At 69.1% G+C, this 54973-nt stretch carries 55 protein-coding genes (2 of these 55 only partly in view); 10 read left to right on the top strand and 45 right to left on the bottom strand.

From position 1 onward, the window contains the following. The 13 genes from AC07O4_RS14030 to AC07O4_RS13970 all read right to left on the bottom strand — a co-directional run. On the bottom strand, positions 1-309 hold the 5' end (the start) of the coding sequence (locus AC07O4_RS14030; RefSeq protein WP_495304846.1) for an ABC transporter permease. It extends 657 nt beyond the left edge of the window; 309 of the gene's 966 nt are visible here — the first part of the coding sequence; it begins with the start codon at positions 307-309; its stop codon lies beyond the left edge, outside the window. A gap of 7 nt (positions 310-316) precedes the next feature. Further along, positions 317-1906 (bottom strand): ABC transporter substrate-binding protein, encoded by a 1590-nt coding sequence (locus AC07O4_RS14025; RefSeq protein ID WP_495304845.1) that lies wholly within the window; start codon positions 1904-1906, stop codon positions 317-319. A gap of 164 nt (positions 1907-2070) precedes the next feature. Then, positions 2071-3282 (bottom strand): YeeE/YedE thiosulfate transporter family protein, encoded by a 1212-nt coding sequence (locus tag AC07O4_RS14020; RefSeq protein WP_495304844.1) that lies wholly within the window; start codon positions 3280-3282, stop codon positions 2071-2073. A 131-nt stretch (positions 3283-3413) separates the two neighbouring features. Then, positions 3414-4364: a sulfurtransferase gene (locus AC07O4_RS14015; protein ID WP_495304843.1), complete on the bottom strand. Its 951-nt coding sequence runs from the start codon at positions 4362-4364 to the stop codon at positions 3414-3416. Between the two features lie 119 nt (positions 4365-4483). Next, positions 4484-5527, bottom strand: coding sequence for an LLM class flavin-dependent oxidoreductase (locus AC07O4_RS14010; RefSeq protein WP_144004393.1), 1044 nt, complete (start codon positions 5525-5527; stop codon positions 4484-4486). A gap of 19 nt (positions 5528-5546) precedes the next feature. Continuing rightward, complete coding sequence (locus AC07O4_RS14005; RefSeq protein WP_495304842.1) at positions 5547-6473, bottom strand: ABC transporter substrate-binding protein; 927 nt, start codon at positions 6471-6473, stop codon at positions 5547-5549. 12 nt (positions 6474-6485) lie between these two features. Further along, positions 6486-7409 (bottom strand): ABC transporter substrate-binding protein, encoded by a 924-nt coding sequence (locus tag AC07O4_RS14000; protein WP_492735405.1) that lies wholly within the window; start codon positions 7407-7409, stop codon positions 6486-6488. 36 nt (positions 7410-7445) lie between these two features. Beyond that, positions 7446-9263 carry an amino acid ABC transporter permease/ATP-binding protein gene (locus tag AC07O4_RS13995; protein WP_495304841.1) on the bottom strand — a complete coding sequence of 606 codons (1818 nt, stop codon included), beginning with the start codon at positions 9261-9263 and terminating at the stop codon, positions 7446-7448. Further along, positions 9260-9796 (bottom strand): GNAT family N-acetyltransferase, encoded by a 537-nt coding sequence (locus AC07O4_RS13990; protein ID WP_495304840.1) that lies wholly within the window; start codon positions 9794-9796, stop codon positions 9260-9262. The genes AC07O4_RS13995 and AC07O4_RS13990 overlap by 4 nt, the downstream gene beginning before the upstream one ends. Next, the gene (locus AC07O4_RS13985) at positions 9793-11013 is read right to left on the bottom strand and encodes a M20 aminoacylase family protein (RefSeq protein ID WP_495304839.1); all 1221 of its coding nucleotides are present in this window, start codon (positions 11011-11013) and stop codon (positions 9793-9795) included. The genes AC07O4_RS13990 and AC07O4_RS13985 overlap by 4 nt, the downstream gene beginning before the upstream one ends. Further along, positions 11013-12353, bottom strand: a complete 1341-nt coding sequence (locus AC07O4_RS13980) for an LLM class flavin-dependent oxidoreductase (protein ID WP_370877919.1) — start codon at positions 12351-12353, stop codon at positions 11013-11015. Before AC07O4_RS13980 ends, AC07O4_RS13985 begins: the two co-directional genes overlap by 1 nt. A gap of 40 nt (positions 12354-12393) precedes the next feature. Continuing rightward, positions 12394-13401 carry an LLM class flavin-dependent oxidoreductase gene (locus tag AC07O4_RS13975; RefSeq protein ID WP_495304838.1) on the bottom strand — a complete coding sequence of 336 codons (1008 nt, stop codon included), beginning with the start codon at positions 13399-13401 and terminating at the stop codon, positions 12394-12396. A 115-nt stretch (positions 13402-13516) separates the two neighbouring features. Then, a complete protein-coding gene (locus tag AC07O4_RS13970) occupies positions 13517-13717 on the bottom strand; it encodes a hypothetical protein (protein ID WP_062482175.1) in 201 nt (66 codons plus the stop codon). Positions 13718-13893: 176 nt separating this feature from the next. Between AC07O4_RS13970 and AC07O4_RS13965 the strand changes: the two genes are divergently transcribed. Continuing rightward, on the top strand, positions 13894-14100 hold the full coding sequence (locus AC07O4_RS13965) for a dodecin (protein ID WP_062482179.1): 207 nt from the start codon (positions 13894-13896) through the stop codon (positions 14098-14100). Positions 14101-14121: 21 nt separating this feature from the next. On the opposite strand, the gene AC07O4_RS13960 is transcribed toward AC07O4_RS13965, so the two are convergent. Next, complete coding sequence (locus AC07O4_RS13960; RefSeq protein WP_495304837.1) at positions 14122-15351, bottom strand: class I SAM-dependent methyltransferase; 1230 nt, start codon at positions 15349-15351, stop codon at positions 14122-14124. Positions 15352-15512: 161 nt separating this feature from the next. Then, positions 15513-16496 (bottom strand): AraC family transcriptional regulator, encoded by a 984-nt coding sequence (locus tag AC07O4_RS13955; protein WP_062482185.1) that lies wholly within the window; start codon positions 16494-16496, stop codon positions 15513-15515. Positions 16497-16732: 236 nt separating this feature from the next. Between AC07O4_RS13955 and AC07O4_RS13950 the strand changes: the two genes are divergently transcribed. Beyond that, positions 16733-17785, top strand: coding sequence for an aldo/keto reductase (locus tag AC07O4_RS13950; protein ID WP_495304836.1), 1053 nt, complete (start codon positions 16733-16735; stop codon positions 17783-17785). Here AC07O4_RS13950 and bioD read toward each other — a convergent pair. The 7 genes from bioD to AC07O4_RS13915 all read right to left on the bottom strand — a co-directional run bounded on the left by bioD (position 17768) and on the right by AC07O4_RS13915 (position 25406). Beyond that, positions 17768-18523, bottom strand: a complete 756-nt coding sequence (gene bioD / locus AC07O4_RS13945; protein ID WP_495261573.1) for a dethiobiotin synthase — start codon at positions 18521-18523, stop codon at positions 17768-17770. The genes AC07O4_RS13950 and bioD overlap by 18 nt on opposite strands. Further along, positions 18520-19752, bottom strand: coding sequence for an 8-amino-7-oxononanoate synthase (gene bioF / locus AC07O4_RS13940; RefSeq protein ID WP_495304835.1), 1233 nt, complete (start codon positions 19750-19752; stop codon positions 18520-18522). Before bioF ends, bioD begins: the two co-directional genes overlap by 4 nt. Continuing rightward, positions 19736-21160: an adenosylmethionine--8-amino-7-oxononanoate transaminase gene (gene bioA, locus AC07O4_RS13935; protein WP_495304834.1), complete on the bottom strand. Its 1425-nt coding sequence runs from the start codon at positions 21158-21160 to the stop codon at positions 19736-19738. Before bioA ends, bioF begins: the two co-directional genes overlap by 17 nt. Before the next feature lie 298 nt (positions 21161-21458). Beyond that, positions 21459-21770 (bottom strand): plasmid stabilization protein, encoded by a 312-nt coding sequence (locus AC07O4_RS13930; RefSeq protein WP_495304833.1) that lies wholly within the window; start codon positions 21768-21770, stop codon positions 21459-21461. A 114-nt stretch (positions 21771-21884) separates the two neighbouring features. Further along, positions 21885-22475: a DUF4304 domain-containing protein gene (locus AC07O4_RS13925; RefSeq protein WP_495304832.1), complete on the bottom strand. Its 591-nt coding sequence runs from the start codon at positions 22473-22475 to the stop codon at positions 21885-21887. Beyond that, a complete protein-coding gene (locus AC07O4_RS13920; protein WP_495304831.1) occupies positions 22472-23089 on the bottom strand; it encodes an alpha-ketoglutarate-dependent dioxygenase AlkB in 618 nt (205 codons plus the stop codon). The genes AC07O4_RS13925 and AC07O4_RS13920 overlap by 4 nt, the downstream gene beginning before the upstream one ends. Beyond that, complete coding sequence (locus AC07O4_RS13915; RefSeq protein ID WP_495304830.1) at positions 23067-25406, bottom strand: ATP-dependent DNA helicase; 2340 nt, start codon at positions 25404-25406, stop codon at positions 23067-23069. The genes AC07O4_RS13920 and AC07O4_RS13915 overlap by 23 nt, the downstream gene beginning before the upstream one ends. Positions 25407-25547: 141 nt before the next feature. Here AC07O4_RS13915 and AC07O4_RS13910 point away from each other — a divergent pair, with 141 nt between their 5' ends. The 5 genes from AC07O4_RS13910 (at position 25548) to AC07O4_RS13890 (ending at position 32183) form a co-directional block, all read left to right on the top strand. After that, positions 25548-29042 carry a response regulator gene (locus AC07O4_RS13910; protein WP_495304829.1) on the top strand — a complete coding sequence of 1165 codons (3495 nt, stop codon included), beginning with the start codon at positions 25548-25550 and terminating at the stop codon, positions 29040-29042. 47 nt (positions 29043-29089) lie between these two features. After that, on the top strand, positions 29090-29920 hold the full coding sequence (locus AC07O4_RS13905; protein ID WP_062480071.1) for a CheR family methyltransferase: 831 nt from the start codon (positions 29090-29092) through the stop codon (positions 29918-29920). Further along, positions 29917-30531, top strand: a complete 615-nt coding sequence (locus tag AC07O4_RS13900) for a chemotaxis protein CheB (RefSeq protein ID WP_307693691.1) — start codon at positions 29917-29919, stop codon at positions 30529-30531. Before AC07O4_RS13905 ends, AC07O4_RS13900 begins: the two co-directional genes overlap by 4 nt. Then, complete coding sequence (locus tag AC07O4_RS13895) at positions 30521-31738, top strand: hybrid sensor histidine kinase/response regulator (protein ID WP_495304828.1); 1218 nt, start codon at positions 30521-30523, stop codon at positions 31736-31738. The genes AC07O4_RS13900 and AC07O4_RS13895 overlap by 11 nt, the downstream gene beginning before the upstream one ends. A gap of 85 nt (positions 31739-31823) precedes the next feature. After that, the gene (locus AC07O4_RS13890; RefSeq protein WP_095745227.1) at positions 31824-32183 is read left to right on the top strand and encodes a response regulator; all 360 of its coding nucleotides are present in this window, start codon (positions 31824-31826) and stop codon (positions 32181-32183) included. A gap of 19 nt (positions 32184-32202) precedes the next feature. Here AC07O4_RS13890 and AC07O4_RS13885 read toward each other — a convergent pair whose 3' ends face one another. From AC07O4_RS13885 to AC07O4_RS13875, 3 genes are all read right to left on the bottom strand, one after another. Further along, a complete protein-coding gene (locus tag AC07O4_RS13885) occupies positions 32203-32433 on the bottom strand; it encodes a hypothetical protein (RefSeq protein WP_070060568.1) in 231 nt (76 codons plus the stop codon). A 185-nt stretch (positions 32434-32618) separates the two neighbouring features. Next, positions 32619-32966, bottom strand: coding sequence for a hypothetical protein (locus AC07O4_RS13880; RefSeq protein ID WP_495304827.1), 348 nt, complete (start codon positions 32964-32966; stop codon positions 32619-32621). 122 nt (positions 32967-33088) lie between these two features. Further along, positions 33089-34036: an adenylate/guanylate cyclase domain-containing protein gene (locus AC07O4_RS13875; RefSeq protein WP_062480056.1), complete on the bottom strand. Its 948-nt coding sequence runs from the start codon at positions 34034-34036 to the stop codon at positions 33089-33091. A gap of 331 nt (positions 34037-34367) precedes the next feature. Between AC07O4_RS13875 and AC07O4_RS13870 the strand changes: the two genes are divergently transcribed. Further along, positions 34368-34703 (top strand): hypothetical protein, encoded by a 336-nt coding sequence (locus tag AC07O4_RS13870; protein WP_062480058.1) that lies wholly within the window; start codon positions 34368-34370, stop codon positions 34701-34703. A 52-nt stretch (positions 34704-34755) separates the two neighbouring features. On the opposite strand, the gene AC07O4_RS13865 is transcribed toward AC07O4_RS13870, so the two are convergent. The 8 genes from AC07O4_RS13865 to AC07O4_RS13830 all read right to left on the bottom strand — a co-directional run bounded on the left by AC07O4_RS13865 (position 34756) and on the right by AC07O4_RS13830 (position 41205). Continuing rightward, positions 34756-35733: an LD-carboxypeptidase gene (locus tag AC07O4_RS13865; protein ID WP_495304826.1), complete on the bottom strand. Its 978-nt coding sequence runs from the start codon at positions 35731-35733 to the stop codon at positions 34756-34758. Further along, entirely contained in the window at positions 35730-36845 is a 1116-nt protein-coding gene (tadA, locus tag AC07O4_RS13860; protein WP_495304825.1) for a tRNA adenosine(34) deaminase TadA, read from the bottom strand. The genes AC07O4_RS13865 and tadA overlap by 4 nt, the downstream gene beginning before the upstream one ends. Further along, positions 36835-37053, bottom strand: a complete 219-nt coding sequence (locus AC07O4_RS13855) for a hypothetical protein (RefSeq protein ID WP_495304824.1) — start codon at positions 37051-37053, stop codon at positions 36835-36837. Before AC07O4_RS13855 ends, tadA begins: the two co-directional genes overlap by 11 nt. A 7-nt stretch (positions 37054-37060) precedes the next feature. Beyond that, positions 37061-37696: an FMN-binding negative transcriptional regulator gene (locus AC07O4_RS13850; RefSeq protein WP_495304823.1), complete on the bottom strand. Its 636-nt coding sequence runs from the start codon at positions 37694-37696 to the stop codon at positions 37061-37063. Positions 37697-37761: 65 nt separating this feature from the next. Next, the gene (locus tag AC07O4_RS13845; RefSeq protein ID WP_070060562.1) at positions 37762-38460 is read right to left on the bottom strand and encodes an ankyrin repeat domain-containing protein; all 699 of its coding nucleotides are present in this window, start codon (positions 38458-38460) and stop codon (positions 37762-37764) included. Continuing rightward, entirely contained in the window at positions 38460-38960 is a 501-nt protein-coding gene (locus AC07O4_RS13840; RefSeq protein WP_056581174.1) for a GlcG/HbpS family heme-binding protein, read from the bottom strand. Before AC07O4_RS13840 ends, AC07O4_RS13845 begins: the two co-directional genes overlap by 1 nt. Positions 38961-39076: 116 nt before the next feature. Further along, a complete protein-coding gene (locus AC07O4_RS13835; protein WP_062480069.1) occupies positions 39077-39730 on the bottom strand; it encodes a response regulator transcription factor in 654 nt (217 codons plus the stop codon). Next, a complete protein-coding gene (locus AC07O4_RS13830) occupies positions 39727-41205 on the bottom strand; it encodes a sensor histidine kinase (protein WP_495304822.1) in 1479 nt (492 codons plus the stop codon). The genes AC07O4_RS13835 and AC07O4_RS13830 overlap by 4 nt, the downstream gene beginning before the upstream one ends. A gap of 61 nt (positions 41206-41266) precedes the next feature. Between AC07O4_RS13830 and AC07O4_RS13825 the strand changes: the two genes are divergently transcribed. Together AC07O4_RS13825 and AC07O4_RS13820 are read left to right on the top strand one after the other, a co-directional pair. Next, positions 41267-42331: a DUF72 domain-containing protein gene (locus AC07O4_RS13825; RefSeq protein ID WP_495304821.1), complete on the top strand. Its 1065-nt coding sequence runs from the start codon at positions 41267-41269 to the stop codon at positions 42329-42331. A 10-nt stretch (positions 42332-42341) separates the two neighbouring features. Then, the gene (locus AC07O4_RS13820) at positions 42342-42851 is read left to right on the top strand and encodes a GNAT family N-acetyltransferase (protein ID WP_495304820.1); all 510 of its coding nucleotides are present in this window, start codon (positions 42342-42344) and stop codon (positions 42849-42851) included. Here the strand turns inward: AC07O4_RS13820 and AC07O4_RS13815 are convergent. The 12 genes from AC07O4_RS13815 to icd form a co-directional block, all read right to left on the bottom strand. Beyond that, on the bottom strand, positions 42848-43399 hold the full coding sequence (locus AC07O4_RS13815) for a GNAT family N-acetyltransferase (RefSeq protein ID WP_495304819.1): 552 nt from the start codon (positions 43397-43399) through the stop codon (positions 42848-42850). The genes AC07O4_RS13820 and AC07O4_RS13815 overlap by 4 nt on opposite strands. Beyond that, entirely contained in the window at positions 43386-43820 is a 435-nt protein-coding gene (locus AC07O4_RS13810; RefSeq protein WP_495304818.1) for a DUF3574 domain-containing protein, read from the bottom strand. Before AC07O4_RS13810 ends, AC07O4_RS13815 begins: the two co-directional genes overlap by 14 nt. 19 nt (positions 43821-43839) lie before the next feature. Beyond that, a complete protein-coding gene (gene sbcB, locus AC07O4_RS13805; protein WP_495304817.1) occupies positions 43840-45279 on the bottom strand; it encodes an exodeoxyribonuclease I in 1440 nt (479 codons plus the stop codon). Then, entirely contained in the window at positions 45280-46728 is a 1449-nt protein-coding gene (gene cls, locus AC07O4_RS13800; protein ID WP_495304816.1) for a cardiolipin synthase, read from the bottom strand. It lies immediately after the preceding gene. 100 nt (positions 46729-46828) lie between these two features. Continuing rightward, a complete protein-coding gene (gene clpA, locus AC07O4_RS13795) occupies positions 46829-49150 on the bottom strand; it encodes an ATP-dependent Clp protease ATP-binding subunit ClpA (RefSeq protein ID WP_062471453.1) in 2322 nt (773 codons plus the stop codon). 67 nt (positions 49151-49217) lie between these two features. Further along, complete coding sequence (gene clpS / locus AC07O4_RS13790) at positions 49218-49577, bottom strand: ATP-dependent Clp protease adapter ClpS (protein WP_062471456.1); 360 nt, start codon at positions 49575-49577, stop codon at positions 49218-49220. A 140-nt stretch (positions 49578-49717) separates the two neighbouring features. Continuing rightward, a complete protein-coding gene (locus tag AC07O4_RS13785; RefSeq protein WP_495304815.1) occupies positions 49718-50302 on the bottom strand; it encodes a hypothetical protein in 585 nt (194 codons plus the stop codon). Further along, complete coding sequence (locus tag AC07O4_RS13780; RefSeq protein ID WP_495304814.1) at positions 50299-51342, bottom strand: type VI secretion system protein TssA; 1044 nt, start codon at positions 51340-51342, stop codon at positions 50299-50301. The genes AC07O4_RS13785 and AC07O4_RS13780 overlap by 4 nt, the downstream gene beginning before the upstream one ends. Positions 51343-51368: 26 nt before the next feature. After that, complete coding sequence (tssG, locus tag AC07O4_RS13775) at positions 51369-52526, bottom strand: type VI secretion system baseplate subunit TssG (protein ID WP_495304813.1); 1158 nt, start codon at positions 52524-52526, stop codon at positions 51369-51371. Further along, complete coding sequence (locus tag AC07O4_RS13770; RefSeq protein WP_495304812.1) at positions 52523-53293, bottom strand: TagK domain-containing protein; 771 nt, start codon at positions 53291-53293, stop codon at positions 52523-52525. The genes tssG and AC07O4_RS13770 overlap by 4 nt, the downstream gene beginning before the upstream one ends. After that, positions 53254-54078, bottom strand: a complete 825-nt coding sequence (locus tag AC07O4_RS13765; RefSeq protein ID WP_495304811.1) for a Clp protease N-terminal domain-containing protein — start codon at positions 54076-54078, stop codon at positions 53254-53256. The genes AC07O4_RS13770 and AC07O4_RS13765 overlap by 40 nt, the downstream gene beginning before the upstream one ends. A gap of 360 nt (positions 54079-54438) precedes the next feature. Continuing rightward, a protein-coding gene (gene icd / locus AC07O4_RS13760) for an NADP-dependent isocitrate dehydrogenase (protein WP_062471491.1) crosses the window boundary here: on the bottom strand, positions 54439-54973 show its 3' end. It continues 725 nt past the right edge of the window; 535 of the gene's 1260 nt are visible here — the last part of the coding sequence; its start codon lies beyond the right edge, outside the window; its stop codon occupies positions 54439-54441.

Raw genomic sequence — 54973 nt, 5'->3', positions numbered from 1 at the left:
CACCAGCGCCAGCTCCAGCGTGGCTGGCAGCCGCTCGGCGATGAGTTCGACCACCGGCCGCTTCAACCGGTACGACACACCCAGGTCGCCCTGCAGGGCATGGCCCACGTAGCGCAGGTACTGCACCGGCACCGGGCGGTCGAAGCCCAGCTCGGCCGTCAGCGCGGCGCGCTCTTCGATCGTGGCGTCTTCGCCGAGCAGGCTGATGGTCGGATCGCCGATGTGGCGGAACACCAGGAAGGACACGAACGACACCGCCAGCAGCACCAGCACGGACTGGCCGAGCCGGTGCAAGAGATGAGCCCACATGGTGTGCTCAGGGCTTCGCCACCTTCACGTTCTTGAAGAACACACTGCCGTCGGGGCTCACGGGAATGTCCAGCTTCGGGGTCGAGGCAAAGTTGAGCACCTGGTCGTGCAGCGCGATGTAGATGCGCTCCTTCTGCACCGTCTGCCAGATGGCTTTGATGGTGGCGTCGCGTTTCGCCTTGTCGCTCTCGGCGGCCAGCGACGCGATCTGCGCGTCGACCTCGGCGTTGCTGTAGCCGGTGGCGTTGGTCGGACCGCGGCCGTCCTTGCCGCGCGTGTGCACCAGGTAGTCGAAGATGTAGGCCGAGTCGTAGGTCGGCACGCCCCAGCCGAAGAGGTAGAAGTCGGTGTCGGCCGAGTTGATGGCGGTGCTGTGCAGCGCGATCGGGCGCGCCGCCACCGTGGTCTTGATGCCGATGCGCCCGAGGAAGCCCGACACCGCCGTGCTGATGGCCTCGTCGTTCACGTAGCGGTCGTTCGGCGTGTGCAGCGTGATCGCAAAGCCGTTCGGGTAGCCGGCCTCGGCCAGCAGTTTCTTGGCCTGCACCGCATTGGCCTTCGGGTAGGCCGCGAAGCCCTTCTCGTAGCCGTGCACGAACGGCGGCGCGATGATGCCCGAGGGGTTCGACAGCCCGCGCATCACCGCCGCCTTGATCGCGTCGCGGTCGATCGCCAGGCCGATGGCCTCGCGCACCTTCGGGTCGGCCAGCGGGTTCTTGCCCTTCACGTCGGCGTACTTGAGTTCCTTCGCGCCCACGTTCAGGCCCAGGAAGATCGAACGGTTCTCGGGCCCTTCGGTCACGCGCAGGCGTTTGTCGGCCTTGAGCCGGCCCACGTCCTGCGCCGGCAGGTCCTGCACGAAATCGACCTCGCCCGACAGCAGCGCGGCCACGCGCGTGGCGGGCGACTTGATCGGCACGTAGACCAGCTCGGTCACGTCCAGCGGAAACTGGCCGCGGCCCCAGTACTGCGGGAACTGCTTGAGCACCGTGCGCGCATCGACCTCGCGCGAGGCCAGCACGTAGGGGCCGGTGCCGTTCTCGTTGCGGGTGGCGAAGTTCTCGGTCTTGCTGGCCACGTCCTGCGACTGCTCGGCCTTGTTCGCCCTGGCCCAGGCTTCGTTCAGGATGAAGAGGTTCGTGAGGTTGTTCGGGAAGATCAGGTTCGGGCCCTTGGTGCGCACATGCACCGTGAGTGGGTCGACCTTCTTCACCTCCGCCACCGACGACAGCAGCGACTTGAGCGCCGAGCTCGGCGCCTGCGCGCGCTGCAGCGAGAACACCACGTCGTCGGCCGTGAGCAGCGCGCCGTCATGGAACTTGACGCCGGGGCGCAGCTTGAACTCCCACACCGTCGGGTCGGCCGTGAGCTTCCACGAGGTGGCGAGCGCGGGCTGCAACTTGCTGTCGGCGCCGCGCAGGATCAACGGCTCGTAGATCTGGTGCAGCAACCCGAAGTTGGTGCCGGTGTTGACCGCGTGCGGGTCGAGCGTGGCGGGGTCGGCGCTGCGCGCCCAGCGCACGGTTTCGGCGGCGGCAACAGGCGCCTGCAGCAGGCCGGCGGCCAGCAGGGCCGCGGTCAGGAGTGGTCGGAGCATGGAATCCCTCGGGTGTTCTTTGGAAGAGAAGACAGGCGGACGGCCGCGCGGGGCGGCGTCGTCCTGTGCCTGTGCGTGAGGCACTGTGCCCTGCCCCGCGCCGTCTCGAAAGAAGGACTCCGCATATGGAAATGCGGAGCCTGCCGCGCTGCGATGAACGGCGATCACGCCCTTACGGCAAGACGCTTCAATCGCAGCCCGCCCCACACCGCCAGCAACACACTCGCGCCGAACACCCAGCCCGACAGCGCCCCAGCCATCGTGCCCGACAGCAGGTTGCCCACCGTGCAGCCCAGCCCGGTCATCGCGCCCCACCCCAGCAGCACGCCGCCGCCAAGGCCACGCACCACCTGCCCCACGGTCGGCCATGCGGGCCTGAACTGCCCGCTCGCAAGTGCCGCTGCCAGCGCACCCGCGACGAGGCCGCCGACCAGCAGCGCGTTGGGCGTCTGCCAGAGGCTTTCGACCACCGCCGTGACGCAGCCGCCGAAACCGTCGAGCCCGTCCAGGCGCTGCGGCAGCAAGCCGTGTGCGTTGCCGAAGTCGCGCGCGGCGCTGCCCAAAGCTGCGGTTACGCCGAGGGGACGCAGCCGCAGCACCACGATCACGGCGATCGCGCCTACCGCGAGCCCGCCCCACGCGTACGGCCAACGCCCGTGCAGCAGCCGGCGCGCGGCGTCGATGAAGCGGCGCGGCGTGGGCAAGGCAGCCTCACCCGCCGGCAGCTTTCGCCAGAGCCAGGCCGCGAGCGCGGCGAGCACCGCCAGCTGCAGCGCGGCCGAGCCCGCATAGCCCAGGTGATGCGGCAGCCACACCACGGGCGCGGTGGCGATGGTGGCGCTGTAGAGCCAGTTCCAGCTCGTGAATCCCAACAAGAACCCTGCGCCGGCACCGAGCAGTGCGAACGGCGCGGTCGGCGAGCCTTCGCCCAACCGGTACCAGTGCGCGCTGATGCACGAGCCCGATACCACCATGCCCGCGCCGAAGGCCAGCCCCGCGAGCACCAGGGCGCCGCTGACCGGCCCGATGTGCGCGTCGGGCGGCAATCGCCCCGGCTGCGGCACGGGCAGCCAGCCCGTCATGACGACGTGCATGCCCACGGTGCCGACCGCCAGCGCGGCCACGATGGCCAGCAGGCCGCGTGCGTCGCCGCCCTCGAAGTAGTCGCGCGCATGGCAGTAGAAGCAGAAGCGCGAGCGCTGCAACACCACGCCGAGCACCGCACCCAGCCCGAGCGCGAAGGCCAGCGCGCGGCCGCCGCTGCGCTCGCCGAGCAGGTGCACGCTGGCGGCGACCAGCAACAACACGACGACCGCAGCGGCCAGGCCCGTGCGAGAAAGCGGCATAGGCGCCGCATGGATTGACGAAGCGGACATGCCCCGGTTCCTCTTTCTTGGGTCCAAAAAAAAGCGAGCCCGAGGGCTCGCCCAATGTCGCTCATCAGAGAGGCCGCGAGGTCCCTCCAACGCCGACTCACCTCGAACTCATCTCACCTCAACTCATTCGTTCACTTGGACGCCCACACCGTGCCGGCCGGGTTGTTGACCGGCACGCCGACGGCGTTGCCGTACTCGGTCCACGAGCCGTCGTAGTTGCGCACGTTCTTGTAGCCCAGGATCTTGTGCAGCGCGAACCAGGTGTGGCTCGAGCGTTCGCCGATGCGGCAGTAGGTGATGGCCGGCTTGCTGCCGTCGATGCCGACGGCCGCGTAGATCGCCTTCAGCTCGGCGGCCGACTTGAAGGTGCCGTCTTCGTTCACCGCGCGACCCCAGGGCACGTTGGCCGCGCCGGGCACGTGGCCCGCGCGCACCGCCAGTTCGGCGGCGCCGGCCGGCGCGAAGATCTTGCCGCTGTACTCGTCGGCCGAGCGGATGTCGACCAGCTTCGCGTCGGAGCGGCCCTCGGCCACGGCCAGCACGTCGGCCAGCCGCGCGCGCAGTTGTGGGTTGGGCTGCGTCACCTTGAAACGCGTGGCGACGTGTTCGGGCGCGCGGTTGTCGAGCACGCGGTTCTCGGCCTCCCACTTCTTGCGCCCGCCGTCGAGCAGCTTCACGTTCTGCACGCCGTACTGGTCGAACACCCAGGCGCCCCAGGCAGCGAACCAGTTGTTGGTGTCGCCGTAGAGGATCACGGTGGTGTCCTTGTCGACACCGGCCGCCGACAGCAGCTTCTCGAATTCCGTCTGGCTCACGATGTCGCGGCGCACGCGGTCGTTGAGGTCGTTGTGCCACGAGAAATTCACCGCGCCTGGGATGTGGCCGCGCTCGTACAGGCCCGGGTTCACGCTGACCTCGATCACGCGCAGCTTCGGGTTGCGCAGGTTCTTCTCGAGCCAGTCGGTGGAGACCAGCGGGCCGCTGCCGTCGGCCGAGGCCTGCGCGAAGGCCGACGGTGCGGTGGCCAGGAAGGTCAGCGTGGCGAGGGACGCGGCGCGCCACCATCTGCTGAAGATCGACATGCGGGACTCCTTGTGTTGAATGGAAGACATCAGAAACAGATCAGAGCGAACTCTAGGCAGGCAGCACGCCATCACCAACGAAGCGTTTGCGATAAGCGCATGCGCAAAGCGTCTGAGGCTCAGGCGAGCGCGAGCGCTTCATGTGGCAGCTCGGCGCGCACGCGCCAGCCCAATTCGGGCGCGATGCGCACCGCCAGGTCGTCCAGGATCTGCTCGTAGGCCTCGCTGTCGAAGTTGTAGGGCAGCTCCACGCGCAGCTCGCTCACCAGCGGCAGCACCGGGTCGCGGTGCAGGCGCTCCAGGATCTCGTCGGCGCTGCCCACGAGGTCGCCCGCGAACAACGTGCGGCGCTCGCCCTGCGGCGACAGCGTGCGCTCGACACGGCCCGCGGCGAACGCACGGTAGCGGCGCCGCGTGGCGGCATCGGCACCGTCCAGCGGCACGATCACGCGGCCCAGCGCGATCCGTCCGCGCCGTGCGCCCGGCACTTCGCTGGCGCGGTAGCGTTCGACCAGCCCGGTCTGCGCCTCGAGGAAGTCGTCGGTGGTCTCGCCCGTGAGCACATTGCCCAGCAGCAGGTGAAAGCCGTTGCGCCCCGCCCATTCGGCCGAGCGCAGCGACCCGCCGCCGTACCAGAGCCGCCCGACCAGGCCGGGCGCATAGGGCTGCACGCGCGGACGCACGCGCCCGCCGGCCGATTCGACCACCGTGTCTTCGTCGCCCAGCAGCACGTCCTCGAGGTTGGCGCGCAGCCGCGCCACGCGCTTGTGCGTGAAGTCGACCGTGGCCGGCGGTGCGTCCTGGAAGCGCCCGCCCAGCAAGGCGCCGTGCGGCGGCGCGCCCGCGCTCAGGCCCACCTGCAGGCGGCCGCGCGAGAGCACGTCGACGGTGGCCAGGTCTTCGGCGAGCCGGAACGGGTTCTCGTAGCCCATCTGGATCACGGCCGCGCCGAGTTCGATGCGGCGCGTACGCTGCGTGGCGGCGGCCAGGAAGGTCGGCGCCGACGACACGGCGCGCTCCAGGTGGCGCTGGCGCACCCAGGCGCTGTCGAAACCGCGCCGCTCGCCGAATTCAAAGAGCCGCAGCGCAGCCTCGAGGCCCGCGTGCGGGTCGGCCTCGTCGTAGTTGCCGGGCGTGAGAAAACCGATGTGGTGGATGGTCATGGTCGTGGGAATCGCAGGGTCAGAACTTCGGCAACCCCGGCGGGTTGACCTCCGATTTCGGCAGCGCCTCTTCCGCGAGGCGCCAGCGCGCGAGCGCCTTGCCGTAGGTACCGTTGCGGATCAGGCCATTGGCCGCGGTGGTGAGCGCCACCGCCAGGCCGCTGCCCTTGCGCGTGGCCACGGCCACGTCCGACTTCAGCGGCCAGCCCGCGTTCACCGTGCCGGCCAGCCGCAGCTGCCCGTTCTTTGCGGCCTCGTAGGCCTGCGGCGCGTTGGGGTTGAAGTTGGCGTCGACGCGCTTCGTCGTCACCGCCAGCCAGCGCGTCACATCGTCGTCGTAGTACTGGATCGACACCGGCTTCAGGCCCGCGGCCACGTTCTGCCGGTCCCACTCGAGCAGGATGCGCTCCTGGTTGGTGCCCGCGCCGGTCGTGAGCTTCAGGCCCGCCACGTCCTTGGGCTCCTTGATCGACTGGATGGCGCTGTCGGTGCGCACGTAGAAGCCGTGCAGGCCGAGCCGGTAGGTCGAGAAGTCGAACTTCTCCTTGCGCTGCTCGGTCACGCCCACGTTGGAGATCACGGCGTCGTACTTGCCCGAGCTCAGGCCCAGCGGCCAGTCGGCCCAGGCGACGGGCCGCAGCTCCAGCTTCAAGCCCAGCGCCTCGGCGATGAGGTGGGCAAAGTCGGGGTCGAAGCCCACCACCGTCTTCGCGTCGGTGGCATAGGTGGAGATCGGCGGCGCGAACGGCGCGATGGCGATGGTCAGCACGCCCTCCTTCACGAACTTGAAGTTGGGCGGAATGGCGTTGACGGCCTCGGCGTCCTTGCCGGTGTGCAGGCGGCCCTTCTGCTCGGGGCTGAAGTCGAAGGCGTCGGCGGCGTGCGCCGGCGCGAACGCCATCAGCCCGAGGGCGGCCAGCGCCCCCAGCGTCTTCTTGAGCGACATGGTCCCCTCCCCTCAGTTCTTCGGCAGGCCGGGCGGGTTGGTGCGCGCCACCTCGATGGCCTCGGAGGCCAGGTTCCAGCGCGACAGCGCCTTGCCGTAGTTGCCGTTCCTGATCTGCGTGTTGAGCGCCAGCGTCACGGCCTCGGCAATGCCCGAGCCCTTGCGCGAGGTGACGGCGATCTCGGCATTGAGCGGCCAGCCGCCCGACACCAGGCCCGCGAGCCGGGTCTTGCCGTCGCGCGCCTCGTAGGCGGCGATGGCGTTGGGGCCCACGTAGGCGTCGGCACGGCCCGACTGGATGGCCAGGCGCTGCACCACATCGTCGTCGTAGTACTGGATCTCGATGGGCTTGAGGCCGGCGGCCAGGTTCTGCTTGTTCCAGCGCAGCAGGATCTGCTCCTGGTTGGTACTGGCGGTCACGATGAGCTTCAGGCCCGCGATGTCCTTCGGCTCCTTGATGGCGCCGAGCTTGCTGTCCGACTTCACGTAGATGCCCAGCTGGTCGTTGCGGTAGGTCGAGAAGTCGAACTTCTCCTTGCGCTCTTCGGTCACGGTCACGTTGGACACCACCACGTCGAACTTGCCCGACTGCAGGCCCAGCGGCCAGTCGGCCCAGGCGGTGGACACCAGCTCCAGCTTGCGCCCCAGGCTGTCGGCCACGAGCTGCGCGATGTCGGGCGCGTTGCCCACGGGCGTCTTGGTGTCGGTCGCGTAGGCCGCGAACGGCAGCCGGCCGGTGGTGGTGCCGACGACAAGCACGCCTTCCTTGAGGAACTTGAAGTCCTTCGCGAGCCGTACGGCCTCGTCGATCTTCTGCGCGCGCGGGCGGCCGGGCTGCTCGGGGCTCAGGTCGGGCGCCGGGGCGGTCTGGGCCGTGGCGGCGATCGGCAGCAAGGCCGCCAGGAGAACGGACAGGAGAAGGCGTCGATGGGTCATGAAAAGCGGTCGGTTGGAAAAGAGAAAGAGAAAATCTCAGAGCACCTTGGCCAGGAATTCGGCCGTGCGCGGATGCCTCGGCGCGTTGAACACCTGCTCGGGCGTGCCGGTTTCGAGGATGCGGCCCTGCTCCATGAAGACCACGGTGTCGGCCACCTCGCGGGCAAAGCCGATCTCGTGCGTCACGATGACCAGCGTGGTGCCGGAGCTCGCCAGCTCCTCGATCACCGCGAGCACCTCGCCCACCAGCTCGGGGTCGAGCGCCGAGGTGGGCTCGTCGAACAGCAGCACCTTGGGCTTGAGCGCCAGCGCCCGCGCGATCGCCACGCGTTGCTGCTGGCCGCCCGAGAGCTGGCGCGGGTAGGCGTCCTTGCGGTCGGCCAGGCCGACGCGGGCCAGCAGGTCGGTGGCCAGCGCCTCGGCTTCGGCGCGCGGCAGGCCGCGCACCGACTGCGGCGCCTCGACGATGTTCTCCAGCACCGTGAGGTGCGGGAACAGGTTGAAGTTCTGGAACACCATGCCCACGTCGACGCGGCGCGTGAGGATGTCCTTCTCGTGCAGCTCGTACAGCGTGTCGGCGTCGCGCCGGTAGCCGATGAGTTCGCCGTCGATGGCAATGAAGCCGTCGTCCACGCGCTCCAGGTGGTTGATGGTGCGCAGCAGCGTCGACTTGCCCGAGCCCGAGGGGCCGAGGATCACGGTGACGCTGCCGCGCGGCGCGGTGAAGGTCACGTCGTCGAGCACCTGCAGCGCACCGAAGCGCTTGGACACGCCGTGGATCGTCACCTCGCCGCCCGGGGCGCGCGAGCCGTTCCAGCGCGGCACCTGCGCGGGCGCCGGCGCCGGTGGCGACACGGGCACCACGGCCGGCGCCCTGCCCCGCGCCCACAGCCCGTGCACCACGCCGCCCAGCCACGAGCGCGGCGCATGGCGCAGCGCCCCGCGCGAGAAATGCCGCTCGATGTAGTGCTGCGCCACCGACAGCACCGTGAGGATCACGAGGTACCACACGGTCGCCACCATGAGCAGCGGAATCACTTCCAGGTTGCGCCGGTAGATGATCTGGATCGTGTAGAACAGCTCGGGCAGCGCCAGGATGTAGAGGTTCGAGGTGCCCTTGGCCAGCCCGATGATGTCGTTGAAGGCCGTCGGCAGGATGCTGCGCATGGCCTGCGGCAGCACGATGCGCGAAGCCTGGCGACGACGCGAAAGGCCCAGCGCAGCCGCTGCCTCGAGCTGGCCCTGGTCCACCGAAAGGATGCCTCCGCGCACGATCTCCGAGGCAAACGCCGCCTGGTTCAGCGTGAGGCCCAGCAGCGCCGCCACGAAGGGGCTGATGAGCTGCGTGGTCGGGTACGAGAAGAATGTCAGGTCGGTGAACGGCACGCCCAGCGACACGGTCTCGTACAGGTAGCCCAGGTTGTTGATGATCAAGAGCAGCACGATCACCGGCACCGAGCGAAAGAGCCAGGTGAACACCCAGGCCAGCCGCGCCAAGAGCGGCGAGCGCGACACCCGCGCCAGCGCCAGCCCCGTGCCGAAGAAGAAGCCCAGCACCGCGCCCAGCGCCGTGAGCAGCAGCGTGCGGCCCAGCCCGGCCAGCACCGGCTCCGAGAAGAACCACTGCGCGAACACCGGCCAGCCCCAGCGCGGGTTGGTGAGCACCGAATGCAGCACGAGGCCGATCACCGCCACCGCGAAGATGGTGCCGACGGTGCGCGCCGGGTAGGTCGCGGGCACGATGCGAAAGTGCGAGTAGTCGCCCTTGGCGGGCGGTGCCGCATCGCTGCGGCGCAGGGGTGCCGTGGGGGTACGAGGCTCCGGGCCGGCGTCGAGCACGGTGGTCGTGTTCATCGCGACACCGCTCCGCTCAGTGCCGCACCCACGCGGCCTTGCGTGGCCCATTGCGCCAGGTGCTTCTCGAACGGCAGCTTGCGCGGCGTCTCGGGGTCGGCGTCGTCGGTGAACAGCGCTGTGTAGCCATGGCTGCGGTACAGGCCCACGGCCTCGGGCTGGCGAAAGCCCGTCGTGAGGTAGATGCGCTCGTAGCCCTGGCGCAGCACCTGCGCCTCCAGCTCGGCCAGCACGCGGCTTGCGAGGCCCTGGCGGCGCAGCGCGCCGTGCGTCCACACGCGCTTGAGTTCGGCGGTGCGCTCGTCGTGGCGCATGAAGGCACCGCCGCCGATCGCCACGCCGTCGCGCAGCAGCAGCACGAAGTTGCCGTGCGGCGGCGCGAACACCTCGGGCAGGTAGCGGTCGATCTCGCGCGGGGCGCCGGGCTCGCGCAGCACGTCGCCGTAGCGGCTGTCGTACTCGAAGGTGAGCCCTTCGATCAACGGCCGGGCCAACGGGTCCAGCGGCGTGGTGTAGACAAACTGTTCGCTCATGGGGTGGTTTCCTGGGTGTCGCCGTCGGCGGAAAGAAAGCGCTCGGCCAGCCGGGCCCAGTACACGGCCGCGGGCGCGAGGATCGCGTCGTTGAAGTCGTAGCGCGGGCTGTGCAGCGAGGCGCTCTCGCCGTTGCCGAAGAACACGTAGCTGCCGGGGCGCGCCTGCAGCATGTAGGCGAAGTCTTCGCTGGCCGTGCGCGGGCGGAAGGCCGGGTCGACCCGCTGCGCGCCGAAGGTGTCCAGCGCCACGGCGCGTGCGAAGGCGGTTTCTTCGGCGTGGTTGACCACCGGCGGAAAGCCCGGCCGGTAGTCGACCTCGGCTTGCGCGCCGAAGCTCTCGGCCTGCGCCCGCGCCAGCGCGGGAATGCGCTGCGCCAACAGTGCGCGCACATCGGGCTTGAACGAACGCGCCGTGAGCTTGAGCTCGACCGTGTTCGGAATCACGTTGGAGGCTTCGCCGCCGTGGATGGAACCGACCGTGACCACGCCCATGTCCAGCGGATCGACATTGCGCGCCACCACGGTCTGCAATGCTGCGATCAGGTGCGCGCTCGCGACCACGGGGTCGACCGTCTCGTGCGGCTGCGCGCCGTGGCCGCCTTTGCCGCGCACCGTGATGTGCGCCTGGTCGATGGCCGCCATCGCGGGCCCGGTGACGCAGCCCACGTGCCCTGCCCCCACGCCGGGCCAGTTGTGCAGGCCGAAGACGGCGTCGCACGGGAAGCGCGTGAACAGGCCCTCGTCGATCATCTTCTTCGCACCCGCGCCCAGTTCTTCGGCGGGCTGGAAGATCAGGTGCAGCGTGCCGCGAAAGCTGCCCGTCTCGGCCAGGAAGCGCGCCGCCGCGAGCAGGATCGCCGTGTGGCCGTCGTGGCCGCAGGCATGCATCACGCCCGCGTTCTCGCTCGCATACGGCAGGCCCGTGGCCTCGTGGATCGGCAGCGCGTCCATGTCGGCGCGGATGCCGAGGCTGCGCCCCGGCCCGCGCCGCAGCGTGCCCACCACGCCGGTGCCGGCCAGGCCGGTCGTGACCTCGTAGCCCCAGGCCGCGAGCCGCTCGGCCACGAGGGCCGAGGTGCGGTGCTCCTTGAACGACAGCTCGGGGTGCTGGTGGATGTCGCGCCGCAGCGCGATGAATTCGTCGCCGTAGCCGGCAATGGTCGATTCGACGCGGTGGATATCCTTGAGGGCCGGTCGTGGCAGCGCGGCGCCCATCAGGCGGCCTTGCGCTCGGCGGTGGCGCCGCCCTGCGGTGCGGCATGGCGGCTCGCCTTGCGTGGCAGGCCCAGGTGGTCGCGCAGGGTCTGGCCGGGCAGCGTGCGCTGGTAGCGGCCGCGCGCCTCCAGCGCCGGAATCACGAATTCGATGAAGTCGTCCAGGCCCTGCCCCAGGACCGGGAAACCGAGGATGAAGCCGTCGGCCGCGCCCTCATCCACCCAGCGGATGATCTCGTCGGCGATGCGCTCGCCCGTGCCCACGAACTGCGTGCGCGGCGTGGCGACTTCGAGCGCCACCTCGCGCAGCGTCTGGCCCTTGGCCTTGGCGTTGGCCTTGATGCGGTCGGTGGTCGAGCGGAAGCTGTTGCGGCCGATCTCGCCCAGCTCGGGAAACGGCGCATCGAGCGGGTACTGGCTGAAGTCGTGGTGGTCGAAGAAGCGGCCCAGGTAGGCCAGCGCCTCCTCGACCGTCAGCAGCGCGCGGATGGCGAGGTACTTGGCCTCGGCCTCCGCCTCGGTGGCGGCGACCACGGGGCCGATGCCCGGGAAGATCTTCACGTCGCCGGCCTGCCGCCCCTGCGCCACGGCGCTGGCCTTCACCTGCTTGAGGAAGGCGCGCGTGTCTTCGAGCGAGGGCGAATGCGTGAACACCGCGTCGGCGTACTTGCCCGCGAGACCGATGCCCGCGTCCGACGAACCGGCCTGGAAGATCACGGGCTGGCCCTGCGGCGAGCGCTGGATGTTCAGCGGCCCGGCCACCTGGAAGAAGCGGCCCTTGTGGTCCAGCGTGTGCAGCTTGTCGCGGTCGAAGAAACGGCCGCTCTCGCGGTCGCGCACGAAGGCGTCGTCGTCCCAGCTGTCCCACAGGCCCTGCGTCACGGCCAGGTACTCGTCGGCGATCTCGTAGCGCAGCGCGTGCTCGGGGTGGGCGCGGCTGTAGTTCTTGGCACTGCCTTCCAGCGGCGTGGTCACCACGTTCCAGCCCGCGCGCCCACCGCTGATGAGGTCCAGCGAGGCGAACTGCCGCGCCACCGTGAACGGGTCGCTGTACGAGCTGGAGATGGTGCCCGCCAGGCCGATCTTCGTGGTGACGGCGGCCAGCGCCGACAGGATCGAGATCGGCTCGAAGCGGTTGAGGAAGTGCGGGATCGACTTCTCGTTGATGTAGAGCCCGTCGGCCACGAACGCGAAGGCGATGCCCGCGGCCTCGGCCTTCTGCGCGCTGCGGATGAAGAAGTCGAGGTTGACGCTGGCATCGGCCGGGCCGCCCGGGTGCTTCCAGGCATTCATGTGGCTGCCGGCCCCTTGCAGCATGACGCCGAACTGGATGTTGCTCATGACGATCGTTCTTGTGATGGGAAAGGAAGGAAGAAGGAACTCAGGCCAGTGCGGGCTCGCGGGCCTGCGCCAGCAGTTCGACCGCCGTGGCGCGCGCGCCGAAGTCCGCCACCGGGATGTCGATCACGAACTCCTCGATGCCGTGGCGCGCGCTGAGGGCTTCGAGCGCGTCGCGCACCTCGTCGCCGGTGCCGGCGATGACATGCGGGCGCCGCTCCTCGGTGCGGTAGTCGCTCGCGCCGGCCTGCCGCGCGAACTCGGCGGCGGCCTCGAGGCTCGGCAGGTTCACGCTCTGGCCCGTGGGCAAGGTCACGCGGAAGCTGCGCAGCGCGCCCACGCGCTCGGCGGCCTCGTCGTGCGTCTCGGCGGCGAAGGCGAACAGCGCGAGCAGCGGCGCGCGGCCGGTCGCGCCGCGGTAGGCGTCGATCGATTGCTCGATGTTCACGGGGTCGCCGTTGAAGTGGCCCGCATAGACGAACTGCCAGCCCAGCCGCGCCGCGAGCAGCGCGCTCTCGGGGCTGCCGCCCAGCAGCACGCGCTGCGGCGCCACCGGCGGGAACGGCGTGGCCACGGCGCCGGCCAGCGCGTGGTCGGCGGGCACGCCGTCGTGCAGGAAGGCATCGAGTTCCTGCAGGCGCGCTTCGAAATCGAGGGCCTTTGCCTTCGCCGGATCGTGCAGCGATTGCAGCGCCTTGCTGGTCAGCGGCAGGCCGCCCGGCGCCTTGCCGATGCCCAGGTCGACGCGGCCCGGCGCCAGCGAGGCCAGCACCTTGAAGGTCTCCGCCACCTTGAAGGGGCTGTAGTGCTGCAGCATGACGCCGCCGGTGCCGATGCGGATGCGCGAGGTCTTGGCAAGCAGGTGCGAGGCCAGCACCTCGGGCGCCGAACCCGCGTAGGTGCGGTTGCCGTGGTGCTCGGCCAGCCAGTAGCGGCGGTAGCCCAGCCGTTCGGCGCGCCGGGCCAGCGCGATGGTGTGCTGGAACGCCTGCGCGGCGTCGGCACCTTCGGGGATCAGGCTCTTGTCGAGCAGGGAGAGCGAGTAGGACACGGTGTTCGGCGAGGACGCAGTGGAAGCGGGTGTGCTTCAAATTCTGCGAGCCATCGCACGGGCCGTTTGCGCTGAATTCCTCTATCGATATCTGGAATCTGCGGGGTCGCGCGGCTCACCATGCATAAGGCAGGAGTGCCGCCACGGCCGTGGCGTGCAGCCGCCTGCGCACGCGCAGCGGCACGTGGCCATGCGGTGCGCGGCGTGCCACTTCATGCGGCGACGCCGGCGCGATGCACCAGGCGATGGCGGTCAGCGCGAGGACGTGGCGGGCCTGTGCGGCCGGGGATGAAGAGGCGACGGTGTGCAGTGGCATGGCGGGCGGTTTCCCTGGTTCGATGCCGCCGATTCTGCGAAGCGCACCCGCCGTTGCCAACGACGGATTGCGAATGTCCTGATGCGGTTTGCATCGCATCCACGCGCCCAAAGGTGTTGCCTCGCGCCCCCTGCGCTGGCTACGATGGGCACGCAACCACCCAAGGAGCAGCCGCCATGTCGAACCATGTCTACAAGTCGCTCGAGCTGACGGGCTCGTCCAAGACCAGCATCGAGGACGCGGTGCAGACCGCCATCGCGAAGGCGCACGAGACAGTGCGCAACATCCAGTGGTTCACCGTCACCGAGACGCGCGGCCACGTGGTCGACGGCAAGGTCGCGCACTGGCAGGTGACGGTGAAGATCGGCTTCACGCTCGAGTAGCCGCAACGCGGCCTTGACGGGTCAGGCGCGCAGCGCCGAGGTGCCGTCGTAGATGTAGCGGCGCGACCACGGGAGCGTGCTGGCCGCCCTGCCTGCCTTGCGCCCGACGATCTGGTAGATCGCCACGTCGTCGTTCTCGAAGGCGTAGGCGCAGCCCGCGAGGTAGATGCGCCAGATGCGGAACTTCTCTTCGTCGACGAGCGAACGCGCCTCGTCGGCATGGGCCTCGTAGGCGTCGCTCCAATGGCGCAGCGTCTGCGCGTAGTGGCGGCGCAGGTTCTCCACGTCGAAGGCCTCGAGCCCGCCCTTCTGCATGGCCTGCAGCGCCAGGCTGATGTGCGGCAGCTCGCCGTTGGGGAACACGTAGCGGTCGATGAAGTCGCCGCCGCCATACGACACGCCGCCGCCCTCGGGGTCGGACGAGGTGATGCCGTGGTTCATGACGATGCCGTCGTCGGCCAGCAGCTTCTGCACGCGCCCGAAGTACTCGGGCAGGTTCTTGCGGCCCACGTGCTCGAACATGCCGACGCTGGTGATGCGGTCGAACTGGCCGGTCACGTCGCGGTAGTCCTGCAGCCGGATCTCGATGCGGTCTTGCAGGCCCGCGGCCTTCACGCGCTCGGTCGCCAGATCGAACTGGTTCTGCGACAGCGTGACGCCGACGCAGCGCGCGCCGAACTTCTGCGCCGCACGAATGACCAGTGCGCCCCAACCGCAGCCGATGTCGAGCAGCGTCTGCCCGGGCTGGAGTTCGATCTTGGTGAGGATGTGGTCGATTTTCTTCAGCTGCGCGGTGGCCAGGTCTTCGTCGCCGTTCTCGAAGTAGGCGCACGAATAGACCATGTTCGCGTCGAGCCAGAGTTGGTAGAACGCGTTCGACACGTCGTAGTGGTACTCGATGGATTTCTTGTCCGACGACTTGGTGTGCGCGAAGTAGCGGGCCATGCTTTGCAGCGCGCCGCCTGGCTTGTCGAGCGAGTTCTTCGCCAGGCCGTAGGCGATGTCGATCACGTCGCTGAGCTTGCCTTCGATGTCGATCTTGCTCTTGACGTAGGCCTCGCCCAGGTTGTCGAGCGTGGGCTGCAGCATCAGCGACAGCGCCGCGGGCGATTTCACGTGCAGTGTGACCGCCGGTCCGCTGAAGTCACCGAAGTCGTAGGACTGGCCGTCCCACAAGGTGAGCCGCGCGGGCAGGTTGGCCCGTGCGCGGACCGCGGCGCTCCACTGCGCCAGCTTCTTTTCCCAAAGCATGCATCTCTCCGAGTTGTTGAGTAGTCCCGCCTCCACGGGCGGACGGGTGCTGCAGCGAACAAAACGATAGCGAGATTTGGCGAAACCTGCATTTCCACGACGACGCAAGAAATCGCGGCAGGTGCTATGTTGAAAAACCCCTCGCGCGGGGCCCGGGCGGCCTACGCGGCTTCCATCGAGGTCGCGTCGTTGCCGGCCTCGCCGAGCCAGCGGCGCTTGTCGCGCAGCGGCGGCGCGCCGAACATGCGGCCGTACTCGCGCGCGAACTGCGAGGGGCTTTCGTAGCCCACGTTGTGCGCGGCGCTGGCCACGTCGGTGCCGGCGATCAGCATCTGGCGGCGCGCCTCCTGCAGGCGCAGCTGCTTCTGGTACTGCAGCGGGCTCATCGCCGTCACGGCCTTGAAGTGATGGTGGAACGACGACACGCTCATGTGCACCGCGCGCGCCATGTCTTCCACGCGCAGCGACTGCGCGTAGTTGGTGCGCAGCGCGCTGATGGCTTTCGCGATGCGTTGCGTGTGGCTGTCGTGCAGCGCAATCTGGCGCAGCCGCGCGCCCTCGCCGTTCACCAGCAGCCGGTACATGATCTCGCGCTTGATGAGCGGCGCCATGATCGGAATGTCTTCGGGCGTGTCGAGCAGCCGCAGCAGGCGCAGCACGGGCTCCAGCACCGGCATGGCGATGCGGTTGACGTACATGCCGCGCGAGGCCGGCGCGTTGGCCTTGGCCGGCAGCTTCTCGTCGCCGATGAGGTCGCCGATTTCATCGAGCGCCAGCTCCAGCCGCACGCCCAGGTAGGGCTCGTTCTCGCTGGTCACGCACACCTGGCCGCACACCGGCAGGTCGACCGAGGTGACGAGGTAGTTCATGGGGTCGTACACGTAGATGTCGTCGCCCACGATGATCCGCTTGGAGCCCTGCGCGATGAGGCCCAGCGCCGGCGTCGCGAAGCCGTGCTTGGGGCCGTCGGGCTTGCTGATGCAGTGCACCTGCAGGCCGGGCACGGCGCATTCGACCGTGCCGTCCTGCCCGCGCGTGATGTGGCGGATGAGCTGCACCAGCTCTTCGCGGGCGGCATCGAGTTCGGGTTCCAGCGGCATCGGCATGGCGAGGACGGTGGCGGTGTCGGGGGTTTCATCAGACATGGGTAGGCCTCTGACAAAGGGGAGCGGCCGCGGTGGCGGCCATGGAGGATTGGGCTGCCCGCAGCTTAGCGTCGCATCCTCTCCTTCGCACGGCCTGCGCACGAGGTCTGGAGAAATAGGCAAAGACTTTGCAGAAACGCGCTCGCCCGCCGGGGCGCGCCGGCGGGATACTTTTTCGCAACCGCCGGCCATTCGTCACGCCGGACGGCCCCTCCCCACCCAAAGGACAACTTTCGATGCAATACCGCCAATTCGGCCGCACCGGCCTCCTGGTTTCCGAACTCTGCCTCGGCACGATGACCTTCGGCGGCGCGCCGGGCATCTGGGACCACATCGGCCAGCTGCAGCAAGGCGAGGCCGAAGGCCTCATCGGCCGCTCGCTCGACGTCGGCATCAACTTCATCGACACGGCCGACGTGTACTCCGAGGGCCTGTCCGAGACCATCACCGGCCAGGCGCTGAAGAACCTGAAGGTGCCGCGCGACCGCGTGGTGGTCGCGACCAAGGTGCTGGGCGAAACCGGCAGCAAGGGCGTGAACTCGGCCGGCGCCTCGCGCTACCACATCATGGACGGCGTGAAGGCCAGCCTGAAGCGGCTGCAGCTGGACCACATCGACCTGTACCAGATCCACGGCATCGACCCGATCACGCCCGTCGAGGAAACGGTGCGCGCGCTCGACGACCTCGTGCGCCAGGGCCACGTGCGCTACGTGGGCGTGTCGAACTGGGCCGCGTGGAAGATCGCCAAGGCGCTGGGCATCGCCGAGCGCGACCGGCTGGCACGCTTCGAGTCGCTGCAGGCCTACTACACCGTGGCCGGGCGCGACCTGGAGCGCGAGCTGGTGCCGATGCTGCGCAGCGAACAGCTCGGCCTGATGGTCTGGAGCCCGCTGGCCGGCGGCCTGCTCAGCGGCAAGGTCGACCGCCACACCGCCACCGCGCAAGGCAGCCGCCGCGCGAGCTTCGACTTTCCGCCGGTGAACGTGGAGCGCGCCTACGACTGCATCGACCTCATGCGCCAGTTCGCCGAGCCGCGCGGCGTGTCGGTGGCGCAGATCGCGCTGGCCTGGCTGCTGCACCAGCCGGTGGTGACCAGCGTGATCGTCGGCGCCAAGCGCATCGACCAGCTGGACGACAACATCGCCGCCACCGAGGTGAAGCTCACGGCCGACGAACTCGCGGCGATCGACAAGGCCAGCGCGCTGGCGCCCGAGTACCCGGGCTGGATGCTCGCGCGCCAGGGCGGCGTGCGCGCCCAGCGGCTGGCCGATTCAGGCCGTCGCGGCTGACACGAGCGGGGCCTCGGTGCGACGCGCGGCATGGGCCGCGCTCGCCCGCAGCGCGCGCAGGTCGAGGTGTTCGGCGGCGCGCGCCGCCGAGGGCTCTGCCAGGTGCGGCACCACGCCCAGCAGCGGCGCACCGAGCCGGGCGCGCAGCGTCTGCAGGTTGCCTTCGGGCGAGAGCATCTGCGGCTCGACCACGCTCGCGACCCAGCCGGCCAGCACCAGCCCGCGCGCGCGGATCGCCTCGGCGGTGAGCAGCGCGTGGTTGAGGCAGCCCAGCCGCAGCCCGACCACGAGGATCACGGGCAGGCCCAGCGCCACCGCGAGGTCGGCGGTGTCGAGGTCGTCGCCCAGCGGCACGCAGAAGCCGCCCACGCCTTCCACCACCACCGCATCGGCCTGCGCCGACAGCCGTTCGAAGGCATCGAGCAGCACGGGCAGCGCGACCTGCACGCCCTCTTCCCGCGCCGCCAGGTGCGGCGACATCGGCGCCTTCAGCACGTAGGGGCAGCGCCAGGCGAGCGGCGCGTCGACGTTGCCGGCCGCCTGCAGGCGTTCGACGTCTTCGTTGCGCCATTCGCCGTCGATGGCATCGAGGCCCGCCGCCACCGGCTTCATGCCGACCGCGCGCAGGCCCGAGGCGGCCAGCAGCGCGAGCATGGCGCTGCTCACCAGCGTCTTGCCCACGCCGGTGTCGGTGCCGGTGACGAACCAGCGGCGCTGCGCAGCGGCTGCCGTCGTCATGCCGCCTCCGGCCATGGTTCGGCCAGGGCCTCGCCCAGCGCATCGATGAGCCGCGCCACGTCGGCCTCGGTGTGGCTGGCCGACAGCGCGATGCGCAGCCGCGCGGTGCCGGCAGGCACCGTCGGTGGACGGATCGCGCCCACGCGCAGGCCGTGCGCGTCGAGCCGTTCCATGGTCTGCATGGCGCGCGCGTTGTCGCCCACGATGAGCGGCTGGATCGCGGTCGGCGAATCGGCCAGCCAGGCGCTGCCGTCGGCCGGCAGCACCTGCTTCAGGCCGCTGCGCAGCTGGGTGATGCGGGCGCGCAGCTGGGCGCGGCGGCGCATGCCCTCCTCGCCCTCGATGAGCGCCAGGCTGGTGAGCAGCGCATGCGCCACCGCCGGCGGCGCGGCCGTGGTGAAGATGTAGGGCCGCGCGCGCTGCACCAGGAAGTCGATCACCGTGCGGTGCGCCGCCACGAAGGCGCCCGACACGCCGGCCGCCTTGCCCAGCGTGCCGATCAGCACCAGCCGCTCGGAGCGCAGCGCCAGCGCCTGCAGCGCGCCGCGCCCGGTGGCGCCGAGCACGCCGAAGCCGTGCGCGTCGTCGATCACCAGCCAGGCGTCGTGCTGCTCGGCCAGCGCCAGCAGGCCCGCCACCGGGGCGATGTGGCCGTCCATGCTGAAGACGGCGTCGCTCACGATGAGCTTGACCGACGCGTCGCAGGCGGCGAGCTGCGCGTCGAGCGCCTGCAGGTCGCAGTGCGGGTAGCGTTCCACGCGGGCACGGGCCAGCCGCGCGCCGTCGATCAGCGAGGCGTGGTTCAGCGTCTCCGAGAAGATCACCGCCTCGCCGTCGCCCAGCGCCGACAGCACCGCCAGGTTGGCCATGTAGCCGGTGCAGAAGAACAGGCTGCGCGCATCGGGAATGTGCGGCGCCATCCATTCGCCCAGCCGCTCCTCCAGCTGCGCATGGGCGCGCGAGTGGCCCAGGATGAGGTGCGAGCCGCCGCTGCCCGTGCCGTAGCGCGCCGCGCCTTCGGCCAGCGCCTCGGCCAGCGCGGGGTGCGCGGCCAGGCCCAGGTAGTCGTTGCTGCTGAAGCCAAGCATGGTGCGCGGCGCGGTGGCGCCGGCCAGCGTGAGGATCTGCTCGGGCGCGCAGGCGGTCTCGGCGATCTGCCGGCGGCGGCGCAGCGAGCGCGCGTCGAGCGCGGTGATTTCGTCCTGCAGGCGTTCAAGCAAGCGCAGCATCGCGGGCTCCTTCGTCGGCGGTGGCGCCGGGGGCGTGGGTGACGGCCTGGAGCGTGGCGAGCGTGCCGTCCACGAGCTGGTCGATCTCATCGTCCGCAATGGCGTACGGCGGCATCAGGTACACGGTGGCGCCGATGGGCCGCATCAGCAGGCCATGGTCGCGCGCCGCGAGGTGGAAGCGCTCGGCGAAGCGCGCACCGGGCTCGCGCACGTCGAAGGCCGTGATCATTCCGCGCTGGCGCAGGTGGTCGATCGGCTGGCCGGCGAGCCCCTCGCGCAGCCGTGCCAGCAGGCGTGCGGCGCGGTCCTGGTTGCGGTTCAGCGCGTCTTCCTGCTCGAACAGATCGAGCGTGGCGAGCGCCGCGCGGCAGGCCAGCGCGTTGCCGGTGTAGGAATGCGAATGCAAAAAGCTGCGCGCGGCATCGTCGTCGACGAACCCCTGGTAGATGGCCTCGCGCGTCATCACCAGCGCCAGCGGCAGGTAGCCGCCGCTGATGCCCTTCGACAGGCACAGGAAGTCGGGCCAGATGCCGGCCTGCTCGCACGCGAAGAAGGTGCCCGTGCGCCCGCAGCCGACCGCGATCTCGTCGGCGATCAGGTGCACGCCGAAGCAGTCGCACAGCGCACGCACGCGGCGCAGGTAGGCCGGATCGTGCATCGCCATGCCGGTGGCGCACTGCACCAGCGGCTCGACGATCACGGCGGCGATGCTGTCGTGCTGCGCGGCCAGCAATGCCTCGATCTCGTCGGCCGCGCGGTTCGCCACCGCGGCGGCGTCTTCCCCGGGCCGGGCGGCGCGCGCATCGGGCGAGGCCACGAGGTGCGCGCTGGCGAGCAGCGGCGCGTAGGCGTCGCGGAACACGGGCACGTCGGTGACGTGCAGCGCGCCCAGCGTCTCGCCGTGGTAGCCGCCGCGCAGCGCGACGAAGCGGCGCTTGCCGGCGCGGCCCGCGTTGCGCCAGGCGTGGAAGCTCATCTTGAGCGCGATCTCCACGGCCGAGGCGCCGTCGGAGGCATAGAAGCAATGACCCAGCGCATGGCCCGTGAGCGCCGCCAGCCGCTCGGCCAGCTCGACCGCCGGCGCGTGCGTGCAGCCGGCGAGCATCACGTGCGGCAGCGTGTCCAGCTGCGCCTTCAGCGCGGCATTGATCGCCGGGTGCGCATGGCCGAACAGGTTGACCCACCACGAGCTGGTCGCATCGAGGTAGCGCCGGCCTTCGTGGTCGGTCAGCCAGACGCCCTCGCCGCGCGCGATGGGCAGCGGCGGCGCCACGTCGAGGCGGATGCTCTGGGTGCAGGGGTGCCAGACGTGGCGGCGGCTGCGCTGTTGCCAGTCGGCGTTGGCACCGGCATGGGCATCTGCGGCGGCTGGCGCGGTCGTGGGGGAGAAAACGTTCGAGGGAGGCACCCGCGCGTTCCTTTCTGGAGGGCAAGGCGGCGGATCGTATCGACGCGAACGCGCCCCGGCAAACGCCCGGAACGCGTGCGAAAAGAAGGCGGAATGACCGAGGTTGGGCGGTGTAGCGCGTGCGTTCAGGCCAACGTCGCGTAAGCTGGCGACTTCGTGCGGGGCCGCGCCGGCGCGGGGCCGACGCAAGTTGTCCGGCTGCCGTCACAGATGGCGAAGGAATGTCCGCTTTTCAGGGGGCGCGGTGGGTGGACTCCGTTTATCGGACAGCCGATATGGCTGGTATTCGCAACCGGCTTCAGCCGCGCTTCTCGGCGTTGCGCTTGCGTGTGGCGGCGCCCTTCCTGGCGGATGCCGAGCGTTCGGCGGCGGTGCGGTTCGCCGCGGCGGCGCCACCGAGGCGCCCACCCTTGCGCGAGGGCCCGTGGTTCTCGGCCTTGCCGCGGCCCGCACCGCTCTTCTTGCCGCCGCCGGTCTCGGCATTCACCGTGGCCCAGGCGCGGCGCTCGGCCTCGCCCTTGGCCAGGCCGCGGTGCTCGTAGCCTGCCTCGATGTGCCCGGCCTTGCGTTTCTGCTTGTCCGTGTAGGACGACTTGTCGCCTCGTGGCATGTCTGCGCTCCTTCAATCAAATGGGATGAAAGAAGCCTTCATGCTGGCCGCCCGTGCGGCGCCATGGGTCGGAAGAGGCAGGCGCTGCGCGTCAGCGCAGTCTGTCGTGCGCGCTCAGGCCGACAACGCGTTCGCGAGGTCGGACTTCAGGGCCGTGGCGCGTTCCGGCGCCCGCGCGAGCCCCGCCTCGACCAGCGCCTGTGCGCGTGCGCGGTCGCCCAGGTGCATCGCGATCCGTGCGAAGTGCAAGGCGGTGCGCGCATGGATCTGGTGCGGGTCGGTCTCGCGCAGCATCTGTTCGAAGCTCTGCGGATAGCTGCCATGCCGTGCGAAGAAAGTACGCCCCGGCCCTTCCCACTCGCTCACGATGAATTCGACGTTTTCTTCGGCCTGTTCTTTCGTCTCGCCATAGGCCCATCCGAACGCGGCGCCGGGCGGTGGGTCCAGGCGGTCGCGGAACACGCAGTGCGATTCTTCGAGCGCCTCGGGCGCCACCGGCGTTCCGCCCTCGGGCGGCAAAAATTCCAGGTGCGCGCCGAGGTTCAGGTAGCAGGCCTTGCCGCCGCTCGCACCCTGCACGTTGAACACGTGGATCACCGGCCCGTCGATGCGCCGCAGCGTCTGGCCCGAACCCTGGAAGCCTTCGGCCTTGAGCACGGGAAAGAGGTGGTGCGTGAGCAGCTTGAGGAAGGTGGTGCGGTTCATGGCGCGCGGGGTCTCCGGGTACGCAAGGTGATCGAATAACGCAGGCCCTCGGTCGGGGCGATGGCATGTTGCCATGCCCAGCGCGCCGGCCCGCGCAGCAGGTACACGGAGCGCGGCTCGATGAGGAATTCGAGCGCGGCCGGCCCCGACGCGGGCGCGCCGGGCACATACGGCCGGAACTGCATCACCGCGTCGCCGTACAGCGAGACGCCCACGATGTCCTCGAAGTCGGGCACGTCGCGGTGCCAGCCCAGCGGCGTGCCGGGGCGGTACTCGGCGATCAGCACGTGGGTGAGGTCTTCGGGCGTCAGGCCGGCCCAGGCGGCAGCCTTCGCGCGCAGCGGGTGCAGCGCCTCGGGCAGCGGCGCGCCGGGCTTGAGGCGGTTCGTGTCGAAGTCGTAGCTGCCGCCGAAGCTGGTGCCGCGCCGGCGGGCGGTGTATTCCTTGTAGCGCATCTCCTTGAGCGGCAGGCCCTGCACGATGCGCAGCAGGCCGGCCTCTTCATCGTGCGACAGGAACCCGGGTTCGTAGCGCAGGCCCTCGATGGCCGCCACGGGTGCCTCGCCGAACAGGTCGGGCTGGCCGGCGTGTTCAAGGCGTCGGGTGGCGCGCATCGTTTTCCCCGGCCTCCCCGGCCTCCCCGGCCAGCTGCACATGCCACCAGCGCGGCAGCAGCTCGCGGATCTCGGCGCGCGCAAAGCGGTCGTCGAGCAGGTGCAGCACGCCCGTGTCGGCCTCGGTGCGGATCACGCGGCCGGCGGCCTGCACCACCTTCTGCAAGCCGGGGTAGAGGTAGGTGTACTCGTAGCCCTTGCCGAAGCGCGACTGCATGCGCTCGCGCGTGATCTCGTTGAGCTCGTTGTACTGCGGCAGCCCCAGGCTGGCGACGAAGGCGCCGATGAGCCGGCTGCCCGGCAGGTCGATGCCTTCGCCGAACGCGCCGCCGAGCACGGCGAAGCCGATGCCCTGCCCGCCTTCTTCGAAGCGCGCGACGAAATCGTGGCGGTCGGTTTCGCGCATGCCGCGCGTCTGCGTCCACACAGGCACGCCGGGGTGACGCAGCGAGAACGCGGCGCAGGCCTTGTCCAGGTAGTCGAAGCTGCTGAAGAAGGCCAGGTAGTTGCCGGGCAGGCGTTCGAACTGCGCGCCGATGATGTCCGTCACATGGCGCAGCGAGCCGGCGCGGTCGCGAAAGCGCGTGGAGACGCCGGTCGCCACCTCGACGCGCAGCTGCTGGCCGCGAAACGGCGATTCGACGTCGAGCAGCGCCGTGTCTTCGGGCAGGCCGAGCGCGTCGCGGTAGAACGCGAACGGCGCGAGCGTGCCCGAGAAGCAGGTGACGGACACCGCATCGGCGAAGCGGCCTTCGAGGAACGGCCCGGGTACGAGGTTGCGGATGGCCAGGCCGCGCTGTTCCTGCGTGGCGCCCAGCGTGCGCTCGAACACCGAGTGGTCGTCGAAGACCTCGGCCAGCCGCGCGAAGTGCAGCGCATCGAAGAAGAAGCGCTGCAGCGACCCCTGCGCCGCATCGGGCGTGGCGGCGAAGTGCTCGGCCATCGCGGTGTTGGCGGCCTGCAGCGTGCGCAAAAAGCGCTCGGGGATCTCGTCGGCGGTGTCGTAGCCGACGGTCTGCGCCTGCTGCAGCGTGTCCCATTCGCGGAACAGCCGCGCCAGCGGGCCGCGCACGGCGGCGGGCGCGGCGCGGTGCGCTTCTTCGAGCGCCGTGCCTTCGAGCCTGGCGGTGTACATGCCGCGCGCACGCTCCAGCAGGTTGTGGGCCTCGTCGACCAGCACGGCGACGCGCCAGCCGGCGTCCTTCATGCAGGCGAACAGGAACGCGCTGCCGTCGAAGTAGTAGTTGTAGTCGCCCACGACGACGTCGCTCCAGTGCGTCATTTCCTGCGCCAGGAAATAGGGGCACACCTCGTGCGCGAGCGCGACCCGCCGCAGCGCCTCGCGGTCGAGCCAGCCCACTTGCGCGGCCTCGGCGCGCGCGGCCGGCAGGCGGTCGTAGAAGCCGCGCGCCAGCGGGCAGGCCTCGCCGTGGCAGGCGCGGTCGGGGTACTCGCAGACCTTCTCGCGGGCCGCGAGTTCGAGCACGCGCGGCCGGTGCGCGCCGCCCTGCCCCAGCACGCGCAAGGCGTCGAGCGCCACAGGCCGCCCGGAGGTCTTGGCGGTGAGGAAGAACACCTTGTCGAGCTTGTGCGCCGCGCGCGCCTTCAGCAGCGGAAAGAGCGTGGCCAGCGTCTTGCCGATGCCCGTGGGCGCCTGCGCCAGCAGGCAGCGCCCACCCACGGCGGCGCGGTAGACCGCCTCGGCCAGTTCGCGCTGGCCGGTGCGGAAGTCGGCGTGGGGAAATTCGAGCTGCGCCAGCGCGTCGTCGAGCGCACCGCGGTGCGCGGCCTCGCGCTGTGCCCAGTCGCTGTAGCAGGCGCACAGGGTCTCGAAGTGGGTGCGCAGGGTGTCGCGCGTGTGCTGCTCTTCGAGCACGGTTTCGTCGCCGCTGGCCAGGTCGAGGTAGACCAGCGCGACGGTCAGCTGCTCGTGCCCTTCCTGCTCGCACAGCATCCAGCCGTAGCAGCGCACCTGCGCCCAGTGCAGCGCGCGGTGGTTGGCGCGGATGGCGTCGAAGTCGCCGCGGAAGGTCTTGATTTCTTCCACCCGCGCCTGCGCCGGGTCGTAGCCGTCGGCCCGGCCGCGCACGCGCAGCGTGCCGCAGGTGGTGGCCAGCGGCACCTCGCTCTGGTAGTCGCCGCCGCGCCGGGCCTGCACCAGCGCGTGGCCGGCCATGCCTTCGAGCGCGCTGGGCGCGGGCACGAAGCGCAGGTCGAGATCGCCCGCCTTCGCGCCGAAGGCGCACAAGGCCTTGACGGACACGACGTGCGCCGCCGAAACGGCGGCTGACGGGGCGGAATGGAGGTCGGAAGGCATGCTGCCGATACTGGATGGAATTACAGTATAACGAGCACCGAATGCGGCAATACGTCACACAAATCGGTATCGAGGCCTTCTCCGACAGGTCAAATGATCTTTTTCGGCAAGACTTGACAAGTTTTGCTTACAAATGCATTCATGAAAACCCCCTCCGCGATCGACCCCGTCGAATTCGACCGCCTGCTCAGCCGCAACCTCAAGCTGCCGCTGCTGGGCGGACTGATCGGCGCCGTGGCGTTCGTCGCGCTGATCCTGTATCTGCTGACGAGCCTGAGCTGGGTCGAGCACACCGACCAGGTCACGCGCGCCGCCAGCGAACTGCAGCGCCGCTCCATCGACATGGAAACGGGCATGCGCGGCTTTCTAATCACCGGCGAGGAGAGTTTTCTCGAGCCCTACCAGTCCGCCCTGCCGCGCCTGAAGGCCGACACCGACGCGCTGCGCCGCCAGGTGTCGGACAACCGCCAGCAGGTGGAGCGCGTCGACCGCATCGTCGGCCTGCAGGAGTCGTGGCTGACCTTCGCGCGGGAAATGATCGAGGCGCGGCGCAACGGCATCGATCCGCAGGCCACCGTCCGGCTGGGCCGCGGCAAGCGCCTGACCGACGACCTGCGCGCCGAGTTCACGGCCTTCATGGACACCGAGCAGACGCTGCGCTTCCAGCGCAACACCGAGGCCAACCGCACGAGCTGGTGGGTGGTCGGGCTGTTCCTTCTGTTCACGCTGGTGTACTCCGGCCTGGTGGCGTTCTTCGGCCGCCGGCAGCTGATGCGCCTGTCCGACAGCTACGACGTGGTGCTGCGCGAGCAGGCGGCCCACGCCGAGCGGCTGTCGCAGGAGGCCTGGCTGCGCAATGCGCAGACCGAGCTGGTGGGCGAGCTGGTCGGCGAACTCAGCGCGCCGGACATGGGCCGCAAGATCCTGGCATTTTTCTCGCGCCACCTGGGCAGCTCGGTCGGTGCGCTCTATGTGCGTGAACGCCACGGCCCGCTGCGCCGCGCCGCGAGCTATGGTTTCTCGAGCGAGGCCGAAGCCTCGCCGCAGGTGTTCTCCCCCACCGAAAGCCTGGTCGGCCAGGCGGCGGCCGAGCAGCGCCGCATGCTGATCGACCCGGTGCAGGCCGATTACCTGAAGGTCAACTCCGGCCTGGGCGAGATGGCGCCCAAGGCCGTGCTGCTGCTGCCGGTGGCGGCCGACGGCGCCGTCAACGGTGTGCTCGAACTCGGCCTGCCGGGCACGCCCGACGCGCGCAGCGAGCAACTGTTCGACCTCGTGGCCGACGACATCGGCACCTCGCTGGCGGCGGCGCGCTACCGCGAGCAATTGCAGGACGTGCTGGCCGAAACGCAGCAGCTCAACGAGGAGCTGCAGGTGCAGCAGGAAGAGCTGCGCACCGCCAACGAAGAGCTCGAAGAACAATCGCGCGCCCTGCGCGCCTCGCAGGCCATGCTGGAGAACCAGCAGGCCGAGCTGGAACAGACCAACAGCCAGCTGTCGGAACGCACCGAAGCACTCGACCAGCGCAACACCGCGCTGCGCCGCGTGCAGCGCGACCTGGAAGACCGCGCCGACGAGCTGCAGCGCGCCAGCCGCTACAAGTCGGAGTTCCTGGCGAACATGTCGCACGAGCTGCGCACGCCGCTGAACAGCGCGCTCATCCTGGCCAAGCTGCTGGGCGACAACCCGCAGGGCAACCTGTCGCTGGAGCAGGTGAAGTTCGCGGAATCGATCTACGCCTCGGGCAACGACCTGCTGGTGCTGATCAACGACATCCTGGACATCGCCAAGGTCGAGGCCGGCAAGCTCGAGCTGGTGCCCGAAGAGGTGCCGCTCGACAAGCTGGCCCAGAGCCTGGAAAGCACCTTCCGACCGCTCGCGACCGACAAGAACCTGGAGTTCCGCCTGGAGCTGCGGCCCGACGCGCCGGCCCTGCTGGTCACCGACCGCCAGCGCGTGGAGCAGATCCTGAAGAACCTGCTGTCGAACGCGATCAAGTTCACCGAGCGTGGCGAAGTGGCGCTCACGGTGTCGGCCACGGCCGACGGCGGCGCCGCCTTTGCGGTGCACGACTCGGGCATCGGCATCGACCCGCAGCAGCACGAGCTGATCTTCGAGGCCTTCCGCCAGGCCGACGGCACCACCAGCCGGCGCTACGGCGGCACCGGGCTGGGCCTGTCGATCTCGCGCGACCTCACGCAGCTGCTGGGCGGCTCGCTGACGGTGAAGAGCGAAGCCGGCCAGGGCAGCACCTTCACGCTGCAGCTGCCGCCGCGCGCGCCGCAGACCTCGCCCGCACCGGCCACGCCCGTGGGCACGCTGCGTTCGGTGTCGACGTCTTCGCATGCGCCCGCCGTGCTGTCGCCCCCGCCGCTCGCACCCCCTGCCCCGGCGCCCGTGGTGCCGGCCCCGCGCTTCGCGGACGACCGCTCGATTCCGCGCGACCAGGTGCGCCGCGTGCTGGTCATCGAGGACGAGCCGCAGTTCGCCCACATCCTGTACGACCTGGCGCACGAGCTGGGCTACCGCTGCCTGGTGGCGCACGGCGCGGCCGACGGCTTCGAGCTGGCCACGCAGTTCGTGCCCGACGCGATCCTGCTGGACATGCGCCTGCCCGACAGCACCGGCCTGGACGTGCTGCAAAAGCTCAAGGACTCGCCGCACACGCGCCACATCCCGATCCACGTGGTCTCGGCCGCCGACAACGCGCAGGCCGCGGCGCTGCACATGGGCGCCATCGGCTTCGCGCTGAAGCCGGCCACGCGCGAGGAGCTGACCAAGGTGTTCGGCCGGCTGGAAGAAAAGCTCACGCAGAAGGTCAAGGTCGTGCTGCTGGTGGAAGACGACGCCTTGCAGCGCGAGAGCGTGATCCGGCTGATCGGCGACGACGACATCGAGATCGTCGCGGTCGGCTCCGGCGAGGAGGCGCTGGCGCTGCTGCGCACGCGCGTGTTCGACTGCATGATCACCGACCTGCGGCTGCCCGACATGCAGGGCAGCGAGCTGCTCAAGGCCATGGCGGCGGAAGAGATCGTGTCGTTCCCGCCGGTCATCGTCTACACCGGGCGCAACCTCACGCGCGACGAGGAGACGGAGCTGCAGCGCTACTCGCGCTCGATCATCATCAAGGGCGCGCGCTCGCCCGAGCGGCTGCTCGACGAGGTGACGCTGTTCCTGCACAAGGTGGAGGCCTCGCTGTCCAGCGAACGCCAGGGCATGCTGAAGACGGCGCGCGGGCGCGACCGCATCTTCGAGGGCCGCACCATCCTCCTGGTGGACGACGACGTGCGCAACATCTTCGCGCTCACCAGCGCGCTGGAGCAGCGCGGCGCCACGGTCGAGATCGGGCGCAACGGCCGCGAGGCGCTGGAGCGGCTGGACCAGGTCAGCGAGATCGACCTCGTGCTGATGGACGTGATGATGCCGGAGATGGACGGCCTGGAAGCCACGCGCCACCTGCGCGCCGACCCGCGCTTCGCGAAGATGCCGGTGATCGCCATCACCGCCAAGGCCATGAAGGACGACCGCGACCAGTGCCTGGCCGCGGGCGCCAGCGACTACCTGGCCAAGCCGGTCGACCTGGAGCGCCTGTTCTCGCTGTTGCGCGTGTGGATGCCGAAGATGGAGCGCCTGTGACCCGCAAGCCCCTGCCCGCCGCGCTGCAGGACCCGGCCACCGCCCCTATGCAGCCCCAGCCGCTGAGCGACACCGAGATCGAGCTGCGCCTGCTGATGGAGGCCATCTACCTCAAGTACAGCTACGACTTCCGCAACTACACCACCGCCTCGCAGAAGCGCCGCGTGCTGTATGCGCTGGAGCAGCTCGAGCTGCCCAGCATCTCGGCGCTGCAGGACCGCGTGCTGCGCGACGCGGCGCTGTTCGGCCAATTGCTGCAGTTCCTGACCATTCCCGTGAGCGAGATGTTCCGCGACCCGGCGTACTTCCTGGCGCTGCGCCGGCATGTGGTGCCGATCCTGCACACCTACCCCTCGGTCAAGGTGTGGGTGGCGGGCTGCAGCACGGGCGAAGAGGTGTTCTCGCTGGCCATCCTGCTGCGCGAGGAAGGCCTGCTCGAACGCACGCAGATCTACGCCACCGACATCAACCCGGCCTCGCTCGAAAAGGCGCGCCAGGGCATCTTTCCGCTCGAGGCGATCCGCGGCTACACGGCCAACTACCAGCGCGCGGGCGGCCTGAGCGCGTTCTCCGACTACTACACCGCCGCCTACGAGGCCGCGCGCTTCGACCCCTCGCTGTGCGCCGACGTGATCTTTGCCGACCACAGCCTGGCCACCGACAGCGTGTTCGCCGAGACGCAGCTGGTGTCGTGCCGCAATGTGCTGATCTACTTCAACCGCCAGCTGCAGGACCGCGCGCTCGGGCTGTTCCACGAGTCGCTGTCGCACCGCGGTTTTCTCGGCCTGGGCTCCAAGGAAAGCATCGACTTCTCGGGTTATGCCGACCGCTTCGACGCCCACGCGCGCGCCGAGCGCATCTACCGCAAGGTCGCATGAAGCGCGCCGGCACGCAGCACCGTCCGTTTCCGGTTCGCCGCGTCGAAGCCGTGGTGCTCGGCGCCTCGGCCGGCGGCATCGACGCGCTCAGCGCGGTGCTCGACGGCCTGCCGGCCAACTGGCGCATTCCGATGGCGGTGGTGCTGCACCTGCCCGAATCGCACGAGAGCCACCTCGCCGAGATCTTCGCGCAGCGCCTGCCGATTCCAGTGCACGAGGCGCTCGACAAGATGCCGCTGGTGGACGGCTGCCTGTACTTCGCGCCGCCGGGCTACCACCTGTCGATCGAGCGCGGGCGCCGCTTTTCATTGAGCTGCGAGCCACCCGTGCTGTTCTCGCGCCCGTCCATCGACGTGCTCATGGCCTCGGCCGCCGACGCCTACGGGTCGTCGGTGGCCGGTTTTCTCATGACCGGCGCCAACGAGGACGGCGCCGAAGGCCTGCTGCGCATCCACCGCGCCGGCGGACTCACCGCCGTGCAAGACCCGAAAGAAGCCCTGGTTCCCACCATGCCCCTCGCTGCCATTGCGCGCCACGCCCCCGACCACGTGCTTCGGCTGCGCGACCTGCGCATCCTGCTGCAGCTACTGGAGCCCGCCCATGCCCATTGAGGTCGAAAGCAAGCTGCTGATCGTCGACGACCTGCCCGAGAACCTGCTGGCGCTCGAGGCGCTGATCCGCGCGCCCGGGCGGCTGGTGTACCGCGCCGGTTCTGCCGAGGCCGCGCTGGCACTGCTGCTGGAGCACGAATTCGCGCTCGCCATCGTCGACGTGCAGATGCCCGGCATGAACGGCTTCGAGCTGGCCGAGCTGATGCGCGGCACCGAGCGCACGCGGCACATCCCGATCATCTTCGTGAGCGCCGCCGGGCGCGAGATGAACTACGCCTTCCAGGGCTACGAAAGCGGCGCGGTCGACTTCCTGCACAAGCCGCTCGATCCGCACGCGGTGGTCAGCAAGGTGAGCGTGTTCGTCGACCTGCACCAGCACCGCAAGGCGCTGCGCCACGAAATGGAATCGCTGGCCGCCGCGCACCGCAAGCAGGAAGAGCTGGTGCAGCAGCTGCAGCACACGCAGCGCGAGCTGGAGCGCGCGGTGCGCATGCGCGACGACTTCATGTCGATGGTGTCGCACGAACTGCGCACGCCGCTGAACACGCTCTACCTGGAGGCGCAGCTGCGGCAGCTGCACCTGTCCAAGGGCAAGCTCGACAGCTTCTCGCCCGAGAAGCTGCCCACCATGATCGAGCGCGACCAGCGGCAGATCCGCAACATGGTGCGGCTCATCGACGACATGCTCGACGTGACGCGGCTGCGCCGCGACGCGCTGTCGATCCAGACCAAGCCGGTCGACCTGGCCGAGCTGGCCCGCGCCGTGGTCGACAACCTGCGCCACCAGGCCGAGGCCGCGGGCTGCACCATCAGCCTGGACGCGCCCCCGGCGCTGCGCGGCGTGTGGGACGAGTTCCGCATCGAACAGGTGCTGACCAACCTCCTGACCAACGCGCTGCGCTACGGCGGCGGCAAGCCGGTCGAGATGACGGTGCGCCAGGACGGCGACCACGCGGTCGTGAGCGTGCGCGACCAGGGCATCGGCATCTCGCCCGAGGACCACCAGCGCATCTTCGAGCAGTTCGAACGCACCGACGTCAGCCGCAAGCACGCGGCCGGCCTGGGCCTGGGGCTGTACATCACGCACAAGATCGTCAGCCTGCATGCGGGCCGCATCGGCGTGGAGAGCACGCCGGGCCACGGCGCGCGCTTCTTCGTCGAGCTGCCGCTGCAGCCGCCGCCTGCCACGGCCGACACCGGGAAGTAACAAACAAGGCCTCTGTTACGGATTCCGGTAGGCGCAGCGTCGATACTGCGGGATCGCAATCAATGGATGCCGAGAGAAAACAACTGTGAATGTGCTGATCGTCGACGACAACGAGGCCGCGGCCGACCTGCTGCGGGAGCTGCTGACGCTGCAGGATCACACCGCCCGCTGCACCTACACGGCGCAACAGGCGCTGGACGCAGCGGCCGGCGAGCGCTTCGATGCGGCGCTGATCGACCTCACCCTGCCCGACTTCCCGGGCACCGAGGTGGCGCGCCGGCTGCGTGCCACCGCCGCCGAGGGCACGCCGCGGCTGCTGGTGGCAATTTCCGGTTTTTCGGAACGGGACGCGGCGAATGCGGCGCCGGGCGAGGTGCTGTTCGACCACCACCTGCAAAAGCCCATCGACATCGGGGCGCTCGAGCGCATCCTCGCGCCCAGCTGACCCGGCCTTCTATCGCCCTTCAGCGCATCGCGCGGTAGCGGTAGAGGCGAAAACCTTCCTTCTGGATGAAGCCGCTGGGCTCCCAGCCGCGTGCGAGCGCGCGGTCGGTGATCTGCGCCATCTGCAGGCCGATGCTGTCCTGGAGGTTGTCCCCCACGGCCAGCTCGAACTTACGGAGTTCGCCGTCCAGGGCCTCCACCGCCGCAATGGCGGCCTCGACATCGGTGAAAGGCCGAACGCTGGTCTGCATTTTTTGTCGCTCCTTCGGCACTCTGCGCGCCTGTTGAACGATCCAAGGCAAGTGTCATGCCCCGGGCCCGAACCCTCCCGCAGGCATGAAATGAATTCTTTGATCTTACAAATGTGACTGAATGTGACGTTTTCGTCAGAGTTCACGCCAAGAATTGGCATGCCTGCAAGCTTGCGGGTGGCCGGTCAATCGCGGTCGTCATCCTCGTCGTCATCGTTCGGCGCACGGTAGGGATAGCCGGGACCGTAGTACAGGCGCCCGCGCGGCGGGACGTAGATCGGGGCCGGCCGGTAGTACACGGGCGGCGGGCGGTAGTAGGCCCGCGGCGGTGGCGGTTCGTAGTAGATCGGGGCCGGATAGCCGTAGACGGGCGGCGGCACGTAGTACGGCGGCGCGTAGACCGCGCCGGGCGTGCCGATCTGCACCGACCAGCTCGTGCGCGCGCTGGCGGCACCCGTGGCGAGCAGCGCGCCGGCGGCGATCGCGGCGACGGCGGCCCATCTGAAAACGGAAGAATCACTTGGGGAATGCATGGTGGCTCCAGGCCTGGCGCGAACGGCGCCGGCGTGGTCCTGCAACGCCACATGTCCCTGCGTGGTGCACCTCGAAGCGCACCAGCTGGTTGCCAAACGTGAACGGGATTCCCAGTCGGCCTTCAGTTCACGATGGCCCGACGCGACAGCATCACGTCGTCGCCCGTCGTGTTGAAGGCGATGGTCGGCGCGCTGAAATCGCTCAGCGGCGCGCCCAGGCCGATCTCGCCGCGGCCGTGCAGCACGCACTCGTCGCGCCGCAGCGCGATCTCGTGGCTCGGCCCGCCGTTGCCGTGGAAGCGCACCCAGGTGCCGTAGGTGCTGACGTCGATCAGCACGCAACTGCCCTGCCGCTCCTCGATGCGCGCATGCAGCCGCGACACGCGCGGATCGTTGACCACGAACTGCGCGTCGCCCACGCGACCCAGGTGAATGGGCAGCTGGTCAATGCGGAACATCGAGCGCACGTCGAGCCACGCGAGTTCGATGCGGCCGAAGGTGGAATCGGGCAGGCGCGCCGGCAGCAGCGCGGCCGGCACTGTGAGAAAGCTGGTCAGGTCTTCCTGCCAGTCGATGCGGTGGACGATCGACATCTCGGTGCGCCCGCGGATGCTGATCGGCCCGAGGTCGCGGTGCTGCACGGCGCCTTCATGCAGTTGCTGGATCACCGCCTCGGTAACCCAGATCTGGCCGGGGCCGGCCAGGTCGCTCAGGCGCGAGGCCAGGTTGACGGCGTCGCCGAAGCAGTCGCCCTCGACCTCGACCACATCACCGCTGGCCACGCCGATCTGCAGCGCCATGCGCAGCGGCACGGGCCAGCCGGCCAGGCGTTTCTGGTGGTAGCGCTGCAGCTCGATGACCGCGTGCGTGGCGGCGGCGCCGCTGGTGAAGATGGCGAACACGCCGTCGCCGAGCGATTTCACGACCCGGCCGCCGTGGGCCTCGCACACACGTCCGATCCATTGGGTCAGCCGCGTCACGGTCTCGGTGGCACGTGCATTCCCCATGGCCTCGAAGACCCTGGTACTTCCGGTCAAGTCCGCGAAAACGACTGTGGAATTGACACCCATACTGTTTTTTCTTGGCGGCAAGCGCTGGTTATGTTGCTCTGGACCTTTCGCCGCTCCTGCGAGAAGTTTCCCCGACATGCGCCTTCACATGCAAGGAACGATCCGCAGAAGCTTCTTGTTGACGCTGCATCGACGGGGCCAGCTTGGCGCATCGTGCAGATGAATGCCAAAGTTTTTTAATACTTTTGCGCTCAAAATTCAAATGACAACAAAAGAGACCGCTAAAGCTTGTTGTTTGCAAACAAGAAACGGTGTTTCACATCTTGTGTCCCGGCGAACTGAGGCTTAAGGTAGCGACCGTCTCAGCTCCCGGCAATACGCTTTTCGTGACATGCTGCTCTTTCGCCGTCTTTTTCAGCTCCTGAACGTACCCGGCCTGGGCTCGCGGCAGGTTGCGGAAAGTCAGCTCGGGCGCATCCGTACGGCGATGCTGTCGGTGCTCCAGGGCCGCGGTGGCCAATCGATCCAGCGCGTCAGCCAACGCGTGCGCTTTGCGGTCGATGTCGAGACCCTCTGGTACCTGCGTCAGGACGTGATGGTCGCGTTGAGCGCCATCGATGGCGAATCGGCCGCGCGGCGCCAGATGAAAGAAATCAACAGCATGTTCAAGGGCGGCCTGCCCGGCTCGATGGGCCCGCGCGTCCATCAGCGTTTCACCAACCAGTGATGTCCTGATCGGCCGGCATCGCAGCGGCACCGGTGGCCGCCTGCGTGCTGGCTCAATGGTCGTGGCCGTGATGGTCGTGACCGTGGTGAGCATGGTCATGGTGGCCATGCCGATGGCCCCACACCAGGAACACGTCGCGCCCCTCGGCGGCCAGCGCCACCTTCGCCCCCACCGGCAGCAGCACCTTGGTCTGCACATGCCCGAACGGCAAGCCGGCAATCACCTGCACCTTCTTCAGGCTTGAACGCAGCCGGTCGATCACCGTGTTCATGCCGAAGCCGCGGTCGTAGCCGGCGATGTTGCGCACGCCCGTGAACTGGCCGAACACGACGGCCTTCTGGCGCGCCAGCACGCCAGCGAGCTTCAGCTGGTCGAGCATGCGTTCGACGCGGTACGGGTGCTCGTTGGTGTCCTCGATGAAGAGCACGCCCTTGTCGACCACCGGAAAGTACGGCGTGCCCAGCAGGCTGGTCAGCACGCAGAGGTTGCCGCCCCAGAGCACGGCGTCTTCGATCGGCTTGACCTTGAGCTCGGCGTCGCGTGCCGGCATGCGCCAGCCGGTGCCTTCGCCCTGCCCGCTCAACAGGTCGTCGAAGCAGGCTTCCATGATGTCGTCGGCACCACCTTCGGCGCCGAAGTCTTCGCCGACCGCAGGGCCCGACCAGGTGACGGCGCCGTTCTTGGCCAGCAGCGCGTTCTGCAGGGCCGTGAAGTCGCTGCAGCCCACGAACTCGGTGCCCTTGTCGATGGCCTTGGCCAGCGCCTTGTACGGCAGCGCGTCGAGGATGCGCGTGAGGCCGTAGCCGCCGCGCGCGATCAGCGCCACGTCGGCGCCGCTGGCGGCCGCGCGCGAGATGGCGGCGAGCCGGGTGGCGTCGTCGCCCGCGAAACGCTGGTGCGCCGAGAGCGCGGCTTCATCGACTTCGACTTCATGGCCCAGGGCCTTCAGCCGCGCCACGCCGCGCCGGAAGGCGGCCTTGTCACGGATGGCACTGGAGGGGGAATAGATGTAGATATGTTTGGACGTCACGTCGTCGAGTATCCCATTGCGTCCCGGATCTGCCGGGCCAGGGGGGCGGCCTGCGCGGTGGTCGGCCCGCCCGATGCGGCACGCGGACCGAGCGCGCGCAGCGCGGCTTCGTAGCCACGGTCGGGGAACGGCGCGCGCCAGGCGTCCTTGGCGCGCACGCCGCTGTCGGGTGCAACGAGCGTCGCGCTGAAGCGGCCCGGCGCCGCCGTTTGCAGCAGCGCGGCCAGTTCGCCGCCTGCCTCGCTGTGCACCAGCGCGAGCGGTTCGGGATGGACCTGGTCGAGCCACGCCAGCAGCACGTCGCGATGCCATTCGAGCTGGTGCGTGGCTTCTCGCTTGGGCTTGTCGCTCTTGCCGAAGCCGATCAGGTCGGGCACCAGCGTGCGCAGGCCGGGCGTGCCGACAAGATGGCGGAAGAAGTAACCCCACTCGCCCGGGCCATGCAGGCACAGGCAATCGGCCACGCGGCCATCGCTGCCGGCCGGGCCGGTCTCGTCGATCCAGTGCAGGCGCCAGCCCTGCAGGACCGGCAGGTCCTGCGCGTGATGCGGCGCGAATTCGAAATCGATGAGCGGGGCAAAGCGTTCAGCAGGCGTGCGCAAGGCATCGTCGCGCAGCGGCTCGGCCTGCGCGCGCGCGGCGCTGCGGCGTTGCTGGAAGAAGCGCTGCAACAACGCACTGCAGTCGTCGGCCAGCACGCCGCCCTGCACGCGCGTGTGATGGTTCAGCTTCGGCTCGGCGAACAGATCGAGCACCGAGCCCGCGGCGCCGGTCTTGGGGTCGGCGGCGCCGAACACCACGCGCGCCAGCCGCGAATGCAGCATCGCGCCCGCGCACATCGCGCAGGGCTCGAGCGTGACGAAGAGCTCGCAGCCGTCGAGCCGGTAGTTGCCGAGCGCGGCGGCGCCGGCGCGCAATGCATTGATCTCGGCGTGCGCGCTCGGGTCGTGCTGCGCCACCGGCGTGTTGCGGCCGGTCGCGATCACCTGCCCATCCTTCACCAGCACCGCGCCCACCGGCACCTCGCCCGCGTTGGCTGCGCGCTGCGCTTCCTGCAGCGCGAGCGCCATCCAGTGCGCGTCCGATGTCGATGCGGCCGGCTCAGTTGTCATCGGGCATCTTGCGGGCCTGGGCCGCGGCGTCGAGGGCGTCCTTGACCTGTTGCTGGACCTGCTGCGCCTGCGTGCGCGCATCGACAGCCGCCGGGGCCGACGCGCCGGGTGCGGTCGGTTGTTTGGCGATGGCGGTGCGGGAGAGTTGCTGCTTCGCCAGCAGCCCGACCACCACCAGCGCGAGCACGAGGCCGATCAAACCGAACATCCGCATCTCAGCGCGCCTCCGGTGCGACGGCCATGCCGAGCCGGTCCATCCATACGGCCAGCGCCTGCTCGTCGGCCGAGCCGGCGCGGTAGACCTCGCGCATCGCCGCATGCGATTCGGGCCGGTGCTGGTTGAGCTTGATCTTGCATTGCAGCGCCGTCACGTGCAGCTCGAAGCCCATGATGCCGGCGAGCATCTTGCGCTGGAACTCTTCGCCGAGGTCCTTCCATTGCTGGGCGTAGGCCGGCTCGTGGTCGCCGATGAGCTTCTTGAGCAGCGAGTCCTTGGCCTCGGGCGTTTCGACGAGCCGGGCTTCGACGGTGCAATGGACCGCGAGGTAGTTCCACGTCGGCACGCGCGCCAGGTCGGGATAGACCGAAGGCGACAGGTAGGCGTGCGGCCCCTGGAAGACCACGACCGCGCGCGGCCGCGCCTGCAGGTAGCGCCAGTGCGGGTTGGGCTTGGCGCAATGCCCCAGCAGCACCAGCGCATCGCCCTCGCGCTGCTCGGCCACGATGGGCAGGTGCGTGACGAAGGGCAGGCCCTCGTCGTCGTTCGAGATCAGGTTGGCAAAGGGGTGGTCGCGCATGAGGCCCAGCGCGACGGCCGGGTCCTTGGCGTTGAACTGCGGAGGCATGTACATGGGGCGGGTTCCTCGTGGGGAGGTCCGATTGTCCCCGAGTCGCCCCCGGCTTGCGGTGCAGCAGGCTACTTGGCGCGTGCCGCTTCGAGCTGCTTCACCATCGCCGTGTAGCCGCGCGCCTTGGCGAGCTGCAGCGGCGTGAGGCCCTGGCGGTCGGCCAGTTGCAGGTTGGCGCCGCCGGCGATCAGCGCGGCCAGCGTGCGCTGGTGGCGGGCGCCACCGTCGCCGAGCACGATCGATTCGATCACCGCCGTCCAGTGCAGGTTGTTCACGTGGTCCAGCGGCGCACCGGCCGCGACCAGCCGGCGCACGACCTCGTCGTGCCCCAGGTGCGCGGCGGCGATCAATGCGGTGCCGTCGTAGCGGCTGGTGACCTGCCCGGGCTTGGCGCCCAGTTGCAGCAGCAGCGTGAGCGTGGTCACGTCGTCGGCCACGGACGCGATGGTCACGGCGTCGTAGCGGTCGTCTTCGAGCAGGTCGATGTTCGCGCCCGCCTTGGCGAGCAGCGTCACGGCGTCGCGCTGGCGTGCGTAGGTGGCGACCTGCAGCGGCGTGCGGCCGCGCGCGTCGCGCACATCGAGGCTGGCGCCGGAGGCGATCAGGCTCTTGAGCTTGGGCAGGTCGCCGTGCCAGGCGGCGCGATGCAGGCCCTCGTAGGCCAGCACTTCGGCGGCCAGCGGCGGCACCTGGGCCGCCGCGCCGGGCGCGGCGCTCCAGCCGATCGCGGCGGCGAGCACCGCCGACCAGAGACCGCGCGCCGTCATCAGAGCTGGCCCTTGACCTTCTCGAGCGCGGCGTTGGCGCACTGCTCGTCGAGGTGGCCGCCGGGCGCACCGCCCACGCCCACGGCGCCGATCACTTCGTTGCCCGACTTGATCGGCACGCCGCCGCCCAGCAGCAGGAAGCCCGGCAGGTACACGAGGTTGGCGGCGCCGGGGTTCTTCTGGGCGCCTTCCATCATGGCTTGCGTGGGGCTCTTGGCCGAAGCCGAGGTCCAGGCCTTGCGTTCGCTCGACGACAGCGTGTGCGGGCCGGCGTTGTCGGCGCGCTGCACGGCGCGCACGGTGCCGGCGCGGTCGACCACGGTGGCGGCCACGTTGTAGCCGTTGGCGGCGCAGGCGGCCACGGTTTCTGCGGCGATCTGGTTGGCCAGCGCGAGCGAGATGTTCTTCTCGGTGCGAACAGCGGGGGCCGGCGTCTGGGCCTGGGCGACGGAAGCAGCGAGCAGAACGGCGAGGCCGCCAACGCGGATGATCGATTGCATGTGTTGTTTCTCCAGTGATGAGAGGGTTCGTGCCGGCCTGTGCCGACCACGGTGTCACTGTAAAAAATACGGTCCGCTGCAACCATTCGTACGGCTACGCCCGGCACTCCGTAGAACTACGGAGCGCCCTCTTCTCCCGCATCCGACGCCAGCACGGCATAGCGCCGGATCAGCTGCGCCAGCGAGTCGCAATCGAGCTTGGCGAACAGGTTGGCGCGGTGGGTCTCGACGGTGCGCGGCGACAGCGCCAGCACGCGCGCGATCTCCTTGTTGGTGAGCCCCTGCACGATGAAGGCCAGCACCTCGCGCTCGCGCTCCGACAGCTGCGCCACCCGCTCGCGCGCGGCGTTGTCGGCCTGCGAGCGCTCGCGCGTGCGCACGTGCTGGCGCACGGCCTGCTGCAGGGCTTCGAGCAGCTGCTCGTCGTCCACCGGCTTCTCCAGGAACTCGGCCGCGCCGGCCTTGAAGGCGCGGCGGCACATCTCGACCGTGCCGTGGCCGGTCAGCATGATCACGGGCTGGTCGACGCCCTGCGCCACCAGCCGGTCGAGCACCGTGAGCCCGCTGATGCCGGGCATGCGCACGTCCAGCACGATGGCGCCGACGCTCGCGCGGTCGAAGCCGTCGATGAAGGCCTGTGGATCGGCCCAGCCCTGCACGCGCAGGCCGACGGTGCCGATCAGCAGCGACAGGCTGTCGCGCACGGCCTGGTCGTCGTCGATCAGGTGGATCAGGGGCGATTGGGGCTGGTCGGCGGTCAACGTGTTCATGTCGAAGGTGCCACCAGTGGCAGCAGCAAGGTGAAGCGCGCACCGCGCGGCGAGGCGTTGGCGGCGCTCAGGCTGCCGCCCATGCCGCTGGCCAGCGTTTCGCTCAGGCTCAGGCCGAGGCCCAGGCCGCCTTCGCGCGTGCTGAAGAAGGGTTCGAACAGGCGCGGCAGCGCCTCGGGCGCGATGCCGCGGCCGTTGTCGGTGACGGTCAGCACGCCCTCCTCGCCGTTGCGCCCAACCGAGACCACGAGGCGCCGCTCGGCGGCGGGCACGAGGTCCAGCGCCTGCATCGCGTTCATCAGCAGGTTGTGCACGATCTGCTCCAGCGCCACGGCCTCGGCCTGCACGCGCACGGGCGCCTGCGCGCTGGCGTCGAACTGGGCCGCCACGCCGTGGCGCGCGAACTCGGGCGCCAGCAGGTGCATGGCGCTACGCACCACCTCCTGCAGCACCAGCGGCTTCACGTCGCCGCCGGCCTCGGGGCGCTCGATGACGCGGCGCAGTCGACCGACCACGCCGGAGGCGCGGCGGGCCTGCTCGACGGCCTGCCCCATCGCGTCGCGCGCGGTGGCGAGGTCGGGCGGGTCGTCGTCGAGCAGGCGGCGCGCGGCCTGGGCGTTGGCCAGCACGGCCGTGAGCGGCTGGTTGAGTTCGTGCGCCAGCCCGGCCGACAGCTCGCCCAGCGCATTGAGCCGCGCCACCTGGCCCAGGCGCAGCAGCTCTTCGGCGCGGCGCCGTGCGATGCGCTGGCGTTGCGCGGCCCACAGGCCCGCCAGCAGCAGCGCCATCGCCACCGCCCAGCCGCCGATGGTGCGCCACGGCAGCTCGGCCCAGCCGACCTGGCGCTCGGCCACCAGCTCGAAAGGCTGGCTCGGCGACGCCAGCTCCTTGCTCAGGCTGTAGCGCCAGCCATGCGCGGCCGATTGGCCGTGTTGCAGCACCAGTTGCTGGCCGTCGCGCTGCAGGACCAGTCGCACGGGACTGCGCTGCGGGTTCATCGGCCAGTCGCGCCAGGGCACCGAGCCGACGAGGTCGATCTCGAGCGCATAGCTCAGCGGCTCCGAGCCGATCACGAGCTGGTAGCGGCCATGCGCGAGGTCGAGCACGGCCAGGTCGGCGCGGCGCTCGGCGCGCGAACGGGCCTCTGCCGCGGCCAGCGCGTCGGCGTGCTCGGCATCGGGCCAAGGCTCGTCGGCCGCGCGCCGCTGCACGCGCAGGATCGACGAATACACCGACGGCAGGCGCCGCTCGGGGTAGTCGGCGCCGGCGTTGGGCTCCAGCAAGGCGAGCGTGGCCAGCACGGCGTCGTACTGCACCACCTGCTGGCTCATGAGGCGGTGCGCGATGCGCGCGTCGGTCTCGAAATCCTGCTGGAGCCGGGTCAGCTCGGCGCGCGCGAACCACACGGCGCCGGCGGCCGTGAGCACCCCCCACGCCAGCCACCAACCGCCCCGCGTACGCAACCACTGTGTCATGGCGCGGATTGTGCCCGGCGCCGACGGGCCTCCCCGCTTGGCCGAAAATGCCGACCCAGACATGGCTGACGTGCAGGACTCCCTCTTTTCCGACCTCCCCGAACTTCCGCGCCCGGCTGAAGCGGCCGACGCGCCGCCGCCTTCGCCGAAGAAGCCGCGCGGCGCCACCGTGAAGCCGGTGACCCCCGATGCGGCCCTGGTCGCCCTCGCCGCCGAGTTGCCGCCGCAGCTGCGCCTGGGCACCTCGTCGTGGAGCTACCCGGGCTGGGCCGGCCTGGTCTGGGACGGCGACTACGCCGAAACCGTGTTGTCGAAGAACGGCCTGTCGGCGCTCGCCCAGCACCCGCTGCTGCGCACCGTGAGCCTGGACCGCAACTTCTACCGCGCCCTCACGGCCAGCCAGTACGCGCGCTACGCGGCCATGGTGCCCGACGACTTCCGCTTCGTCGTGAAGGCCCCGAGCCTGGTGACCGACGCCACCGTGCGCGACGAAAGCGGTCGCGGCACGCAGGCCAACCCGGTGTTCCTGAGCCACGAGATCGCGCTGCAGGAGTTCGTGCAGCCGGCACTCGACGGGCTGGGCCACCGCATCGGCGCGCTGGTGTTCCAGCTGAGCCCGATCCCCGCGCACCTGCTGGCCGACCAGCCCGCACTGATCGCACGCATCGGCGCGATGCTGGCGGCGATGCCCGACCTGAAGCCAACCGCACCCGACGCCGTGCTCGCCGTCGAGGTGCGCGACCCGCAGTTGCTGTGCCCCGCCTTCGCCGACATGCTGCGCAGCGTGGGCGCGACCTTCTGCATGGGCCTGCACGCGAAGATGCCGCCCATCGAGGACCAGCTGCCGATGCTGCGCGCCCTGTGGCCCGGGCCGCTGGTGTGCCGCTGGAACCTGCACCGCCGTCACGGCCGCTTCGGCTACGAAGACGCCGAAAAACTGTACGGCCCCTTCGACAAGGTGCTCGACCCCGACCCGGAAACCCGCGCCGCGCTGGCCAAGGTGATTGCCGGCACCACGGGCGCCGGGCAGAACGCCTTCGTCACCGTGAGCAATAACGCCGAAGGCTGCGCGCCGCTGACCATCGCCTCGCTGGCGCAGGACATCGTCGACCGGATCTCCCGCTAGGACGCACGCCATGCCTTCGATCTCGTTCCGGCCCCTGCAATCCACGGATTTCGCGATGCTCCACGACTGGCTGTGTCGCCCGCACGTGGCCGAATGGTGGACGCCCGTGCCGACGCTCGCCGAGGTCGAGGCCGACTTCACGCCGATGCTGGCGGCCGAGTCGCCCGACCGCGGCTACATCGCACTGCGCGACGGGCAGCCCTTGGGATTCATCCAGTCGTACGTCGTGATGGGTTCGGGCGACGGCTGGTGGGAAGACGAACGCGACCCGGGCGCGCGCGGCATCGACCAGTTCCTCGCGAAGGCCGAGCAGTTGAATCGCGGGCTCGGCAGCGCGATGGTGCGCGCCTTCACGGACCAGCTGTTCGCCGACCCGGCGGTGACGCGCATCCAGACCGATCCGTCGCCACGCAACGCCCGCGCGATCCGCAGCTACGCCAAGGCCGGCTTCCACGCGCTCGGCGAAGTGACCACGCCCGACGGGCCCGCGCTGCTGATGGTGCGCGAGCGCGACGCCTAAGCCGCAGGCGGTGCGGCCTCGAGGTCGCACCACATGTGGACCTTCGACGAGAACGCGCCATCGAGCACGGTGGCCATCGGCTCGATGCCGAAGACCTGGAAGCCGCAGCGCTCGTACAGCGCCTGCGCCGGGCGGTTGCCTTCGGTCACCGTCAGCTGCACCACGCGCACGCCATCGAGCGCACGTGCATGCGCGAGCAAGGCCCGCACGAGTTGTCGCCCGGCGCCCGCGCGCCGCGCCGGTTCCGCGACCACCATGCCGAACAGGCTCGCCTTGTGGCGCGTGCGCTGCCGCGATTCGCGGCCCAGCCCCGCCGCGCCAACCAGTACGCCGGTGGCATCGAAGGCGCCGTACACCACCTCGGCCGCATCGGCGTCCGTGCGCAGGCGCGTCTCCCACCAGGCCGGCGGCAGGCTGGCGCGCTCCTCGACCGTGGACGTGAACGCCTCGGGATGCCGCGCGTAGGCGTCGAGCATCAGCGCGCGGTAGGCCGGCCCGTCGGCGGGAATCAGCCGGCGAACGGTAGGAGCCGCTTCAGAAACGGGCACAAACGGACTGCCTTTCCTGCAACACCGCCTCTTGCGCGAAGCGCTGGCGGTAGGTATCGATCAACGCGGTGATGGCCGCGTCGGCCTTCGCGTCGCGCGGGTGCAGCAGCACGACCAGCTTCGACGGCTCGCGCACCACCTGCCCCGACGTGCCGCGCCACTGGCCGGCCGCGTCGAGCACGGTGAAGCCTTGCGGAAAGGCCGGCGTGACACGGGTGTCGAGAAAGTCGGCCCAGTCGGCGTCGGACACCTGGCCGCCCGTGGGGATGGCGCGGCCGAAATAGAGGGTGTCGCGCTCGAAGGCTTCGAAGCCTGCGGTGCAATGGCCGGACGGCCCAGCGGCGCACCCTGCAAGCACCGCAGCGGCCAGCGCGCCCGCCATGCCTGCGCGAAACAGCCTGTGGCGGGCGACGTTGTTCATACCAGCTCTCGGTCTTGGTTCAGGCCTCGGGCGCGATCGACTCGGCGTACTCGTACAGCGCGCCCAGGATTTCCTCGCCGCGCTCGTCGGCGTTCTCGGACAGCGCATCGACTTCGCTGAACAGCGCCTCGATGGTGCGCGCCCCGCCCTCGCCCTTGAACAGGCGCGCCACGCGCAGCGCTTCCCAGCGCTCGGCGTCTTCCTCGTTCAGCGACTCGGGCCAGTTGCGCGCGCGGTAGCGGAAGAGGATTTCTTCGAGCCGCCCGTCGTCGAAGGCCACGCGCTCCTTGGCGAGCCCCTCGGGCGACAGCCCGCGCAGCTGGTTCAGGCGCCGGCGGTCGCCGTTGCCGACAAAGCCGCCGTAGAGGTCTTCATCGACATCGGGCGTCGCCTCCTTCGGACGGGAAAAGACCTGCGACCAGATCGCGCTCATGTCGGGCAGGTCGCGCGCAATGGCGGCGTGGCGCATGGCGGTGTCCATGTCGACACCCCAGCGCTCGGCCATGGCCGGTGCCAGCGTGCGCAGGTTGCCGACCACCATCGGCGACTTGTTCAGGTGCACGCTCTTCATCGGCAGCCGCGTCATGCCTTCGGGCAGGTCGGCGGTGCGCGTGAACAGGCGCAGGCGCAGCGTCTCGGCGTCGAGGTCGCGCAGTTCGCTCGGGTCCTGCGACAGGTCCCAGGCCAGCAGTTCGTTCTTGTTGGTCGGGTGGCTGGCCAGCGGCCACATCACGGCCAGGCAGCCGCGCTCGACGGGGAACATGCCCGACACATGCAGGAAGGGCTTGGCGGTCTCGCGCATCGCGGGCAGGCCGAGCTCCATCGCCACGCGGTCCTTCTTGTGCAGGCCGAAGGCGAAGTCGAAGAGCTTGGGCTGCTTGTCGCGGATGAGCCGCGCCAGCGCGATGGTGGCGCGCACGTCGGACAGCGCATCGTGCGCCGACTCGTGCAGCAGGCCGTTGGCACGCGCCAGGTCTTCGAGCTTGAAGCTGGGCTTGCCGTCTTCCTTCTTCGGCCATTCGATGCCGTCAGGGCGCAGCGCATACGTGAGGCGCACCACGTCGAGCAAGTCCCAGCGGCCGCAGTCGTTCTGCCATTCGCGCGCATACGGATCGATGAGGTTGCGCCAGAACAGGAAGCGCGTGACCTCATCGTCGAAGCGGATGGTGTTGTAGCCCACGCCGATGGTGCCGGGCTGCGAGAAGGCCTGCTCGATGTGGGCCGCGAACTCGTGCTCGGGAATGCCGCGCTCCAGGCAGACCTGCGGCGTGATGCCGGTGATCAGGCAGGCCTCGGGGCTGGGCAGGTAGTCCGGCGCGGGCTTGCAATAGATCATCAGCGGCTCGCCGACTTCGTTGAGCTCGGCGTCGGTGCGGATGGCGGCGAACTGCGAGGGGCGGTCGCGGCGCGGCACGGCGCCGAAGGTTTCGTAGTCGTGCCAGAGAAAGGTGTGGTTCATTCAGAGCAAGGGAGAAAACAGTCGCGCAATGGCATCGCCGAGGCGGCGCCAGAAAGTCTGCGGGCGGTGGGCGCGCACGGCGCCGGAGCTGTGCAGGTCGGTTTCGAATTGCGCCGCCAGCGGCTGGGTCAGCGCGGGTCCGTAGACCACGGCGCAGACCTCGAAGTTGAGCCGGAAGCTGCGGTTGTCGAAATTGGCGGTGCCGATCATCGCGCAATGGTCATCGACGACCAGCGTCTTGGAGTGCAGCATGCGTTCCTTGTACTCCCAGATCTTGACGCCCGCGGCGATCAGCTCGTCGAAGTACGAACGCGCGGCGGCGCTCACGATGGCCGAGTCGCTGCGGCGCGGCACGAGCAGCCGCACGTCGACACCGCGCAGCGCCGCGCTGGTCAGCGCCATCAGCGCGGGCTCGCCCGGCACGAAGTACGGCGTGGTGAGCCAGGCCCGGCGCGTGGCCGAATGGATGGCCTCGACGTGCATGCGGTGGATGGCCTCGAAGGCGTTGTCGGGGCCGCTGGTGACGATCTGCACCGGGATGTCGCCCGCCTCCACCTGGGGCAGCAGCGCGTCCAGGACGGCGTCCGAGCGGTGCTGCTTTTCGCCGGTGGCGTAGCTCCAGTCCTCGAGGAAGGTGGTCTGCAGCCAGCGCACCGCACTGCCTTCGATGCGCACGTGCACGTCGTGGTACGCGTCCTTGGGGTTGGTGCGCTTGTCTTCCTCGTCGGTGATGTTCACGCCGCCCGTGAAGCCCACGCGGCCGTCGCACACCACGATCTTGCGGTGGGTGCGGTAGTTGGTCACGGGGCGCAGGCGCCGGCCGATCTTGGTGTCGTGGAACAGCGCCACTTCCACGCCCGCCGCGTGCATCGGCGCCATGAACTTGCGGCCGATGCGCTTGGAGCCGAGCGCGTCGAGCAGCAGGCGCACCCGCACGCCGGCCTGCGCGCGCTCAACCAGCAGGTCGCGCAGCGCGGTGCCGATGCGGTCGGGCTCGAAGATGTAGTACTCGAGGTGGATGTGGTCGCTCGCCGCGCGCACGGCCTCGAAGATGGCGTCGAAGGTGCGCGCGCCGCCCGACAGCAGCTCGACGCCCGTGGCGCTCGACACCGGCAGGCCGCAGGCGGCGGTGCCCAGTCGGGCCATCTGCTGCAGCGCCGGTGGCGCATGCTGCGAGGCGTCACGCAGCCGCGCCAGGTCGGCCTGCGCATGGGCGTTCGCGCGGTTGCGCAGGCGCTTGAGCCGCTGCTTGCGCAGCCGCTGCGGCCCCAGGAAGTAATAGACGATGAAGCCCGCGAACGGCAGCAGCGCCAGCGACAGGATCCAGCTCATGGTGGACACCGGCGCGCGCTTTTGCATCACGATCCAGATCGACAGCACGGCGATGTAGCCGCTCCACGCCAGGGAGAGGCCGGTTTTCCATTCGTGGCTGAGTTCGGGGAGGATCAAGGCAAAAGCGGTTGAAGGCGGAGTGTTTTCGGCCGGCCCAAAGAAAAAGGCCAGCAGCGAATGCTACCGGCCTTTGACTTCGTTCCTCGAAGCGGCGGGATCAGCCCGTGGCGGCTTCCTCCGCTTCGGGCTTCGACTTGCCTTCCTTCTTCGGGATCGGCTGGATGTCGAGCAGCACTTCGTCCTTCTCGTCGAGGTCGACTTCGAGGCGACCGCCGTCGGTCAGGCGACCGAACAGCAGCTCGTCGGCCAGCGCACGACGGATCGTGTCCTGGATCAGGCGCTGCATCGGGCGTGCGCCCATCAGCGGATCGAAGCCCTTCTTCGCCAGGTGCTTGCGCAGCTTGTCGGTGAAGGTGACCTCGACCTTCTTCTCGCTGAGCTGGGTTTCCAGTTGCAGCAGGAACTTGTCGACCACGCGCAGGATGACCTGTTCGTCGAGCGCCTTGAAGTTGACGATGGCGTCCAGACGGTTGCGGAATTCAGGCGTGAACAGGCGCTTGATGTCGCCCATTTCGTCGCCGGCCTGCCGCGCGTTCGTGAAGCCGATGGTCGCCTTGTTCATGGTCTCGGCACCCGCGTTCGTCGTCATGATGATGATGACGTTGCGGAAGTCGGCCTTGCGCCCGTTGTTGTCGGTCAGCGTGCCGTGGTCCATGACCTGCAGCAGCACGTTGAAGATGTCCGGGTGCGCCTTCTCGATTTCGTCGAGCAGCAGCACCGCGTGCGGCTTCTTCGTGACAGCCTCGGTCAGCAGACCGCCCTGGTCGAAACCGACGTAGCCCGGAGGCGCGCCGATCAGGCGGCTCACCGCGTGACGCTCCATGTACTCCGACATGTCGAAGCGGATCAGCTCGATGCCCATGATGTAGGCCAGCTGCTTCGCGGCTTCGGTCTTGCCGACGCCCGTGGGGCCGGAGAACAGGAACGAGCCGATCGGCTTGTCGCCCTTGCCCAGGCCCGAACGCGCCATCTTGACCGCGGAGGCCAGCACTTCGAGTGCCTTGTCCTGGCCGAACACCACGCTCTTGAGGTCGCGCTCGATCGTCTGCAGCTTGCTGCGGTCGTCGTTGCTGACGTTGGCCGGGGGAATGCGCGCGATCTTCGCGACGATTTCCTCGACTTCGGTCTTGCTGATGGTCTTCTTGCGCTTGCTCGGCGGCAGGATGCGCTGGGCGGCGCCGGCTTCGTCGATGACGTCGATCGCCTTGTCGGGCAGGTGACGGTCATTGATGTACTTGGCGCTGAGCTCGGCCGCAGCCTGCAGGGCCGCCACGGCGTACTTCACGCCATGGTGTTCCTCGAAGCGCGACTTCAGGCCCTTCAGGATGTCGACGGTTTCCTGCACCGACGGCTCGACCACGTCGACCTTCTGGAAACGACGCGACAGGGCCGCGTCCTTCTCGAAGATGCCGCGGTATTCCGTGAAGGTGGTGGCGCCGATGCACTTGAGCTGGCCGCTGGAGAGCGCCGGCTTGAGCAGGTTCGACGCATCGAGCGTGCCGCCCGAGGCTGCGCCCGCACCGATCAGGGTGTGGATTTCGTCGATGAACAGGATGGCGTTCGGCTTGTCCTTGAGCGACTTGAGCACGCCCTTCAGGCGCTGTTCGAAGTCACCGCGGTACTTGGTGCCGGCCAGCAGCGCGCCCATGTCGAGCGAGTAGACCTGCGCCTCGGCGAGGATCTCGGGCACGTCGCCCTGGGTGATGCGCCATGCCAGGCCTTCCGCGATCGCGGTCTTGCCCACGCCGGCCTCGCCCACGAGCAGCGGGTTGTTCTTGCGCCGGCGGCACAGGATCTGGATGACGCGCTCGACCTCGTATTCGCGGCCGATCAGCGGATCGATCTTGCCGTCCTTGGCGAGCTGGTTGAGGTTTTGCGTGAACTGCTCGAGCGGCGAGGCCTTCTCGTTGCGTTCGCCGCCACCCTCTTCGCCCTCGCCTTGCGGAGCTTCGCCGCTGCCCTTGACGGCTTCCGGCGGATCGCTCTTCTTGATGCCGTGGGCAATGAAATTGACCACGTCCAGGCGGGTGACGCCCTGCTGGTGCAGGTAGTACACGGCGTGCGAATCCTTCTCGCCGAAGATCGCGACCAGCACGTTGGCGCCGGTGACTTCCTTCTTGCCGTTGCCGGTGGACTGCACATGCATGATGGCGCGCTGGATCACGCGCTGGAAACCCAGGGTGGGCTGGGTGTCGACATCATCGGTACCTGCCACTTGGGGCGTGTTGTCCTTGATGAAGTTGGTGAGCGACGCCCGCAGGTCGTCGACGTTCGCCGAGCAGGCGCGCAGAACTTCCGCGGCGCTCGGGTTGTCCAGCAAAGCGAGCAGCAGATGTTCCACGGTGATGAACTCGTGGCGTTGCTGCCGGGCCTCGACGAAGGCCATGTGCAAGCTGACTTCCAGTTCCTGGGCAATCATGTGATTTCCTTTTGCCTTGCTGTAAATAAGTTCTCAGATGGGTTGGAGCGCGTGCAATTCAACTGGTTCACGCGACCGGTTCGCTGACACATTGCAGCGGGTGCCCTGCCTGCTGCGCGGCCTCCATCACCTGATTGACCTTGGTGGCCGCCATGTCGCGGGAATAAACCCCACAGACACCCCGGCCATCGAGGTGGATCTTGAGCATGATCTGGGTCGCCGTTTCTCGGTCCTTGCTGAAGTATTCCTGCAGGATGACGATCACGAACTCCATCGGCGTGTAGTCGTCGTTCAGCATGACGACCTGGTACATCTGGGGCGGCGCCGTTTTTTGCGGGCGGCGCTCCAGAACGACCGAATCTCCGTCGTCGCCCGCCGGTTTCTGCGCCGGTGGGGTGCTGGGAGTTTTGGGAATTCTCGTTGCCATGAAAAAGATTCTATAGAGCGTGCAAGCACCGTGCCGACGCCAACAGACTTGGTGACGCCTATTCGACAAATCAAGAGGCATGCGGCGTGTACGACAGCACGAAGACAGACGTAAAAAAACCGGCAGATTGCCGGTCTTTTTTACAGATTGCGCAGAACAGGACCTTTGGGCGCCGGCAATTTCCGGCCCGGCACCCGGGTCGGCACCGGCAGATCGGGCGGCAAGGCGTCAATTTCTTCGTCGGTGAGTTCGCGCTCGGGAGCCGACTCTGCTTCCTCGTGAACGGCGGCGGGCAGCGTGAACGGGACTGGCGAGTTCTGCAACTCCGAATCCTCGTGCAAGGCCGGTACTGGTGGCAATGGTCTCGGCCGCTGCGGGGGTGAGGGTGCAACGGGCGGCGCAACCGGCCCTCCTCTTCTGCCCGTCAAGGTGGGGAGCGCTGGCGACAGCGCCTGCCATTCAGCCAGCCGCCGCGCATCCTGCTCTGCCTGCCACCGCGTCAGGGCCAAGTGTTGCGCTTTCTGATGTGCGGTTTGCTGCTGCCCTAGCAGCGCCAACTCGGCGCGGATCGCCAGCCGCATCTGTTCGCGCTCCGAATCCGAGGCACGGCGCTGCGCTTCGAGTTGCCTGCCGAGCCTGTGCGAGAACACCCAGAGGCCGAGCAAGGCGCCAGCGGCGCCGACCGCGAAGCAGATGACAAGAAAGTTGGCCTGGATCAGCGTCACAGCGAAGCCTCCTCGTCGGCATCCCATTTGCGCAGCAGATCAAGTGGAATGGCATCGGCCACCTGGGAAAACCGCAGGCCGGTCATGCGTTCGGCCTGCTTGAGCAACACGGCGACAGGACTGCTCGGTTCGTGGTTCTCGAACCATCGGCGGGCCTTGCGAATGTCACGCAGGATGTCGTCGCGTGTCGCCAGGCCCTCACCGGCTGGCGTGCTTGCCGGCCATGACGGAAGCGGATCAGGTCTTGTTGCGGCCGCGACAGGCGGCGCCGATGCCCCGGTTCGCTGGAATGGGGCCAGCACCCGCACCAGCGCATGCAGCGGAGGCGCGTCCGACCCCAGGTGCTGGCCAGCCCAGGCGACGATCTGCGCCGCCGCCTCGGCCGCTTGCGCCAACAGGCGCAGCGGCGCCTGGTCGTCGCCCGACGCCGCGGCCGCGAGGTCTGCCAGCTGCTGCGCCATGGCCTCCGGACTGGCTGCGTCCGGCGCTCGGGGCATCGTAAAGGCGCGCTCGACTTCACGCACCGTCAGGTGCCGCGCGGCATTGGCTGCAATGACGACTTCTCGCACGTCGCTCAACAGGCCCTCCGGATCGGCCAGCGCAGCGAGCGCATTGGCGCGCACGGCCGGGTCGCGCTCGCCTTCGATCACCAACTGGGGGTGCACCGCTTCGGGCCAGGTCCGCAGCGCCTCGACCAGCAGCACCAACGACTGCGCAAGCCCTGCCGCCTGCGCCAGACGGGTGCGTGCTCGGCACAGCCAGACAAAGAGATTGATGTCCCGCGTCCGCAACAGCAGCCGACGGCAGTCCCGTTCGATCTCGGCCCAATTCGGCGCGTCGGGTGCTCCGACGAACTGCCCGTACTGCGCATCGCCACGCGGGGACATGCGCGCCAGCAGGACGGCGTATTCGGCGTCGTACTCCAGGCTGGGGCCACAAGGCGCTGTCGCGCTGAAGGGAGACAGCCGGTCGCCCGCCTCGATGCGGGCGCGCGTGGCGTAGGCGGTGGGCTCGGCGTCGGTGTGGATGGGAGCGGTCATGGAGCAGGTTTCTCGAAGGGAAAAATTCAGCGTGCTGCCGTCGCCTGGCCGTGATGACGCGAGCCGATGTACGCCTCGGGCTCGAACACCATGCCGACGGTGTAGCCGGGCGTCGAACGCGGCGCATCGACGGCAGGCCGCCCGTCTTCCGCGCTGCCGGAACCGCCGAGCCAGGTAGACCACCCGAGCTTCTCGGCATCATCGAGCCGTGCCGGCGGGGTGCTGTCGTTGCGTACTCGCAGTTCCACCTCCCAGACGAATTCGTAGCCGACAAAGCCGCGCACCCATTCGACGAGCAAGTCCAGATCCTGCCCCTGCGGGGTGAAACGCAGGTACTGCTCCAGGCTCAGCGGGCCGAGCACGAGCCGGAACTTGTTCTGCCGGTCGGCCACGACCTCCCCCGCCATGGCTCCGACGCCCATGATGCTGGAGGTCCGCGCGCGCCCCAGGTGACTCTGGTCCTCGGGATCGATCCGGATCCAGTGGCGCACGAATTCCTGCAGCTGCACGGGCACGGTGAAAAAGTGCGCCAGCGTGGCGGCCAGCCCGTCGGGATTGCGGGCTTCGCGGGCCAGGTGGGTCGAGGCTGCCAACCGGGCGTGCGCGGGCAGCACCGAATCGCAGATCTCGAGCGGGTCGTGCCCTGTCAGGCGTGCGATGTAGCGGCTGAACGCCTCGTCCTCCGACCGGTCGAGCCCGGCAGCGGCCTGCCCTTGCGCCCACGCCCGGTACATGTGCGTCAGGTAGCGGTGATGGAACAGGTCGAGAAAGTCCGCCAGGGTGCTGTCGTTGTGGTTTTCCGTGCGGTCTCGCACCAGTTCGGTGTAGTGCAGCGGCAACGGGCCGTTGGGGCCCAGGAGCCCGAGGCCGTACAGGCGCACGACCGGCAGCGTCGGGTTGTTGCCGGACCGCGTCGGCGACGCTCCCGGCACCCGACGCTCCGACTCGCCGGGCAGCACCACGCTGGCGATTTCGCGCGGCGCGAAGGTCAAGGCTGCCGCCTGCCCCAGCCGGAACGGCTCCTGCTGAGGGCGCTTGGCCAAGCCGACGGGGGGATGCTGCAGGTGGGACGCGCCGAAGCGCCTCAACAGGGACAGGAAGCCGAACCTCCACGGCGCACGCCGCAATCGTCCCAGCATGTCTTGAAGTGTCCTGCCGGGGGCAGCTTCCGGGGATTTCGTCATGGCTTCCCCTCGCCTTCGTCGCTGTCCACGCGGTGCGGCGTTGTCGACCCCAGGTGAAGATGGCTGTCAGGCGACAGGTCATGGTGCTCTTGCCGTGTCAGGCTGGGCAATGGCGCACGGCTGTCGCGCGCCAGTTCCGGGGCGAACAGGCCCAGCACGTCCTCGGGCACCTCCTGGTCGAGCAAGCCTGATCTCACGAGGGGCTCGAAGTCTTCGATGATCCGGTCGATGCCCTCGCGCGGCAGCAGGATGTCGCGCAGCAACGGGTACGGCTCGGCCTGCCGGCGCAAGTCATCGAGCGTGGGCGCGGCTTCGTTGCCCGATGCCAGCAGGCCCTCCCAGTCGACACGCCCCGAGAGTTGAGCGGGATCGCGCACGACGCGGACGAACTCCTCGTGCAGTTCGTCGAGCAGGCTGGCCGGGCGGCCATCGCCACGGGCCGGCGGGCTCGCCGCAGGTCGCGCTTGCCCAGCCGCGGGCGCATCACCGAGAAGCCCCGCCAGGACATCGGCAACGGGCGACGGCTGCGCCCCCGCGATGTCGAGAACGCCGAAGGGGTTCGCCAGCACATCCACGTGCTCGTCGCGCTCGCCGCCCTCCGGACGGTCGTTGAAGGCCAGCACACGCAAATCGAAAGGTGGCGCGTCGGACGCAGGCGTGTGCGACGCCGCGCCTCGCTCGGCATCGGCGGACCCGCGCCGACCAGGCGCCTGCGTGCCCGGCTGCCTCACGTCGGCCGGGGCGCCTTGCTCGACCGTGAAACGCAACAGTCCGAGTTCCAGCGTGTCCCCTGGCGCGACCGGCACGCTCGCTCCTGCGGGTATCGCCCTTCCACGCCGCGCTTGCAGGGCTCGCTGACCTGCATCGCCATCAACCCCATGATGCGGTCGAGCTGCAGTTGAGCCTGGCTGCGCAGGATGACCGGATCGATCTGCCCTTGAGACGCGCGCTCGGTCAGATCCGTGCAGTAGCGCCGCAACGCCGACTTTCCATCCAACGCCGCATCGGCGAGCGCGGCGCTGGCTTCACCAGGCAGCGCTGATAGCAGACCGGCGCCATCGTGCGGTCCTTCCTGCCCTTCGGGGGAGCCGACCACGATGGCACCGATGGCCTCCGTCAGTTGATCTGCAGGGATTCGCTGGAATGCAGGCGAGATGCCAAGAAGCACGCGCCGCAGGTCAGGCGTCTGAAGCAGCGCAGCAAACAACCAAGCACCACGCACGCAATGCGCGCCGAACTCGAGACTCGAGAGCACCCACGCGCGCTCGATGGCAGCTTCGATGTGACTGGAGAAATCGGTCAGCGAGGTGGCACCCGATGGCAAGCTGGACAAGGCCGATGCGAAGTCTTTCTCGATGGCTTGCGCGTCGATCTGGTAGTGCCGGCAGATGCGGTGCAGGTCGCTGTCGTTGAGCTGCCAGAGCTGGTGAATCCAGTGCGTCAGTTCGACATAGGGATTGCCGCGCAGCTTGGCAAAGGCGGTGGCGGATTCAATGCCGCGAAACAAAGTGAGGTTGAGCTTGCCGAACAGCGCTCGCCGAGAGATCGTCATTGCGCGATCTGCCGTGCAGCGTGCACGCCCTGTTCGATCGGGTCGTCTGCGAGGCCCCCTGTTGCCAGGCAGATTCCTGCGTTCTTTTTCCCCACTTCGCGCCCCCTATGCTTCTTGGAATGGGCGCGATTCTGGCGGCTCGCCGCGAGGCAAACACAGCACAGTTTCTACCAATAGTTAAACGAAGGACGGAGCCTATTGATCTGTGATGTTTGCCCGCAGCTCCTTACGTTCAGAGCACAAAGGAGGTAATTCACTAACGATATCGCGAGGGCGACAAGCAAGAAAAAACCCTCGAGTCCTTTCGGAAGCTCGAGGGCTTGATAAGGGGCCGACGTTTCTCGACGTCAGCGATCGCAATTACATGTTGTCGATCATGACCTGACCGAAGCCAGAGCAGCTCACTTGCGTCGCGCCGTCCATCAGGCGCGCGAAGTCATAGGTGACCTTCTTGCTGGCGATCGATTTTTCCATCGAGCTGATGATCAGGTCGGCCGCTTCGGTCCAGCCCATGTGGCGCAGCATCATTTCGGCGGACAGGATCTCGGAACCCGGGTTCACATAGTCCTTACCGGCGTACTTGGGGGCCGTGCCGTGGGTGGCCTCGAACATGGCGACGGTGTCGCTCAGGTTCGCACCCGGTGCGATGCCGATGCCACCGACCTGTGCGGCCAGCGCGTCGGACACGTAGTCGCCGTTGAGGTTCAGCGTGGCGATCACGCTGTATTCCGCAGGGCGCAGCAGGATCTGCTGCAGGAACGCATCGGCGATGCTGTCCTTGACGGTGATTTCCTTGCCCGTCTTGGGGTTCTTGAACTTCATCCACGGACCTCCGTCGATCAGCTCGGCGCCGAATTCCTTGGCAGCCAGGTTGTAGCCCCAGTCACGGAAGCCA

Source organism: Variovorax sp. GW821-FHT09D04, from assembly GCF_059416405.1.
This window is presented reverse-complemented; position numbering and strand designations above follow the sequence as displayed.

Excerpts from the sequence above, each read along its gene's own strand:
- AC07O4_RS13930 (WP_495304833.1), bottom strand. The coding sequence starts at position 21,770 with ATGCCACGAGGCGACAAGTCGTCCTACACGGACAAGCAGAAACGCAAG.
- AC07O4_RS13895 (WP_495304828.1), top strand. The coding sequence starts at position 30,521 with ATGCCCATTGAGGTCGAAAGCAAGCTGCTGATCGTCGACGACCTGCCC.
- AC07O4_RS14005 (WP_495304842.1), bottom strand. The coding sequence starts at position 6,473 with ATGTCGCTCAAGAAGACGCTGGGGGCGCTGGCCGCCCTCGGGCTGATG.
- clpA (WP_062471453.1), bottom strand. The coding sequence starts at position 49,150 with ATGATTGCCCAGGAACTGGAAGTCAGCTTGCACATGGCCTTCGTCGAG.
- AC07O4_RS13885 (WP_070060568.1), bottom strand. The coding sequence starts at position 32,433 with ATGCAGACCAGCGTTCGGCCTTTCACCGATGTCGAGGCCGCCATTGCG.
- AC07O4_RS13825 (WP_495304821.1), top strand. The coding sequence starts at position 41,267 with ATGGCTGACGTGCAGGACTCCCTCTTTTCCGACCTCCCCGAACTTCCG.
- tssG (WP_495304813.1), bottom strand. The coding sequence starts at position 52,526 with ATGACGAAATCCCCGGAAGCTGCCCCCGGCAGGACACTTCAAGACATG.
- AC07O4_RS13960 (WP_495304837.1), bottom strand. The coding sequence starts at position 15,351 with ATGCTTTGGGAAAAGAAGCTGGCGCAGTGGAGCGCCGCGGTCCGCGCA.
- tadA (WP_495304825.1), bottom strand. The coding sequence starts at position 36,845 with ATGACAACTGAGCCGGCCGCATCGACATCGGACGCGCACTGGATGGCG.
- AC07O4_RS13845 (WP_070060562.1), bottom strand. The coding sequence starts at position 38,460 with ATGACGGCGCGCGGTCTCTGGTCGGCGGTGCTCGCCGCCGCGATCGGC.
- AC07O4_RS13910 (WP_495304829.1), top strand. The coding sequence starts at position 25,548 with ATGAAAACCCCCTCCGCGATCGACCCCGTCGAATTCGACCGCCTGCTC.
- AC07O4_RS13995 (WP_495304841.1), bottom strand. The coding sequence starts at position 9,263 with ATGAACACGACCACCGTGCTCGACGCCGGCCCGGAGCCTCGTACCCCC.
- AC07O4_RS13810 (WP_495304818.1), bottom strand. The coding sequence starts at position 43,820 with ATGAACAACGTCGCCCGCCACAGGCTGTTTCGCGCAGGCATGGCGGGC.
- AC07O4_RS13875 (WP_062480056.1), bottom strand. The coding sequence starts at position 34,036 with ATGGGTGTCAATTCCACAGTCGTTTTCGCGGACTTGACCGGAAGTACC.
- AC07O4_RS13955 (WP_062482185.1), bottom strand. The coding sequence starts at position 16,496 with ATGTCTGATGAAACCCCCGACACCGCCACCGTCCTCGCCATGCCGATG.
- AC07O4_RS13835 (WP_062480069.1), bottom strand. The coding sequence starts at position 39,730 with ATGAACACGTTGACCGCCGACCAGCCCCAATCGCCCCTGATCCACCTG.
- AC07O4_RS13990 (WP_495304840.1), bottom strand. The coding sequence starts at position 9,796 with ATGAGCGAACAGTTTGTCTACACCACGCCGCTGGACCCGTTGGCCCGG.
- bioD (WP_495261573.1), bottom strand. The coding sequence starts at position 18,523 with ATGACGACGGCAGCCGCTGCGCAGCGCCGCTGGTTCGTCACCGGCACC.
- AC07O4_RS14015 (WP_495304843.1), bottom strand. The coding sequence starts at position 4,364 with ATGTCGATCTTCAGCAGATGGTGGCGCGCCGCGTCCCTCGCCACGCTG.
- AC07O4_RS13965 (WP_062482179.1), top strand. The coding sequence starts at position 13,894 with ATGTCGAACCATGTCTACAAGTCGCTCGAGCTGACGGGCTCGTCCAAG.
- AC07O4_RS13780 (WP_495304814.1), bottom strand. The coding sequence starts at position 51,342 with ATGACCGCTCCCATCCACACCGACGCCGAGCCCACCGCCTACGCCACG.
- AC07O4_RS13850 (WP_495304823.1), bottom strand. The coding sequence starts at position 37,696 with ATGTACATGCCTCCGCAGTTCAACGCCAAGGACCCGGCCGTCGCGCTG.
- AC07O4_RS14020 (WP_495304844.1), bottom strand. The coding sequence starts at position 3,282 with ATGTCCGCTTCGTCAATCCATGCGGCGCCTATGCCGCTTTCTCGCACG.
- AC07O4_RS13915 (WP_495304830.1), bottom strand. The coding sequence starts at position 25,406 with ATGCCTTCCGACCTCCATTCCGCCCCGTCAGCCGCCGTTTCGGCGGCG.
- AC07O4_RS13925 (WP_495304832.1), bottom strand. The coding sequence starts at position 22,475 with ATGAACCGCACCACCTTCCTCAAGCTGCTCACGCACCACCTCTTTCCC.
- AC07O4_RS14010 (WP_144004393.1), bottom strand. The coding sequence starts at position 5,527 with ATGACCATCCACCACATCGGTTTTCTCACGCCCGGCAACTACGACGAG.
- bioF (WP_495304835.1), bottom strand. The coding sequence starts at position 19,752 with ATGCTGCGCTTGCTTGAACGCCTGCAGGACGAAATCACCGCGCTCGAC.
- AC07O4_RS13985 (WP_495304839.1), bottom strand. The coding sequence starts at position 11,013 with ATGGGCGCCGCGCTGCCACGACCGGCCCTCAAGGATATCCACCGCGTC.
- AC07O4_RS13820 (WP_495304820.1), top strand. The coding sequence starts at position 42,342 with ATGCCTTCGATCTCGTTCCGGCCCCTGCAATCCACGGATTTCGCGATG.
- AC07O4_RS13840 (WP_056581174.1), bottom strand. The coding sequence starts at position 38,960 with ATGCAATCGATCATCCGCGTTGGCGGCCTCGCCGTTCTGCTCGCTGCT.
- AC07O4_RS14025 (WP_495304845.1), bottom strand. The coding sequence starts at position 1,906 with ATGCTCCGACCACTCCTGACCGCGGCCCTGCTGGCCGCCGGCCTGCTG.
- AC07O4_RS13880 (WP_495304827.1), bottom strand. The coding sequence starts at position 32,966 with ATGCATTCCCCAAGTGATTCTTCCGTTTTCAGATGGGCCGCCGTCGCC.
- AC07O4_RS13900 (WP_307693691.1), top strand. The coding sequence starts at position 29,917 with ATGAAGCGCGCCGGCACGCAGCACCGTCCGTTTCCGGTTCGCCGCGTC.
- AC07O4_RS13980 (WP_370877919.1), bottom strand. The coding sequence starts at position 12,353 with ATGAGCAACATCCAGTTCGGCGTCATGCTGCAAGGGGCCGGCAGCCAC.
- sbcB (WP_495304817.1), bottom strand. The coding sequence starts at position 45,279 with ATGAACCACACCTTTCTCTGGCACGACTACGAAACCTTCGGCGCCGTG.
- AC07O4_RS14000 (WP_492735405.1), bottom strand. The coding sequence starts at position 7,409 with ATGACCCATCGACGCCTTCTCCTGTCCGTTCTCCTGGCGGCCTTGCTG.
- AC07O4_RS13950 (WP_495304836.1), top strand. The coding sequence starts at position 16,733 with ATGCAATACCGCCAATTCGGCCGCACCGGCCTCCTGGTTTCCGAACTC.
- AC07O4_RS13920 (WP_495304831.1), bottom strand. The coding sequence starts at position 23,089 with ATGCGCGCCACCCGACGCCTTGAACACGCCGGCCAGCCCGACCTGTTC.
- AC07O4_RS13830 (WP_495304822.1), bottom strand. The coding sequence starts at position 41,205 with ATGACACAGTGGTTGCGTACGCGGGGCGGTTGGTGGCTGGCGTGGGGG.
- AC07O4_RS13765 (WP_495304811.1), bottom strand. The coding sequence starts at position 54,078 with ATGACGATCTCTCGGCGAGCGCTGTTCGGCAAGCTCAACCTCACTTTG.
- AC07O4_RS13970 (WP_062482175.1), bottom strand. The coding sequence starts at position 13,717 with ATGCCACTGCACACCGTCGCCTCTTCATCCCCGGCCGCACAGGCCCGC.
- AC07O4_RS13870 (WP_062480058.1), top strand. The coding sequence starts at position 34,368 with ATGCTGCTCTTTCGCCGTCTTTTTCAGCTCCTGAACGTACCCGGCCTG.
- AC07O4_RS13855 (WP_495304824.1), bottom strand. The coding sequence starts at position 37,053 with ATGTTCGGTTTGATCGGCCTCGTGCTCGCGCTGGTGGTGGTCGGGCTG.
- AC07O4_RS13905 (WP_062480071.1), top strand. The coding sequence starts at position 29,090 with ATGCAGCCCCAGCCGCTGAGCGACACCGAGATCGAGCTGCGCCTGCTG.
- clpS (WP_062471456.1), bottom strand. The coding sequence starts at position 49,577 with ATGGCAACGAGAATTCCCAAAACTCCCAGCACCCCACCGGCGCAGAAA.